The 54,256-nt window shown below is 57.2% G+C and carries 68 protein-coding genes, 1 tRNA gene, 1 other RNA gene and 2 pseudogenes (1 of these 72 cut by a window edge); 37 read left to right on the top strand and 35 right to left on the bottom strand.

From position 1 onward, the window contains the following. From CU669_RS16910 to CU669_RS16895, 4 genes are all read right to left on the bottom strand, one after another. Positions 1-81, bottom strand: the start of a protein-coding gene (locus CU669_RS16910; RefSeq protein WP_112146768.1) for a hypothetical protein. It extends 252 nt beyond the left edge of the window; 81 of the gene's 333 nt are visible here — the first part of the coding sequence; it begins with the start codon at positions 79-81; its stop codon lies off the left edge, out of view. Positions 82-310: 229 nt separating this feature from the next. Next, a complete protein-coding gene (locus tag CU669_RS16905) occupies positions 311-793 on the bottom strand; it encodes a hypothetical protein (RefSeq protein ID WP_146747767.1) in 483 nt (160 codons plus the stop codon). Between the two features lie 209 nt (positions 794-1,002). Continuing rightward, on the bottom strand, positions 1,003-1,260 hold the full coding sequence (locus CU669_RS16900) for a hypothetical protein (RefSeq protein ID WP_112146766.1): 258 nt from the start codon (positions 1,258-1,260) through the stop codon (positions 1,003-1,005). 91 nt (positions 1,261-1,351) lie between these two features. After that, positions 1,352-1,696, bottom strand: a complete 345-nt coding sequence (locus CU669_RS16895) for a hypothetical protein (RefSeq protein ID WP_112146765.1) — start codon at positions 1,694-1,696, stop codon at positions 1,352-1,354. A 358-nt stretch (positions 1,697-2,054) separates the two neighbouring features. Between CU669_RS16895 and CU669_RS21425 the strand changes: the two genes are divergently transcribed. The 3 genes and pseudogenes from CU669_RS21425 to CU669_RS21175 all read left to right on the top strand — a co-directional run bounded on the left by CU669_RS21425 (position 2,055) and on the right by CU669_RS21175 (position 3,576). Beyond that, complete coding sequence (locus CU669_RS21425; RefSeq protein ID WP_161539702.1) at positions 2,055-2,228, top strand: hypothetical protein; 174 nt, start codon at positions 2,055-2,057, stop codon at positions 2,226-2,228. 35 nt (positions 2,229-2,263) lie between these two features. After that, a pseudogene (locus CU669_RS16885) lies at positions 2,264-2,434 on the top strand (IS630 family transposase); the annotation flags it as partial. Between the two features lie 776 nt (positions 2,435-3,210). Beyond that, positions 3,211-3,576 carry a hypothetical protein gene (locus CU669_RS21175; RefSeq protein WP_146747766.1) on the top strand — a complete coding sequence of 122 codons (366 nt, stop codon included), beginning with the start codon at positions 3,211-3,213 and terminating at the stop codon, positions 3,574-3,576. Positions 3,577-3,610: 34 nt separating this feature from the next. Here the strand turns inward: CU669_RS21175 and CU669_RS16880 are convergent, their stop codons facing one another. Both CU669_RS16880 and CU669_RS16875 read right to left on the bottom strand, forming a co-directional pair. Then, positions 3,611-7,246, bottom strand: a complete 3,636-nt coding sequence (locus CU669_RS16880) for a CHC2 zinc finger domain-containing protein (protein ID WP_112146763.1) — start codon at positions 7,244-7,246, stop codon at positions 3,611-3,613. A gap of 71 nt (positions 7,247-7,317) precedes the next feature. Next, a complete protein-coding gene (locus CU669_RS16875) occupies positions 7,318-7,578 on the bottom strand; it encodes a hypothetical protein (RefSeq protein WP_146747765.1) in 261 nt (86 codons plus the stop codon). A 328-nt stretch (positions 7,579-7,906) separates the two neighbouring features. Here CU669_RS16875 and CU669_RS16870 point away from each other — a divergent pair, with 328 nt between their 5' ends. The 14 genes from CU669_RS16870 to CU669_RS16805 all read left to right on the top strand — a co-directional run bounded on the left by CU669_RS16870 (position 7,907) and on the right by CU669_RS16805 (position 19,421). Next, the gene (locus CU669_RS16870) at positions 7,907-8,539 is read left to right on the top strand and encodes a hypothetical protein (RefSeq protein ID WP_112146761.1); all 633 of its coding nucleotides are present in this window, start codon (positions 7,907-7,909) and stop codon (positions 8,537-8,539) included. Between the two features lie 172 nt (positions 8,540-8,711). Beyond that, on the top strand, positions 8,712-10,256 hold the full coding sequence (istA, locus tag CU669_RS16865; protein ID WP_456095313.1) for an IS21 family transposase: 1,545 nt from the start codon (positions 8,712-8,714) through the stop codon (positions 10,254-10,256). Next, entirely contained in the window at positions 10,253-11,029 is a 777-nt protein-coding gene (gene istB, locus CU669_RS16860) for an IS21-like element helper ATPase IstB (RefSeq protein ID WP_112146760.1), read from the top strand. Before istA ends, istB begins: the two co-directional genes overlap by 4 nt. A gap of 420 nt (positions 11,030-11,449) precedes the next feature. After that, positions 11,450-11,773: a hypothetical protein gene (locus CU669_RS16855; protein ID WP_146747764.1), complete on the top strand. Its 324-nt coding sequence runs from the start codon at positions 11,450-11,452 to the stop codon at positions 11,771-11,773. A gap of 467 nt (positions 11,774-12,240) precedes the next feature. After that, positions 12,241-13,719, top strand: coding sequence for an AAA family ATPase (locus tag CU669_RS16850; protein ID WP_161539701.1), 1,479 nt, complete (start codon positions 12,241-12,243; stop codon positions 13,717-13,719). Between the two features lie 82 nt (positions 13,720-13,801). Next, positions 13,802-14,065 carry a hypothetical protein gene (locus CU669_RS16845; protein WP_112146757.1) on the top strand — a complete coding sequence of 88 codons (264 nt, stop codon included), beginning with the start codon at positions 13,802-13,804 and terminating at the stop codon, positions 14,063-14,065. A gap of 1 nt (position 14,066) precedes the next feature. Beyond that, the gene (locus CU669_RS16840; RefSeq protein WP_161539700.1) at positions 14,067-14,585 is read left to right on the top strand and encodes an MbcA/ParS/Xre antitoxin family protein; all 519 of its coding nucleotides are present in this window, start codon (positions 14,067-14,069) and stop codon (positions 14,583-14,585) included. 2 nt (positions 14,586-14,587) lie between these two features. Continuing rightward, positions 14,588-15,481 (top strand): hypothetical protein, encoded by an 894-nt coding sequence (locus CU669_RS16835; protein WP_112146755.1) that lies wholly within the window; start codon positions 14,588-14,590, stop codon positions 15,479-15,481. Continuing rightward, positions 15,478-15,807: a hypothetical protein gene (locus CU669_RS16830; RefSeq protein ID WP_112146754.1), complete on the top strand. Its 330-nt coding sequence runs from the start codon at positions 15,478-15,480 to the stop codon at positions 15,805-15,807. The genes CU669_RS16835 and CU669_RS16830 overlap by 4 nt, the downstream gene beginning before the upstream one ends. 1 nt (position 15,808) lies before the next feature. Continuing rightward, a complete protein-coding gene (locus CU669_RS16825) occupies positions 15,809-16,534 on the top strand; it encodes a metallophosphoesterase (RefSeq protein WP_112146753.1) in 726 nt (241 codons plus the stop codon). Next, a complete protein-coding gene (locus CU669_RS16820) occupies positions 16,531-17,448 on the top strand; it encodes an HAD domain-containing protein (RefSeq protein WP_112146752.1) in 918 nt (305 codons plus the stop codon). The genes CU669_RS16825 and CU669_RS16820 overlap by 4 nt, the downstream gene beginning before the upstream one ends. Beyond that, complete coding sequence (locus CU669_RS16815) at positions 17,442-18,053, top strand: hypothetical protein (protein ID WP_112146751.1); 612 nt, start codon at positions 17,442-17,444, stop codon at positions 18,051-18,053. Before CU669_RS16820 ends, CU669_RS16815 begins: the two co-directional genes overlap by 7 nt. Next, the gene (locus CU669_RS16810) at positions 18,046-18,957 is read left to right on the top strand and encodes a hypothetical protein (RefSeq protein ID WP_112146750.1); all 912 of its coding nucleotides are present in this window, start codon (positions 18,046-18,048) and stop codon (positions 18,955-18,957) included. The genes CU669_RS16815 and CU669_RS16810 overlap by 8 nt, the downstream gene beginning before the upstream one ends. A gap of 152 nt (positions 18,958-19,109) precedes the next feature. Continuing rightward, on the top strand, positions 19,110-19,421 hold the full coding sequence (locus CU669_RS16805) for a hypothetical protein (RefSeq protein ID WP_112146749.1): 312 nt from the start codon (positions 19,110-19,112) through the stop codon (positions 19,419-19,421). Positions 19,422-20,213: 792 nt separating this feature from the next. Here CU669_RS16805 and CU669_RS16800 read toward each other — a convergent pair. The 5 genes from CU669_RS16800 to CU669_RS16790 all read right to left on the bottom strand — a co-directional run bounded on the left by CU669_RS16800 (position 20,214) and on the right by CU669_RS16790 (position 23,567). Then, positions 20,214-21,278: a replication initiator protein A gene (locus CU669_RS16800; protein WP_161539699.1), complete on the bottom strand. Its 1,065-nt coding sequence runs from the start codon at positions 21,276-21,278 to the stop codon at positions 20,214-20,216. Between the two features lie 85 nt (positions 21,279-21,363). Beyond that, positions 21,364-21,561 (bottom strand): hypothetical protein, encoded by a 198-nt coding sequence (locus CU669_RS21420; protein WP_161539698.1) that lies wholly within the window; start codon positions 21,559-21,561, stop codon positions 21,364-21,366. Between the two features lie 385 nt (positions 21,562-21,946). After that, positions 21,947-22,096, bottom strand: coding sequence for a hypothetical protein (locus CU669_RS21415; RefSeq protein WP_161539697.1), 150 nt, complete (start codon positions 22,094-22,096; stop codon positions 21,947-21,949). Beyond that, entirely contained in the window at positions 22,096-23,001 is a 906-nt protein-coding gene (locus tag CU669_RS16795) for a metallophosphoesterase (protein WP_161539696.1), read from the bottom strand. Before CU669_RS16795 ends, CU669_RS21415 begins: the two co-directional genes overlap by 1 nt. Positions 23,002-23,003: 2 nt before the next feature. Then, the gene (locus tag CU669_RS16790; protein ID WP_112146746.1) at positions 23,004-23,567 is read right to left on the bottom strand and encodes a DUF7695 domain-containing protein; all 564 of its coding nucleotides are present in this window, start codon (positions 23,565-23,567) and stop codon (positions 23,004-23,006) included. A gap of 450 nt (positions 23,568-24,017) precedes the next feature. Between CU669_RS16790 and CU669_RS16785 the strand changes: the two genes are divergently transcribed. From CU669_RS16785 to CU669_RS21170, 3 genes are all read left to right on the top strand, one after another. Beyond that, complete coding sequence (locus CU669_RS16785) at positions 24,018-24,434, top strand: LexA family protein (RefSeq protein ID WP_239988756.1); 417 nt, start codon at positions 24,018-24,020, stop codon at positions 24,432-24,434. 9 nt (positions 24,435-24,443) lie between these two features. Continuing rightward, entirely contained in the window at positions 24,444-25,721 is a 1,278-nt protein-coding gene (locus tag CU669_RS16780) for a Y-family DNA polymerase (protein ID WP_112146745.1), read from the top strand. 125 nt (positions 25,722-25,846) lie between these two features. Continuing rightward, complete coding sequence (locus CU669_RS21170; protein ID WP_146747763.1) at positions 25,847-26,146, top strand: hypothetical protein; 300 nt, start codon at positions 25,847-25,849, stop codon at positions 26,144-26,146. Positions 26,147-26,794: 648 nt separating this feature from the next. Here CU669_RS21170 and CU669_RS16775 read toward each other — a convergent pair. The 3 genes from CU669_RS16775 to CU669_RS16765 form a co-directional block, all read right to left on the bottom strand. Further along, entirely contained in the window at positions 26,795-27,181 is a 387-nt protein-coding gene (locus CU669_RS16775; RefSeq protein ID WP_112146744.1) for a hypothetical protein, read from the bottom strand. A gap of 118 nt (positions 27,182-27,299) precedes the next feature. Beyond that, on the bottom strand, positions 27,300-27,794 hold the full coding sequence (locus CU669_RS16770) for an AAA family ATPase (RefSeq protein ID WP_161539695.1): 495 nt from the start codon (positions 27,792-27,794) through the stop codon (positions 27,300-27,302). A gap of 2 nt (positions 27,795-27,796) precedes the next feature. Beyond that, positions 27,797-28,057 (bottom strand): phospholipase D-like domain-containing protein, encoded by a 261-nt coding sequence (locus tag CU669_RS16765; RefSeq protein WP_192884631.1) that lies wholly within the window; start codon positions 28,055-28,057, stop codon positions 27,797-27,799. Positions 28,058-28,078: 21 nt separating this feature from the next. On the opposite strand from CU669_RS16765, the gene CU669_RS21410 reads away from it, so the two are divergent. Next, positions 28,079-28,228: a hypothetical protein gene (locus CU669_RS21410; protein WP_161539694.1), complete on the top strand. Its 150-nt coding sequence runs from the start codon at positions 28,079-28,081 to the stop codon at positions 28,226-28,228. Here CU669_RS21410 and CU669_RS16760 read toward each other — a convergent pair. Next, positions 28,225-28,632 carry a MucR family transcriptional regulator gene (locus tag CU669_RS16760; RefSeq protein WP_112146742.1) on the bottom strand — a complete coding sequence of 136 codons (408 nt, stop codon included), beginning with the start codon at positions 28,630-28,632 and terminating at the stop codon, positions 28,225-28,227. The genes CU669_RS21410 and CU669_RS16760 overlap by 4 nt on opposite strands. A gap of 150 nt (positions 28,633-28,782) precedes the next feature. On the opposite strand from CU669_RS16760, the gene CU669_RS16755 reads away from it, so the two are divergent. From CU669_RS16755 to CU669_RS16745, 3 genes are all read left to right on the top strand, one after another. After that, positions 28,783-29,058 carry a WGR domain-containing protein gene (locus CU669_RS16755; RefSeq protein WP_112146741.1) on the top strand — a complete coding sequence of 92 codons (276 nt, stop codon included), beginning with the start codon at positions 28,783-28,785 and terminating at the stop codon, positions 29,056-29,058. Positions 29,059-29,296: 238 nt separating this feature from the next. Next, positions 29,297-29,476 carry a type II toxin-antitoxin system HicA family toxin gene (locus tag CU669_RS16750; protein WP_112146740.1) on the top strand — a complete coding sequence of 60 codons (180 nt, stop codon included), beginning with the start codon at positions 29,297-29,299 and terminating at the stop codon, positions 29,474-29,476. Further along, entirely contained in the window at positions 29,473-29,868 is a 396-nt protein-coding gene (locus CU669_RS16745) for a type II toxin-antitoxin system HicB family antitoxin (protein ID WP_239988755.1), read from the top strand. The genes CU669_RS16750 and CU669_RS16745 overlap by 4 nt, the downstream gene beginning before the upstream one ends. A gap of 171 nt (positions 29,869-30,039) precedes the next feature. Here the strand turns inward: CU669_RS16745 and CU669_RS16740 are convergent, their stop codons facing one another. From CU669_RS16740 to CU669_RS16730, 3 genes are all read right to left on the bottom strand, one after another. Beyond that, on the bottom strand, positions 30,040-30,348 hold the full coding sequence (locus CU669_RS16740; protein WP_112146739.1) for a helix-turn-helix domain-containing protein: 309 nt from the start codon (positions 30,346-30,348) through the stop codon (positions 30,040-30,042). Next, positions 30,345-30,701, bottom strand: a complete 357-nt coding sequence (locus CU669_RS16735; protein ID WP_205119485.1) for a type II toxin-antitoxin system RelE/ParE family toxin — start codon at positions 30,699-30,701, stop codon at positions 30,345-30,347. Before CU669_RS16735 ends, CU669_RS16740 begins: the two co-directional genes overlap by 4 nt. 145 nt (positions 30,702-30,846) lie before the next feature. After that, a complete protein-coding gene (locus tag CU669_RS16730) occupies positions 30,847-31,725 on the bottom strand; it encodes a WYL domain-containing protein (protein WP_112146738.1) in 879 nt (292 codons plus the stop codon). Between the two features lie 148 nt (positions 31,726-31,873). Here CU669_RS16730 and CU669_RS16725 point away from each other — a divergent pair, with 148 nt between their 5' ends. Together CU669_RS16725 and CU669_RS16720 are read left to right on the top strand one after the other, a co-directional pair. After that, positions 31,874-32,146, top strand: a complete 273-nt coding sequence (locus tag CU669_RS16725) for a hypothetical protein (RefSeq protein ID WP_146747762.1) — start codon at positions 31,874-31,876, stop codon at positions 32,144-32,146. A gap of 15 nt (positions 32,147-32,161) precedes the next feature. Then, complete coding sequence (locus CU669_RS16720; protein WP_112146795.1) at positions 32,162-32,848, top strand: YfbR-like 5'-deoxynucleotidase; 687 nt, start codon at positions 32,162-32,164, stop codon at positions 32,846-32,848. A 5-nt stretch (positions 32,849-32,853) separates the two neighbouring features. Here the strand turns inward: CU669_RS16720 and CU669_RS21405 are convergent, their stop codons facing one another. Then, positions 32,854-33,027, bottom strand: coding sequence for a hypothetical protein (locus CU669_RS21405; protein WP_161539693.1), 174 nt, complete (start codon positions 33,025-33,027; stop codon positions 32,854-32,856). A 57-nt stretch (positions 33,028-33,084) separates the two neighbouring features. Here CU669_RS21405 and CU669_RS16710 point away from each other — a divergent pair, with 57 nt between their 5' ends. Beyond that, a complete protein-coding gene (locus CU669_RS16710) occupies positions 33,085-33,993 on the top strand; it encodes a 3'-5' exonuclease (RefSeq protein WP_112146735.1) in 909 nt (302 codons plus the stop codon). On the opposite strand, the gene CU669_RS16705 is transcribed toward CU669_RS16710, so the two are convergent. Beyond that, positions 33,990-34,223 (bottom strand): TraR/DksA family transcriptional regulator, encoded by a 234-nt coding sequence (locus CU669_RS16705; RefSeq protein WP_112146794.1) that lies wholly within the window; start codon positions 34,221-34,223, stop codon positions 33,990-33,992. The two genes, CU669_RS16710 and CU669_RS16705, sit on opposite strands and share 4 nt — an antisense overlap. Positions 34,224-34,317: 94 nt before the next feature. On the opposite strand from CU669_RS16705, the gene CU669_RS16700 reads away from it, so the two are divergent. The 4 genes from CU669_RS16700 to CU669_RS16680 all read left to right on the top strand — a co-directional run bounded on the left by CU669_RS16700 (position 34,318) and on the right by CU669_RS16680 (position 36,404). Next, positions 34,318-34,668 carry an MbcA/ParS/Xre antitoxin family protein gene (locus tag CU669_RS16700; protein WP_112146734.1) on the top strand — a complete coding sequence of 117 codons (351 nt, stop codon included), beginning with the start codon at positions 34,318-34,320 and terminating at the stop codon, positions 34,666-34,668. Positions 34,669-35,289: 621 nt separating this feature from the next. After that, positions 35,290-35,799, top strand: a complete 510-nt coding sequence (locus tag CU669_RS16690) for a helix-turn-helix domain-containing protein (protein WP_112146732.1) — start codon at positions 35,290-35,292, stop codon at positions 35,797-35,799. 31 nt (positions 35,800-35,830) lie between these two features. Continuing rightward, positions 35,831-36,268, top strand: a complete 438-nt coding sequence (locus tag CU669_RS21165; protein WP_146747761.1) for a hypothetical protein — start codon at positions 35,831-35,833, stop codon at positions 36,266-36,268. Positions 36,269-36,286: 18 nt separating this feature from the next. After that, positions 36,287-36,404, top strand: a tRNA-OTHER gene (locus CU669_RS16680). Positions 36,405-36,419: 15 nt separating this feature from the next. Here the strand turns inward: CU669_RS16680 and CU669_RS16675 are convergent. Both CU669_RS16675 and CU669_RS16670 read right to left on the bottom strand, forming a co-directional pair. After that, positions 36,420-36,728, bottom strand: a complete 309-nt coding sequence (locus CU669_RS16675; protein WP_239988754.1) for a HigA family addiction module antitoxin — start codon at positions 36,726-36,728, stop codon at positions 36,420-36,422. Positions 36,729-36,735: 7 nt separating this feature from the next. Further along, the gene (locus tag CU669_RS16670) at positions 36,736-37,056 is read right to left on the bottom strand and encodes a type II toxin-antitoxin system RelE/ParE family toxin (RefSeq protein WP_112146730.1); all 321 of its coding nucleotides are present in this window, start codon (positions 37,054-37,056) and stop codon (positions 36,736-36,738) included. A gap of 356 nt (positions 37,057-37,412) precedes the next feature. On the opposite strand from CU669_RS16670, the gene CU669_RS16665 reads away from it, so the two are divergent. Then, complete coding sequence (locus tag CU669_RS16665; protein WP_205119483.1) at positions 37,413-39,545, top strand: class I poly(R)-hydroxyalkanoic acid synthase; 2,133 nt, start codon at positions 37,413-37,415, stop codon at positions 39,543-39,545. Between the two features lie 30 nt (positions 39,546-39,575). Here the strand turns inward: CU669_RS16665 and CU669_RS16660 are convergent, their stop codons facing one another. Beyond that, positions 39,576-39,857, bottom strand: coding sequence for a hypothetical protein (locus tag CU669_RS16660; RefSeq protein WP_112146729.1), 282 nt, complete (start codon positions 39,855-39,857; stop codon positions 39,576-39,578). A 170-nt stretch (positions 39,858-40,027) separates the two neighbouring features. Next, positions 40,028-41,110: pseudogene (locus CU669_RS16655) on the bottom strand (IS5 family transposase); the annotation flags it as partial. Between CU669_RS16655 and CU669_RS16650 the strand changes: the two are divergent. Continuing rightward, positions 41,075-41,383: a hypothetical protein gene (locus CU669_RS16650; RefSeq protein WP_112146728.1), complete on the top strand. Its 309-nt coding sequence runs from the start codon at positions 41,075-41,077 to the stop codon at positions 41,381-41,383. The pseudogene CU669_RS16655 and the gene CU669_RS16650 overlap by 36 nt on opposite strands. Before the next feature lie 251 nt (positions 41,384-41,634). On the opposite strand, the gene recD2 is transcribed toward CU669_RS16650, so the two are convergent. The 3 genes from recD2 to CU669_RS16625 all read right to left on the bottom strand — a co-directional run bounded on the left by recD2 (position 41,635) and on the right by CU669_RS16625 (position 45,702). After that, complete coding sequence (recD2, locus tag CU669_RS16645; RefSeq protein WP_112146791.1) at positions 41,635-43,605, bottom strand: SF1B family DNA helicase RecD2; 1,971 nt, start codon at positions 43,603-43,605, stop codon at positions 41,635-41,637. 18 nt (positions 43,606-43,623) lie between these two features. Then, a complete protein-coding gene (locus CU669_RS16640; RefSeq protein ID WP_112146727.1) occupies positions 43,624-44,274 on the bottom strand; it encodes a 3'-5' exonuclease in 651 nt (216 codons plus the stop codon). 1,218 nt (positions 44,275-45,492) lie between these two features. Further along, positions 45,493-45,702, bottom strand: coding sequence for an addiction module protein (locus CU669_RS16625; RefSeq protein ID WP_112146724.1), 210 nt, complete (start codon positions 45,700-45,702; stop codon positions 45,493-45,495). 259 nt (positions 45,703-45,961) lie between these two features. On the opposite strand from CU669_RS16625, the gene ssrA reads away from it, so the two are divergent. Further along, positions 45,962-46,399, top strand: a transfer-messenger RNA (tmRNA) gene (gene ssrA, locus CU669_RS16620). Positions 46,400-46,555: 156 nt separating this feature from the next. On the opposite strand, the gene CU669_RS16615 is transcribed toward ssrA, so the two are convergent. Then, complete coding sequence (locus tag CU669_RS16615) at positions 46,556-46,966, bottom strand: type II toxin-antitoxin system VapC family toxin (protein ID WP_112146723.1); 411 nt, start codon at positions 46,964-46,966, stop codon at positions 46,556-46,558. Continuing rightward, positions 46,963-47,208, bottom strand: a complete 246-nt coding sequence (locus CU669_RS16610) for a type II toxin-antitoxin system Phd/YefM family antitoxin (RefSeq protein WP_112146722.1) — start codon at positions 47,206-47,208, stop codon at positions 46,963-46,965. Before CU669_RS16610 ends, CU669_RS16615 begins: the two co-directional genes overlap by 4 nt. Before the next feature lie 180 nt (positions 47,209-47,388). Between CU669_RS16610 and CU669_RS16605 the strand changes: the two genes are divergently transcribed. Further along, a complete protein-coding gene (locus CU669_RS16605) occupies positions 47,389-48,450 on the top strand; it encodes a flagellar basal body P-ring protein FlgI (RefSeq protein WP_161539692.1) in 1,062 nt (353 codons plus the stop codon). A gap of 42 nt (positions 48,451-48,492) precedes the next feature. On the opposite strand, the gene CU669_RS16600 is transcribed toward CU669_RS16605, so the two are convergent. From CU669_RS16600 to CU669_RS16580, 5 genes are all read right to left on the bottom strand, one after another. After that, on the bottom strand, positions 48,493-49,542 hold the full coding sequence (locus CU669_RS16600; RefSeq protein ID WP_112146720.1) for an alkene reductase: 1,050 nt from the start codon (positions 49,540-49,542) through the stop codon (positions 48,493-48,495). Between the two features lie 16 nt (positions 49,543-49,558). After that, positions 49,559-49,864: a GapR family DNA-binding domain-containing protein gene (locus CU669_RS16595; protein ID WP_161539691.1), complete on the bottom strand. Its 306-nt coding sequence runs from the start codon at positions 49,862-49,864 to the stop codon at positions 49,559-49,561. A gap of 98 nt (positions 49,865-49,962) precedes the next feature. Then, on the bottom strand, positions 49,963-50,220 hold the full coding sequence (locus CU669_RS16590) for a hypothetical protein (RefSeq protein WP_112146718.1): 258 nt from the start codon (positions 50,218-50,220) through the stop codon (positions 49,963-49,965). Positions 50,221-50,381: 161 nt separating this feature from the next. After that, positions 50,382-51,077 carry a DUF7168 domain-containing protein gene (locus tag CU669_RS16585; RefSeq protein WP_112146717.1) on the bottom strand — a complete coding sequence of 232 codons (696 nt, stop codon included), beginning with the start codon at positions 51,075-51,077 and terminating at the stop codon, positions 50,382-50,384. Next, entirely contained in the window at positions 51,074-51,373 is a 300-nt protein-coding gene (locus CU669_RS16580) for a DUF3572 domain-containing protein (RefSeq protein WP_112146716.1), read from the bottom strand. Before CU669_RS16580 ends, CU669_RS16585 begins: the two co-directional genes overlap by 4 nt. Positions 51,374-51,531: 158 nt before the next feature. Between CU669_RS16580 and CU669_RS16575 the strand changes: the two genes are divergently transcribed. Further along, positions 51,532-52,017 (top strand): TspO/MBR family protein, encoded by a 486-nt coding sequence (locus CU669_RS16575; RefSeq protein WP_239988758.1) that lies wholly within the window; start codon positions 51,532-51,534, stop codon positions 52,015-52,017. A gap of 128 nt (positions 52,018-52,145) precedes the next feature. Further along, the gene (locus CU669_RS16570; RefSeq protein ID WP_112146790.1) at positions 52,146-52,799 is read left to right on the top strand and encodes a hypothetical protein; all 654 of its coding nucleotides are present in this window, start codon (positions 52,146-52,148) and stop codon (positions 52,797-52,799) included. A gap of 9 nt (positions 52,800-52,808) precedes the next feature. Here CU669_RS16570 and CU669_RS16565 read toward each other — a convergent pair whose 3' ends face one another. Next, positions 52,809-53,372, bottom strand: coding sequence for a DUF2442 domain-containing protein (locus CU669_RS16565; protein ID WP_112146714.1), 564 nt, complete (start codon positions 53,370-53,372; stop codon positions 52,809-52,811). Positions 53,373-54,256 lie beyond the last annotated feature (884 nt).

The raw sequence follows: 54,256 nt of genomic DNA, 5'->3' as shown, positions 1-54,256 counted from the left end.
CAAGAAGCCGAATGGTGCCGAGCGAAAGCCGCCGTCCATGTAAAGCCGCTCATCATCGAGGTCGAAGAAAGCGTGAAGCATGATGTGATTCCTTGTTTTGCATTTCTGTGGGGGTTTCCCCGTTTCCACGATTCAATATAGTGGTACGGTGCCACGTTTGCAATATCTATTTTCTGCTATTCGCCGTCGTTCTCAGTATTTTTTCTTGTTTTCGTGTTCATAAGACTGAGAATACAAATTACGCCGTATGCGGAATGAGGAACGGCGGCCAATTGGCCGCCGTTCTGTCTGACGGATGTTGCTGCTGGCTTCAGATCGCGCCGCACACCACCAACCTGGCCGCCATCTCAGCAAACTCCCTTAGAGAGCTTGCGCCGGCCTGCTGCGTCTGGGCCGGATCAACAACTTTAGAGTATGATTCTGCCCGATCTGAAAAGCGCAGTATCACCGAGCTGGTCAGCTGCGGCACGAGATCATCGAGATTGGCGATCTGCTTGATGAGCAGCCAAGCGCGCCGAACTTGGAGGTCGGTCAGGTCGTAATCGACAAGAGCGACGATGCCATCAGAGTTCAGTCTGAGCCGCGCCGGCCCTGCCCATGTAATCATCCTTATGGTCGCGGCGATGTCGGCCGGGATCGGCCGGGCGGACACGCCGCCTGCTCGACCCCATGCGATGACCGTATTCAATGAGGCTCCAAGGAGCGCAGCCAATTGTTCACGGGTTATCCCGAGATACGAACGAGCCAGGTTAAATTCATGGGAATCCATCGATTGATCTGAATAAAAATACATCGAACGACCTCCAATTTTGGCTGTTGAGCAAAAATGGCACTGTGTCACTGTGTTTGGTAAGATCGTACTGCCATTTACGGCGTGGAAATAAGAATAAGGCGGCCCGAAGTCGCTTGTCTTTTGATCTGCGATTACGCCACCAGTGCGATTTCACATACCCCCTACATTATGGAGAGAATGGGAGGGGCTTCGGCCCCGCCTCTCATCGTTCACCGGTTCACCGTAGAGAAGGGATTGCCACCCTTGGCAACATGGCAGTCGATGGAATGCATCAGGTGACCGTTGCCGAGATAGCGGTAATCGATGCCCTTGTTGCTGACCATACCCAGGTAAACAGAAGTGCTCTTGTTGCCACGCCTCTTCTTGCGATCCCATTCGGACTCGAAGATCTTGAACAAGATGCGATTCTTGCTGAAATCAACGCCGACGATCTCGCAAACCTTAAGATGCGCAAAGCCGCCTCTCATTTGATCGGCTTCAGACCACGTCGGGCGTACAGGACGCCCTTGCGACCGCATACCGTCCCGACGGGTATCTACGGTTACGCCTGGTGGTGGCTCACATGGACATGGAGTGCTTGGCCTGCTCGGCCTCGAGCTTCTCGGCCTGAGTGGTCATAATAACCAGGGTCTCGGGATCGAAGGAGTAAGGTGAGCTCTTATAGGGCTCGCCGACGGCATAACCGATCATGACGATGCCGTCATTGCCCGCCTCATGCAGATCATCGATCTCACGGATCCGCTCTTCCTCGCCATCGACTTCGACGTCAATCACATTGGCATTGTAGTAAAAATTGCCATTCCGGCGCGAGATCGACAGGTAGGTCATCTCCCAGCCGACCATATAGGAATTGGCATTGATAAGGGCGTCGACGGCGGCTTCGATGTTTGATGGGGCGGTCATTTCAGAAATCCTCACTTTGTGCAATTGGGAGCCATCTCCCGGTACTCATGGATTCATGATAATGGTACGGTGCCATATTCGCAACATCTATTTTCAACTAACTTCCGAATGATTAGTATTATTCTCACGCATCCTGTGTCCCAAGACAGAGAATACGATTTACGCCGGTTGACGGCATGAGGACCGGAGCCATGCTGTTTTCGAACCGACGGCATGTGAAAACGGGTGGGCGCCTCTAGTATTTTGAGTTGGGGTTCAGTTAAAATGGACGCCCATAATTCCACAGTAAGGTTTCGCACGCCTAGTTTTTTGGCATATGTTAAACATATTACAGGTGTTATTTAAGCCAGGCGTTAGAATGTCCACCAGAAATGCCAAGACCGCCAGAAAGGCGGTAGTCGAGGAGCAACGGGTCTATGACCCGTATTCAGTCGAGAAAAAGGTCAGAATGGGCATGTTCTGCGCCGCCAAGCTTGGCGGCGAGGCCCATTGGTCGGCCGTTAAACTATGGGCTAATACCAAGGCCCGTTGATTGGGACCCACGCAGGGGGTTCCCACGGCGGCGAGAACCCGGTCGAAAACATCTGGCAGTTCATGCGGAAAAACTGGCTGTCCAACCGGATATTCCAATCCTACGAGGATATCGTCGACCATTGCTGCCACGCCTGGAACAAGCTGGCAGATCAGCCTTGGACCATTATATCCATCGGGCTCCGCGACTGGGCGCATGGATTCTAATCAATGAGCCTTGGCATAAGGGATGACGGCGGAAATGCCGGGTTCTGGGGAACGGCTCTGGCCATTAAATATCGAAAGGCACACAAATGGCACAATGGCACAGCTGTGCCACCGTATTTTGCGTAGTGTGCCACAACAAAAAACTCCTTATTTTACTTACATTTTTCCTCATAAATGGAGATAGAAATATAAGAAATGGCACAGTGGCACAGAAAAACATACGGCTTCTGCAGGATTTGAATTTTCGAGAGATATCCAGCGGCATGTTCCGGTATCGTAACGTATTGTTAGCTTGATCGATTTCGCTATAATGAAAATATGGCTATGTCGTGAATAGGTGTGCCATTGTGCCACCATGCAAAATTTTCCAAATATATTTTAGAAAAACAACGTGACACAGACTGTGCCAGAAGGATTTTGTGTGCCACATGACTTGTGGAGCACTTTTAGAAAGATTTTACCAATTTTAGGACGTAGCGTCCTATCCTTGTTATTGGTACAGTTACGAATATCCCAATGAATATCGTGGAATCTCTCTTATGTGCCTGCATCACGAATAAGCGGCCTGGGCACTGTCTACCGGTGGCACGTCGATGGCACAACCATGAAAAGTCACCATAAAAAAACGATGGAATAACCAGTCTGCGGTGCTATAGCCGTAAAACTACACAAAATACCAAGCGTACAAAGCCATTGGTATGTGTTATACATAATCGTGTTGTAGTTATAGAACGGCCAATATCAGGTCGCATGACCCAAACAAGGAGATATTCATAATGCCAATCAGAAAATCGCAGTCGGCGCATATGGCCGTAAAAGAGTCGGGCTCACCGGTGATCTACGATGAATTTATTTTGGAAAAGCGGGTCAGAAGCGGAATGTTCTGCAGCGGATCTCGCGGCGGGGATACCCATCGAGCTGTGCTGAAGACGTGGATCGAAAACACAAATCCAGAATGCGCAAAAATGCTGGCTCGTGTTCGCGCCAAGAGAGAGCCAGAATTTGATAGAGATAACGTCGAAGCGCAGATCGTTCACTTCCGCCGTCCTGGAGGTCCTGTGCGAACCTTTCGACCGAAACTCTATGGGCCAGGTGAGTTTCCGCCACCACCGCCAAAATGGCTTATATGGAGCAACGACTAGAAGGAAAGGCCGGATAAATCCGGCCACTCCTTCTTTACGCGACAGCTTCGTCGGCGAAAGCAGCCTCAAGTTCAGGGAGTTCATCAGCGAGCGATTCCTCAATCTCTTCCTCTGCTGTCAACCCACCGACAAATGTCCTGAACGACATTGCGATTGAGCGCATCGCACCCGCCTGATCATGGTCCCTATAACGGCGCTTAATGTCACACGGCCTTTTGTTCTTCGCCAATTTTGCCGAACCAGTTTTTTGGTCGATGATATAATCGACGGTGTTAGGCATTGTGCAGATGGCGATCCGCCACTTTAGCTCTGTGTCCCACTGGGTTCCGGCGAGAGCCTTATTCCAGATATCGACGGACATCTTGTTAAACAGCACGGCAGGTCCGCTGATAACCTTATTTAAATCATAGTCATATCCATAATCTTCGCTTGGCGAGTATTTCATTCCGAAATCGCCAAGAACATTTACCGCCTCGATAGCAATAACTCGCTCACGCTTGCGGCGCTCCTGCCGGAATTGGCGCTCAGCGTCACTCAACTTTTTCTCAAGATCTTCATAGGGTTCATCATAGAGCTTGCCGCTCGACAGCTTTTGGGCAGCCAAGATACAATCAAGAACAGAAAGCTTACCGTAAACGTCAAGCTTATATGCCTTAATGATGTTCAGGCAGCGACTTTCATTGGATGAGGATGATGTATCGTCAATATGCTTGACGTATATATCCTTGTTTTCTAGCATAAATGTTTTTGCTTCATCCTTGCTAATCATTGCTTTGGTGATAATTGCATGATAGCAAGCCAGCAAAACGCCAACGGTATCTCCATTGCGGCTGTCCATCAGTACGTCAGATGCAGCCGCACGGAAATTTTCAACATTTTCTAAAATCGTCGGTAAATTTTGCAGGATCCGAGCCAGCAGGCGTCGTGATGTTACGCCGTTTTTTACTGCAGCTTCTACGCGCTTCTTTGTGCGTTCAAAATTTGCCGATTCTTCTTCGTACTTAATTCGGTTGCTCTCTGAATTCTGGATAAATTTTAGAGGCTTGCGAAATGGGAGTTGCATGAAGCGATTGATATCGGCTTCCTGCTCGAGTGCCGGACTGATGGAAGAAAATAGAAATGATGAGCGGATTTGGTAAGAAACACTCCCACCACCTTGAGTTCCTCTTCCGACACAGAAATCATTATCCTTCTTTTCATTGCTTGGATCGTCGATCGGTCCGCTGTTCGTTGTGCCGCTGCTAGAAGTGCGAGCCAGACCAAGCACAGCCTCCATTTGCTTTTTTGTTCTCTCAGTTTGGCTTTCTGCCTCATCAAAAAGAACAGCAAGGGAATCAGATTGTAGCTTACCGCGGATAGCTGCTTCAGTTGCACCCTTAAAGGCAAGCGTTAGACTTCCAAGCAGCGGGCTAATGATCATGGTCTGTGTCCATGTCTTGCCAGAACCGGAAGGCCCGCTAAGCCAGACATGAGGCCGCCATGGCATTGCGCCACCGACCATGGCCGAAACGATCCAGCCAATAAGCAAATAGCCATGGCCTTGATTCTCCCAGCGCAGGCCAGAGTAAATAATATCGGCGATTTCACGACCCTCTTCGTCTGTCAGCGGATCATCCATCAGTGGCGCAGGCAAAGTATTATTTATCTCATAATGGTATGACCCGCAATAATCCTCAATCTTACAGGTTTCTCCATCGATGATAAGGCGGTCTCCAAGATGCATTACAGTGCGGCCGTTATCAAACCAGACGCCGCGTCCACGGATACGTTCATTTTCAAAAAGACCCTTCTGATGGCAGTCGCGCATCAGCCAGCTGGCGGCATCGATCCAATTGATGCCGCCCTTCTCAGTGCCGAAGGCCAACTCCCAGAAGCCAGCGGGGGCCAATTGCAGCAGGTTACGATCGCGATGTTTTTCAGCCGACATAGAGACGATTTCGCGAGTTTCCGAGGAAAGATAGAAATAGACGCCGCGGTGATACCCCATGCGTTGAATGGTGATCTTAAAATCATGGAGCAGGCCGTTCACGCGGTCGGACATGCCGCCGTCGTTCTCACGGGCAGCCAGAGTAACAGCCTTATCCATTTCGTCGCTCGGAACGCCGATCTTGGACAGCTCCTTCTTGAGCTGCACATAGGCGGTGCGCTCGCAGGCCTTCATGCGAACCAGCATCTGCACGACCGGACCATCCTGAAGCGATGCCGGATCGTTCTTGGCCAGGCCGTGGATCAGCATGCCGTCCTTGGTCAAGCCAGCCAGGGCCAGGTTGATCCGCTCTTCCATGCTGGAGACATCCATGCCGATAGCCCGCATGGCGACCCGGAAGGCGCCATAGCCGCTCTTATTTGACTTCCGCATGCGACCCAGGATCTGCAGGGTTGCTGGCTCTTCCAACACGGCCGGGCCCTGGTTGCAGATCCGGTCGTAGATCGTGATGCCATCATGGGGTACATCGGCCAGATTCGGCGCCGCCGCTGGGGTGGTCAGTGATGGCTGAATGGCATCAGCGACACGCTCCATCTCGACAGTTTCGACCTCGGCCATGTCAGACTTCCATTCTGTATATGGGATTGCAGCCCCGAGCCATCTGGTCAGCTGCTCGGCATTCCAGCAAGAATCAGCCGCATCCCAGCCCTTTGCTGCGCCTTCGGGCGCCAGGGCGACATAGATATCACCGGTGCAGCCCGCGTCGCGCAGCTGGCGCTCCAGCTTCTGCATGCAGACATGACCGGCCGGATCGTTATCAGGGCAAAGAATATGGTCACGCCCAGCAACCTCGGGATCGAGAGCAAGCTTGTCCACGGCGCCGGCGCCGCCAACCCAGCCCATTCCGACGTATGCTGCCTGGCCCAGCCGCTCATTGGCGTAATCGACCGCCTTCTCACCCTCGAACCAGGCGCAGAGCGCGTTTGGATTCGGATTAACAAGTTCACGACCATAGGGCTGGCGCGGCGGCGGAAAAGCCATGCTTGTCCAGCCAGACCGGATCGACCCGTCGGGCATGTGGACCTCTTCAGCCCAGACCACCTGCTTGGTCGACTTGCGCTTCACGCCTTCGGCATCGACCCAATCATTGCGCAGCACATAGCCCAGCAGCTCGCCATTGGCGTCACAATAGGTGTGCTGCATGGTGATGTTCTGATCGAAGACCGGGCAATCCTCATTGTTTGGATTGAGGATCTTCACCGACTTCGGCGTCTTGGCCCCCAAGTCGCTGAATCCGCTCGCCGTGGCGACGATATCTTCAGCTGATGCCGGCACGGGCAGGATCGCCTTGGGTTCCGGCGTTGTAGGCTTTGACGATGACGTCGTCCGCATTGCGGTCCGCTCATAAGTGGCCGCAACCAGTGAACCACTGCGGCGGCGAAGATCGATACCGCCGTTTGAAAGCTCGTAGACCACATCGGCGAAGGAACGGGCCTCATATTCCTGCAAGAAGCGGATCGCGGTGCCAGCAGCGCCACAGGCGCGGCAGTAATACACGCCCTTCTGAGGATTGACCGACAAGGAAGCCTTAGTGTCTTCATGGAAGGGGCACAGCCCGACATGCTCAGCGCCCTGGCGCTTCAGCTGAATGCCGCGGCTTGAAATGATCTCAACGATATTGAGGCTCTGCTTGAGGCTCTCGATTGCCGCATCAATTGATGGGTCGCGTGATGATTCGGTCATTTTACAGACTCCTGGCCCATATATTTTTGGGTGAAAATTATTGTCTTTAAATGCGTGAAGGCGGATGCGTTCTAAACGAGCGAGGCGGTGCCGCCATTGGCGCGAATGGCTTTCATGGCATTTTGCACGGCGTGCAGCTTGCCCCAGGACACATCCGAGAGATCGGAATCCAGGAGAGCCTGCATCTTATCGACGTCGATCAGCCAAACGTGGCCGCTCTTTTTTCCGATATCGAAAGCGTCGCACCAATTGGCGACAGTCGCACGTGTAAGACTCACGCCAAACGTCTTGACGATATCGATGAGTTCATATGCGGTAACAATTGTCTTCACTTTCTGTCCCCTTCTAAAGCCGACCATCAGTTCCTACCTGTGGAACGGTTTTGTTTTACTCATGTCAAAACCATAACCCAGGAGAAATCCGGTTTGCAACAACAAAATTTCGAAACAGTGAACGATATCAGTATGTTAATCGTATTTTCTGTCTATCAGATACGATTTATGAATTCTAGAAACCCAAGTAATATTGGGAAAATTCCACGTGCGGCGTGTCGTATGAAGTGCCCAAAAATTATTTTCAAATACCGATATGAATCGGGACTCCAAGGGCGGAAATCGTGTATGCGGTAAATCCCTGAATTCGCAAATCGGCAAACTTTCCATGGGCAAACACCGCCTCATCCCGCCAGTCGCCTCGATCAACACGGAAGCCGAACACCGCGACGCTCTGATTGCGCTGCTGCAGGGCAGAAAGCCGCCGGCCCGAGCCAGGCTGATTAAGAATTACCTGGCGGCGATCGAATCCGACCAACAGCGTGCGCGTATTGCGCAGATTGCCGAGCAGATCTCATCAGAGATGGGCCAAAGAGGACGACCGCCGCGCGACGATGCTCCGCGGACATCGAGCCAGCGCACGATTGAATCCAGGCAAGCTTACAGGGATGAAGTTGAACGGGCGCTGATGTGGCTGCTTGCCCATTTGACGGAAGTCGAGCAGCAGGAATGGGCGACCTTGTTTCCCAAGGTGGTGGAGCGTGGAATTGCAGGGATGCCGCCGGCGAGGGGCGGGGCAGGGGAGCCCATGCTGGAAGAGGGCGGCATGTTGCCGGTCAACGAAACGGATATCGACGCGCTGTATGATGATTTCGACTCTCTGGTAGAGATCATCATTGATACCGCGTCTCTTCCTGTCGAACGGCAGGCCTCTCTGCCAGCTGAGGAAAAGATTATTCTGCTGCCGGATAGCGAAGCTCGCCGCCGACAATTATCTTGGCCGGTTGAGCGACAACTATGATGGCCGGTATGATTGCCCGCTGGGGCCGGACGTAAGGAGGGGCGGAGCCCCGACTGGAGACCGGCCCCAGCGGGCGGCGGCATGACAAACGGCCCCATGGGGCCGTTCCAGCCTGACGGCGTCGAGGGTGGTATCCAAGGTCGCATCCGAATCAACTTGCGGTGCGGTCTTGATGCCTGGCCTTCACGTTACCGATCAGCAGGTAGTGCGCTACATGTCTCAACGACCGAATCACACTCAGGCGATCGCGGCGGCCAAGTCTGGCTTCAGCGAGCGTACCGCGCGGCGGCTCGACCATGACCTCCGCCTTCCATCCCAGAAAAATCCAGAGCGGGCATGGCGGACCCGTACCGATCCATTGACCGAGGTTTGGCCACGGGCGTTGGAAATGCTCAAGACCATGCCGGGCATCATGGCCGTCACCATCTTCGAGACCTTGCAGGAGGAATTCAGCCCAGATGCGGTTCCCGATACGGTGCGCCGGACGCTGGAGCGTCGGGTGGCCGATTGGCAAGCCCTCAATGGCGCGGACAAGGAGGTCTTCTTCCCCCAGCGTCATGAGCCGGGGCAACAGGCTCAGTCCGACTTCACCGTGGCCGATGCCCTCGGCGTCACCATCGGCGGCGAGCCGTTCCCCCATCGCCTTTACCATTTCCGTCTGGTCTACAGCGGATGGGAGCACGCCCATGTGATCCTTGGCGGCGAGAGCTTTTCAGCCGTCGCCGAAGGAATGCAGGACGCGTTGTGGAAGCTGGGCGGCACCACGGTGGAGCACCGCACCGACTCGCTGTCGGCGGCCTACAAGAACCTCGCTCGCGATGCCCAACTCGACTTCACCAGCCGTTACAAGGATCTGTGCGACCATTACGGCATGACGGCCACGCGCAACAATCCCGGCGTGGCAAACGAGAACGGCTCGATCGAATCCTCGAACCTTCACATCAAGCGGCGTCTCGCCCAAGCTCTCCTGCGCCGAGGCAGTCTCGATTTCGAGTCTCTCGATGACTACCGGCGCTTCGTCGATGGCATCTGCGACCGCCATAACGCCAGACGTAAAGCCTTGGTGGCCGAAGAGCGGGAGAAACTCAGACCGTTACCAAAGCGGCGGACGACCGACTTCACCAAGGTGACGGTGCCCGTCACGCGCAACAGCACCATCAGCGTTGATCGGGTGCTGTACTCGGTGCCCTCCCGGCTGATTGGGCACAAGCTTGAGGTGCATCTATACGATGACCGCCTTGTTTGCTTCTATGGAGCCACTTCCGTGGCCACCATGGAACGTGTCCGGGTCAACCGCTCCGAACGCGGACGGAATATCGACTACCACCATGTCATCGGGACGCTGCGACGAAAACCACAGGCACTGCGCAATCTGCTCTATCGGGACTCCCTGTTTCCCAGCGCAGCCTATTCTCGCGCATGGAGCGTATTGAATGCCGGGATGCCGACGCGGCTTGCATGCCGGATCATGGTTACCCTGCTCGATATCGCCAGCAAAGACTCGTCCGTGGAGGAGGCTCTGGGCCAGCGCCTTGATGCGATCTTCGACGCGGGAAAGATGCCTGACCCAGTTGCCCTTATGGCCGAATTTACTCCGAAGGATCCAAGGGTAACCGACATCACCATCCCGCCGCCCAACATCAAGGGCTATAATGACCTGCTGCCTTTGATGGGCACTGGCGCTTCGTCTGTCGAGGGCGGGGAGTTGCTGCCATGACCGCCGACACCGCGGTGCTCCCCACCTTGCTGACGGCGCTGCGCCTGCCCAGCATCGCGCGGAATTGGAAGCGTATCGCCGAAATTGCCGATCGAGATGACTGGCCCGCCGCCAGGTTGCTGGCAACGCTGCTGGAGATCGAGGTTGCTGACCGTACATCCCGACGCATCCAACGGCACCGCGATCAATCCGGTCTGCCTGCCGGGAAGACCTTCGCCACCTTCGACTTCAATGTCGCTACGGGTGTCCGCAAAAATCATCTGCTGGCACTGGGAACCGGCGACGGCTGGATCGAGACCGGAGACAACCTACTGATCTTCGGCGAAAGCGGCACCGGCAAATCTCATGCGGTGGCCGCCATCGGTGACGCCTTGATCGATGCGGGACGGCGGGTACTCTTCACCCGCACGACCGACATGGTCCAGCGGCTCCAATCCGCCCGTCGCGACCTCGCTCTTGCTGCCACCTTGGATAAACTGGACAAATACGACCTGATCATCCTCGATGACCTGTCCTATGTGCGCAAGGATCAGGCCGAAACCAGTGTGCTGTTCGAACTCATCAGTCACCGCTATGAGCGACACAGCATCGCCATCACGGCCAACCAGCCCTTCTCGGCTTGGGGCGACGTATTCCCCGATCCGGCGATGACCGTGGCCTCGATCGACCGTCTTGTCCACCACGCTACCATCATCGAAATGAACGGCGAGAGCTACAGGAAGAGGGTAGCCGTCGCTCGCGTCAAAGGCAAGGACAGCGCCAGCGACAATTAAAAACGTCTCATCACCCTCACTGGGGTAATTGTCGTTTCGACGGCGTAGCGACAATTACCATTCCCGCCAGATCGCGACCGCAGCGACAATTACCGTAATTGTCGCTGCACTTCCTTATTGCTGAGCAATGCTTGCTTGTGATAGCGGTATAGGTGCTACTCGACGGTGTCTCATACCGGCCATCCTAATTGTCGCTGACCGGCCACCGTAATTGTCGCGCCCCAAGCGAAGCGGACTTCGCTGCGCTGGACGAGGAGCTGGAGGAATTCGAACGCCCACGAGACCCTGAATCCCATTAAGCCACAAAGGAGCCGTATACCGGCGGCGCTTTCTCGACGGCGGAAATGTTATTAGCTTGGGTCACTGAAATCAGAACGGTAAGCGCGTTGCGATTTTTATCGAAAACATTAATATATTGGTATGGATATTACGATCAGACCTGAATTTCTGGACTTAATGATGACCCACGGCTTGACCGTATGGGAATCGCGCATCCTCGCTGCGATTCTGGCGCAAGGAATTATTGTCGGTTCCATGGATGACATCGTCATCGACAGCCAGGAAATCGCTGCGCGCATCCAGCGAAAGCTTGAACGAGCAGGGGAAGCCGTGCCGGCCGGCATCGGCGTCCAGTTGAGCAACGGCATTCCGCGGTTGATCGGAAAGGGCTTCCTGACATCCAGCGGCAAGCAGGGGCGCAAATTTGTCGTGTCTGTCGTTGCCGCCAAGCTGGAATGCAGCTGACTTAAACTGGTTACCACCACCAAGGTGCAACAGGCCTTCGAGGATCTGAAGGAGCCCCATTGCGACCATAACTGAACTGGAAATCTGCATGTGGTTGAAACTCACGTTTAACCCCTGTTTTCGTAGGTTTCACCCACACGCAGCTCTGATTTCCGCCATTTTTTAAAAATATGGCCGTCAAGTTCGTCAATTTGAACCACATCCATCCCTATTTCGGTGTTCAACATCAATGCGGAATATCGACACATAGATTAATGATTGTACGCAATACACCCTTGACGGGTAATACACCATGCCAGCCGGCCTGGATGTGGTTGAAATTCACAAAATCGGTCCAAAACGTGAGTTTCACCCACGCCCAAAGCCGTTTTCCGCAATTTGCAAAACACGGTATTTGATAACAATTTAGTTTCTCTTCGTGCCTTATTATGGTAGGATCGTTCTACCATCTAAGCAGGAGCTTCCAAATGCCTTCCGTCATCAACGAATTCAGGGGCCTTATGGACACCAGGACTAACTGGCGGCCTTCGTTCCGTCGTGATGGCATGCAGCCGACCTTTGAGGCCTGGCGCACCATGTCGCGCGCTGAGATGACCTCCTACAGCGTCAAACGCCAGATGATCAACATGCTGATCAGCTCGACCAGGTTTAACGACGACGCGCGTAAGGCCTTGGTCCTCGAAGCTGCCCTCGAGGAGGGCAATGCAGGTGCTCATAAATGCATCAAGGTGGCCATGGCCATCGGCGGCAATAGCGATTTGGCGCTCACCTGGCTGGCCTTTGCCGCCACCACACATCACCCCGAAGCTATCGCCATGCTGCTTGGCCACCTTGGCGAATATATCGCTCAGGAAAAGCGCAAATGGCCGCGATTGAAGGCGATCCGGGTAATGTTGGGGTGGTTTGCCTCTTCGTCCGTCACTCCGCTTTATAAATTAGACGCCCGCGAGCATACCGCAGGTGTTTTTAGGTTCGCCGAAGAATGGCAGACCAGTGTCGGTGCCAACGGCCCTGAACACGGGACGCCATTGAAAGCCGTTCCTGCCGCGCCTGAACAAGCCAAAAAGGCCGTGGCGCCGTCTCCCAATATCGCCGTGATGGCGAATGAATTGGCCGGCGATACTGGCAAGGCTTGGAATTTCTTATGCAGCGTACATCTGCGTGGTTCCGACGCCGATCCGGCTCTGATCCGCGCTGTGCTGCTTGGCGAATTCCCGTGGTGCGGCGATGCCATCGACGCCCTGCTGGGTGACATCGAGCTACGCCGTTCCGCAGGTCGCCAATGGATCAAGATTCGCCCGACTTTGTTTATCGGCCCTGCGGGAACCGGTAAAACCAGTTTCACGCGCCGCTTTGCCGAACTGGCTCAGCTCGGCTTTTCGACGGTCAATGTCGGAGGCTCTTCCGACAACCGCTCTTTGCAGGGCACGGCGAAGGGTTGGGGCTCGGCGAATCCGACCTTCGTTTTGCATGCGATGAGATCAACCAAATCGGCAAATCCGCTGATCATGTTGGATGAGCTCGACAAGGCGGCCGAGGGCACTCGCAATGGCTCTGTTCACCAGACCCTGCTTTCCATGCTGGAGCCCGCAACGGCCAAGGCGTGGACGGATGAATGCCTTCAGGTCCCTGTGGATCTCTCGGCAGTGAACTGGATTGCCACGGCCAATGATCTGACGCCGCTCAAAGGCCCGTTGTTGAGCCGCCTGCGTGTGGTTGAAATCGGTTCTCCCACCGCCGATGCCTTTGATTCGGTTTTTCACGGCATCCTGCGCGACATCGCCAATGAACTCGAAATTGAGCCGGGCGATCTGCCTGATCTCGAGCCTGAATCCATCGAGCATCTGCGCCGCGCCTTTGCCAAAGGCTGGCCGATCCGCCGCCTGCGCGCCGCTATCGAAGGCGCCCTTAATTCGGCCATGCCTCGGCCGCGCCTGATGAATTAAATTAATAAAAACATTAAATTCCCTATTGCGTTAAACGACGATAATCGGCATTATTTCCTTATGGAATTTGGAGTTTTTGGATATGTCGAATGTCTGGTTTCCCATCGGCCGCCTGGTTGCCACGCGCACCATTGTCGATAGCGGCATCGAAGTGCTGCCGCTGATCGGGCGCCACGTTAAGGGCGACTGGGGCGACCTCGATGATGAAGATAAGCAGGCCAATCAGCGCGCGCTGATCGACGGCGGCCGCCTGTTCTCGGCCTACATGGTGAATGGCCAGAAGATCTACATCATCACCGAAGCCGACCGCTCCTCGACCACCGTTTTGTTCGCTGAGGAATACTGAGGTGCGGCAATCCAATCCCATGTGGCGGCTCTTGTCGCGGCATTGGCCGAACGCGAGATATCGCGCGCTTTTCCTGAAGCGCCGGCGCGGTCAGGAAAGGAAGGCTATTTCGATTGAGTGTCTGGATAGAGAGCTGCTCGATGCGCTGGCATTGCCACACTTTGGCTTCCTCTCAACGTCTGACAATCACCTTCATGCCGCCCGAAATGTGGCCGACAGATCCAAGGAAATCAAAATGCGTGCGGAAGTTGAAGCAATGCTCGGTCTAGTGCCGCCGAATGTGGATATCAAGCGACTGGGCTATCTGAGCGCCATGCTTGCGAACATCTACGAGCTGGACCAGCAAGCGGTCAGAACCTGGATGGCCACGCCTTCCGCCAAGCTTGGCAACCAGTGCCCCGTGGATCTGATCGATACGCCGTCGGGCCTGGAGGTCGTCATCGCGGAAGTGGAACGCCTGCTTTCCCGCAAGGTGGTGATGAAGAACATCAAAGCCTTTCAGGCCCTAAAGGATCGCTAAAAATGCCCCAGGAACCCAACAGAGCTGAACGGATGCAGGCGCTGCGCGATGAGATGCGTCGCCGTGGCTGGCGCGGCCTGGAGATCGAATCCGGTTGGGTCGGCATTCTTGAGGAATTTTGCCATGCTGTGGCTCACATTCCCTGCAATGAGTTTGCGGTAGCCCAGATCAAGGAAAAGTTCGGCACGCTGCGGATTTACTACACCGTGAGCGATAGATTTAAGCAGTTCGTCGCCGATGCGAGGACCAGGGCTGAGGCCCGGTCTTTTGTGACATGCATCCATTGCGGCTGCCGCGGCCGGATGCGGAATAACGGCTGGCATTCGGTCATGTGCAATGTGCACGACTGTGCTTACAAATCCTATCGCCCCTCGGCAGGCAGTCCGTCTCTCAGCGAAATCCCCGGTGAAGACGACCCGGTTTCCGCTTACGCCCTGGCCATTCGGCGTGATTTTCGCGGTCAGCCCATGCTGGAATTTGTTGAGCTCCTTAGAGGTGGCGAGGGGAATTACCTTGGGACCGATCGCATTGTTCTTTCGGCGATGATCACGGCTGAAAGCCTGGTTATTGCGCTGGATCCCGAAGGTGTCCTGGAGCACCTGGGCGGCACAGAAGGCTTGCCGTTCAAGATCATCCAGGCGCGCGAGGCTTTCCTGGATCTGGCCCAGCTCTACGGCCGCTCCATCGATGAGCTGGACGCTCGGCTGGCCCATGTTGCCGATGAGGAACAGCGATATATCGACCACCAAGCGGTTTTAGACACCTGGCATTCCAGGCCGCGTGAACAAAAGATCGCCGGCGAATTACCGAAGTCAAATTGCAAGGGTCAGCTTGATGAACTGGCGAAGACATGGCGGTGGCTCAAAGGTCTGCCGGAAGATGAGGTGCTGAAATGAAAGTCGTAATCTCGCGCGGATGGGGCGGATTCCCTGTCGGAAAACTGCATGGCCTCAGCAAGACAATTTTCGGGCGTCCGAAGGACGAAGTGGCTGCCCTGCCGCGCAGTAATCCGTGGCTGATCAGCATGGTCGAGGCTAATCCCGGCTGTGGCCTGTTGGCGGTCGAGGTGCCTGACGGCCTTGGGTGGACGATCTTTGATTATGACGGTCAGGAAGCCGTATTGCTCGGTCTGCCCGAAAAGATTGTCCGCATTACCGACGAAGGCGTTGTCGATCTTACCGTCGGCGAATTTCTCGACCCTCAAAAGCTAAGCGGAATCTAACATGGACAGGATTTACGCCATCGGAGACGTCCACGGCTGCGCTGAGCAGCTGGACGCCTTGCTGCGGCAAATTCACCTGCACGCCGCCGGCGCCGGCATTGACCGCCCGAAGGTGGTGTGCCTGGGCGATTACATCGACCGCGGTCCCGACAGCAAGGGCGTGCTTGATATTTTGACCGGGCCCAAGATGGATCAGTTCGAACCGGTCTTCCTGCTTGGCAATCACGACCTGGTGCTGGTCGGCGTTTGCGAAGGCGGCTTGCCGAGCTGGGACTGGGTCAGCGAGCACGGCGGCCAGAAATGCATGGATAGCTTCGGCCATTTCCCGGCGCGGAATTTCAAGCTGTCCATTAAGCATTTCCGCCAGGCCATCCCGCCGGCGCATAAGGCCTTTCTGGCGGCCCTGAAGGCTTCCGTTAGTCACCGCTACGGTCCGTGGTTTTTCAGCCATGCTGGCGTTAATCCCAATAGGGCTCTGGACCAGCAAACGGCTATGCCGATGATCTACGGCGACATCGACATGTTCCAGCACGATCATGACGCCCTGGCGCCCAATCTGCGAGAGCGCCTCGGCGCCTGCGTCGTCCATGGTCATTTCGTCTCGCGCAGCAAGCAGGTGGACGTCCACCCGCACCGGATCTGCGTGGACACCGGTGCCGGCTATCCGGGTGGAAAACTGAGCGCAGTGGCGCTGTTTAACGATGGGCGAGTGGAGGTGCTGACGTGACCAAGATCGCGTTTTTGGATATAGATGACGTAATTTTGACCGGCCGCGCCCATGCGTTGCCTGCCAATATCGCGCGTCTCGAGGCTTTCAGGGCCACCGATGGCGTCGGTTTGACCCTGCTCGAATCTCAGCCGGCGACCTTCGATCCGGTGGCCGTGGCCTGGCTTAACCGCCTGGCCCAGTTGAGCGGCGCCAAGATCGTGGTGCATTCGTCCTGGCGGAAGTCGGTCGGCGATAGGGAGACTGTGGCTCATCTGATCTCCCAGGGCGTTGAGGCCGCATATCTGCATGAGAAGCCCTGTTGCCCTTGGAAATTCACCTCGCCGAAAATCCACGATATCTCGCTTTGGCTCGACAGCGCTGAAGAGCGCGGTGAGGTCATCGAGCAGTTTGTGGTCATCGATGACAGCGATGTCTGGCGCTCGAGCGAGTCCGATGAACCGAGTGATTTAGATGACGACGGACGGCCTTACAGCCCCATGGCGCGCCATCCGCAGGGCTTGATGGTCCAGGTTGATCCGGCAGTCGGGTTCAGCCCGGCCGATTACCGTAAAGCGCTCGACTTCTTCGGCGTTGAAGATCCGCTATTCGATCAATCCAGGACCATCAGAATCGAGCGGACGCTCTCGCGCGCCGAGTTTTCCAGCTACGAGTCCAATGACCGCCTGGTCGTTCTGCTGATCGACAACGTGCCCTTTACCTATATCGGCGGCGGGATGACCGAGTGCCCGACAGTGCCTGAGGTGGTGGTTCCGCAAGCCGAGATCGACCGGCTGCGCGAGGATCTTCCGTCCTGGCCCGAGCGGGCTTGGGCGCCGGATTTCGAAGACGAAAAGCTGGTCGACCGCATCCTGGCCGGCGACCGTGAGGCCTTGGCCGAACTTCGTCGGATTTCGAAGGTGAGAATATGGTGAAAATCCCTGCAGCCGGCACGTCTGATGACATCATCTTGGGGTCCTGGCTTGCTGCCTTGGTCGAGGCGACGGCCTGCCACATCGAAAGCAGCCCGGTGCCTTGGAAGTACGGCCCCATCCAACTGCGAAAAAACCACTGCCATTCCGCCGAGCCGCAATCGGCTTCGCATTGGGCAATCTGGATGGAAGGACGGGACTTTCGAGACAGCGGACTCTCTCTTGTTCTGCCGAACCCCCAACTGCGCGACGCTTGGGCCTGGCTCGACAGCTGGTGGACTGAGGATTACCTGCCGCGCCATCCGGCCATCGCCCTGCGCGAGGCCATGTCCGACGTTGCCTGTGCTCAGGAATATTCGTCCTGGATGTGGAATACCGAGATCGTCGCCTGGGAACTCATGTTTGGCGAAATCGACACTTCATCATCGCGCTGGCGCGGTGAAACCCATGGCTTGGCAGAGACGGCCGCAGAACTGAGGCGGCTGCATAGCCTCGTCGATGGCTGGTGGATTGAAGGCGATGAAAATGCAGGCTGGGTGCCGGTCTTCATTGATGCCGAAGCCTGGGAGATCCGGCGCCGCGAGAAATGGGAGGGCGAAAATGGTTAAGTTAGATGGACGCAATGCGGGCGGCTATACCGTCGCCGCCCTGCTGCCCAATCTCATTCACCGCGAACAGTATCTCGATACCATCGCAATGGGCGCTGTCGACCTCAAAGACGCGGCCGCCAGACGTGAATTCGCAGAGATCCTGCGCAAGGGCGATGCTATCCGTATTGCACCGCATATCTTCGGCTGGCGCGACCCCCTCGGCACCTTGATGCTGGCCCAATATGGAGGTGCCGGCACCCCTGATATGCCTGCACCGCACCTCGTCGCCGCGGCAATGGCGCGCCAATACGGATGGCGGCTTGCCATGCCCGTGGTGATGGCCCGCAGCGTCCTTGGTTTGGCTGAGCGTCCTTTGGAATTACCTGAAATCCCGTATGACCAAAGCCAGCCGCGCCATTTTACCAAGGCCAATCTGACGCTCATTTCTGCTTCGGCCGACCTGTTTGACCTGTCGCCGGCGGGCCAATGTCTGCGGCAGGCTTTGCCGCGTGACGCGTCCGGGCCTGGGCTGGTGGAAATCGGTGAGCAGGCCGGTGGCGCAATCATCGCCACGGCGATCTTCCTTGATGGTCTCCGTGCCGATCTGGCGGCCGGACGGCTCACCGAGCGCGAGATCCTTGTGGCCAACGCCATTGTGGAAAACGTTGGCTCTGTTGGCCGCCGGGCGCCGAAGGAGTTCGTACCGCCGCCTGAGGACGAGGTGGTGGCCACCGTCGATCAATGGCGGGAATTCGAGCGCGACGGATCTGTTTTTCTGACGGCGCAGCGCGTCACCGGGCACCCGCATTTGTCGGGAGATCGGCTGAGTCGGACGAGTCCGGTGATCTGGATCGACGAGCGGTTGGGCTTTGCGCGGACGCGTTCGCGGTTGTACCGGCTCGGGAAGAAGGTGGGTGCTTAGAATACGGGGATCACGCGGCGTCAAAAGCCGCTTCGTTGTCACGTTTGAAACCCTGCCCATATTGGTAGTATAGTAGTATAATGCGATTTGCGTATTGTGCCCCCCGCTATATCGCTAAAAGCTTTTGATATTTTTATTTCATTGGAGTGGCCATGGCCCTGGACGACGGTAGCGTGAAGCAGAGCGGCAAGAAGGTGGTGAAAGCTGCGATCAGTATGCCCCCCGACGAGAACCTTCGCCTGCTCGAGATGGAAGATCTCGCCATGAAGGCTGGCCTGAAGGTTACGCTGTCGCAGATCTGCCGCGCTGCCCTGCAATTGCTTTACGAGGTTGAGCCCGCTGATCGCCTCAAGCTGATCGCTGCCGTCCAGACCTTCTCACCCGGGCCGCCGAAGGGTGCGCCGCGCAAATGGAGTGGTGTCCGTCGGCCTCGAGTGCCAGGCTTGCCACCGGCAAATGATTGACAATACGGGCGGACAACGGTGGTGCGAAGGTTGAAAATCCGGCTGTTCATTTCGTGTCAAGGAATGACAAAGCTGTAGATCCTAACTCAACCCTGGACTGTTCGGCAAACTCCAGCGGTGCGAGAGAATCCCAAAAAGCGACATTTGCTCCATATTGAAGAGCAATTCAGGGGTGCTGCGAAGCGCACCCATTTTATGTTCTGGCAGGAGTGAGGAGGGATAACAGGCGGTCAGATTGAGTTTTGTTGGGGAATAGGCGCTTGAAGGTAGTTTGTTATTGCGCAGGGGTTTTAATCTGTCCGCAAGACGAAGGTGAGCAGTGCCAGTGGATCCCGTTTATTGAACGTAGGAACGTTCCTTGGCTGAAGCTGGGTTTAGATTCAGTTAGATATAGTTTATAGAATCAGTTAGGCGGGTGTGGATAACCACAAGGCGGCTTTATCTAACAGTGAGTTATCGCTTTGCGTTAAAGGAGCGATACTCCGTTTGCCAGGGTAGTGATACTACGTTCACAAGGAATGATCTTCCGTTCGTTGAGGAATGATACTCCGTTGTTTGGTGGACTTATCCACAGATTGGCCTACTGGTCGGCGTCGGTTGCTCTAAGGAACGATACTCCGTTCGGACTCTCGGAAAAGAATCGTGTGAGTCAATGGCTTGCACCTCGACATTCCACAATGCAGTGTTTTCAGCCGGTTGGCCGATTCTGAAGCTCAGATGGTGGTTTATCGAACGGAGTATCGTTCCTTGCGGCAGCTTTGCTGTCACAAGGAACGCTGTTCCAGTCATTTCTTAGCCATCCTTCGAGGCAATTCGCCCGAACAAATCAGCAGCTTCAGCGACGGCTTCGTGCACGGCGGTATTATCGACAATCTCATCTTCGAATCCGAACGGAGTTTCATTCCCCGCGTCATCGCCATCATCGTCCAGGGCGTCGGTGCCAGCCTTGAATCCACGGTTCCAGACCATATTCACCAGTTCCTCGCCGTCGTGATTGCGGCCCAGAGTGAAGGTGTAATCAGGGATCTTGCCGCCCTTGATTGCGCGGCGGATGCTCTTAGCGAAATCATTGCGGTCCATGGCTGAGCCGCTGCGCTCATGCAACGTTGCCATCTTCAGGGTAAAGCCCTTTTCCTGGCGCCCGGCAACCTTGCGGGCAATGCGATAGAGGAAGCGCTCAAAGCCGCCGGTGAGATCGAAATAGGCGGGCGAGATGGCCAGGATGCCCTTGCGGGTGCGAACCGATTCAATCATCCATTCCGGCAGAAGAAAGCGCATGCCGCCAGAGCCGGCTTCTGAGGGCTCAAGCTCTTCAAATTCATGGATCAGCGTAAAGCGCCGGAAGTTCTTCAGCTGGCGTCCGTGCCACAGATTGGTCTCGATGACGCAGGTTTGCAGGCGGGCAATCGCAGCACGAAGATCCGAGAACAGCACGCCGGATGATTTTTTCCCGTCATGGACGCGCCGGATCCCTCGAAGGATCTCGGTCGGCAGGGCTTCAATGCCGGGACGGTTCCATTTCCAGTTAGGCTTGTTGGCATATTGGTTCGGTCCGACCTTTACCAAGGTGCTGGACGGCGCCGGCTTGCCATCGCGTTCCCGGCGGAATCGCTCGTTCACCTGACCGAGCAGGTAGATGATGATGTCGTAATCCCAGATAGTCGGCTGGCCGAAATCCTGATGCGGAAGAATACGGATCACCAGTTCACCGGCGCGATATTCGACAGGCTCGGTCCTGATGTTCTTCGACAACGAGACCAGTGGCCGCTCGAGCGCGTCTCTTTGATCGCGCAGCACCACATCGGGCAGCGCGTCGAACAGGACATCAAACTCAAGCTGGCGGGTATCGAGTTTCACGGACATACCACATATTGTTCGAATTGCGAAATTTGGGCGAGTCATTTTTACGGGCTGTGCGCGCCTCCTAGCTCGAGATGCAGCTTCAATCTTCCTCTTTGACCATTGCCACGCCGGCGCCAACGAAGGCCCCTGCGGCGCTAATTGCTTCGCGGTCGCCACCCAGGCCAATATCCTCGGCAAAGGCGCAGGCATCTGCATAATGGCGCTCTGCCATGGCTCTGAAATACGCCACCCTCTCAGGGCTTGGAGTTTTGCGCGCAACCGGCTTCGATGTGGACATATAAGCTCCTCATTATTAAGTGTCCGTCATGGCGCAAGCTTTGGACCCACCACAACGGACTTCGCCGAGTTTCTCTCGGGACCCCTACGGTCCTTGCAGCTTGGTGGTGCCCCCCGCCCCGGTCGAATTTAATGGCGCCGGTGAAAGCGTCACGAGATCAGGTAGCGCAGCGACTTCTTCCTCGGTTGCCGAGCGCAAAGGCGCCCCGTGGCCGGAACAGAGCGGCTTACCGCAGACCGGGAACGTATGCTTTTGCGTTGTCGCCGACGGCGGAAGGGAGACCCAGCCGCATGAAGGACAGATCAGATAGTCAGTCATTCGCTTCACCAATCTTGATCCTCATGGACACCTTGCTGGCCGAGGGTCCCGCTTCGGGACCACGAGGTCACAAGGCGATAACCCTGATATCCGACAAAAGCTCATCCACAACGTCCGCGCCCCTGGCCACTTCTTCCTCGGTCAGAGGAATTCGAGGCTCAACGCGCCCGAAGAGCAGAATGTCAACTTCGTCTTGGTTGAGGCTCTTGCCGCGCATTATAGATCCACCACCAGCGGCTCATAAGTATCGGCGCCCGCCTCGCTGCAAACGTAGCCGCGCTGGCTACTGAGACAGCGCGTCCGGCCAATACGGACATCGTGATTAAAATGCGTGTGGCCGTTCAGCCAATAATCGGGCTGCCACAATTCAATCTCAGCCGTCAGGTCGCTGGCGAAAGCCGGCGACAGCTTACCACCGCGATATTCCGGGGGATTGGCATCGGGAATCGGGGCGTGATGGGTCACGATGAGGACCTTGGCGTCAGGGCCTTCGGTGACGCGGATCCACGTCATCTCGCGCCGCAGCCAGGCTAAGCTCACGTCGTGCAGCTGGCGTGCCATGGCAGGCGCGAACCGATTGCCGCGCAGATAGATGCACAGATGATCGTTGAGACCGCCGGCGGCATCGCGCATGCCCTGTACGATGGCGGCATCGCGGTCATCGTCTGATTTGGATAACAAGGCGTAATCGGTCCATAACGTACAGCCCAGCACATGCAGCTTCTCGCCGCGGAACTCGAAGGTCGCCCGTTCGTTTTCCAGAAAGGTCACCCGGCCACAGGTGGCCTTGGCGGCCGCCCGAAGATCGGGGATCAGCTTGTCCAGATCACGGCCGTTATAAGCGCAGTGGTTGCCCATCACATAGACCACCGGCGCACCCAAAAACAGCGCCACCTGATCAGCGTAGGTGATGCCGTGGAGGTCGAGGTCGATATCACCGGCCAGGACGACCAAGCCGAGATTTTCGCCACGCAGGTGACCCAAAAAAGGACCGACGTCAGGGTGACCAGGGCACGCCCGGCGCGCATTGCGCAACCCAAACCACTCGGCGGTCGGGCGACGCGGCCCGTTCGGGTGTTCATGTTCGTTATGGAGATCCGACATGACGAGACAGCGAATCATGATCATTTTTCCTGCGCTTCGAGGCGCCGGACATGAGCCCAAAGCTCGTCCAGCGGCATGTCGTCAAGCTCATCACCGTCCATAAATCCGGCTGCGCGGGCCCGGCCAATCAGCCCCTTGCGCATTGCATCCGTGCTCAAGAATTTTAGGTCGGGCATTGAGCTCTCGCCGGCCCAGCAGATGAGCGTGACATCCATTCTGGCCACAGCCTGAAGGCGCCCGTTTTTCGTCTGAACTTCGACTCGAGAGAGGTACTCGCCGGTGACGCCATCTTGCCTGTGCAGCGCCTCGGCGGTCAGCGTCTCATAGCTATCGCGGTCGACCTCGATAAGCAGGCATTGGCGCGGTTCGTCGCCCAACCAGACCAAAGCCTGGAAAGCAGACGTGTCGTAGACGAACGTAGACAATTCTTGGAACTCGGCATCACAAACACGCCGCAGATATTCCATGCCGCCATCGGCGGCCACGAGGCCGCAGGTGCAGTGGGCCATATGGTGGCGGCTACGAGATTCGGCGATGCCGCCGCAGGAGTGACAGCGAATGGCGTTACGAGTGATGTGGCGCATATTCTACTCCTCTCGCAGTGTGGTTTACCAAAGTGACTGGCGCAGCAAAAGGCGCCCTGGTGATGGTGGTGGGTAACCCTCTGACCGCTTGTCACTGGTGTGACTGGCGCAGCAGAAGCTCCCCTGGTGGGTCACACCCTGATTTGTGGCTTCGTGGCTTGTGCTGTTTGCCGGTCTTCATCTGCTGGCCCTCCGTCGCGAATATTCTCGATGCCGTAAGGAGAATATGTCGTATTCCGTTTATCGGCGCAACGAGATATTTAATGTATTTATTAATTTTATTCCCGCTCTTGCCCACCTCAATCATTTCCTTCAGCGGCGCTTGCGATCTTGATTCCCCGCGCCGCCTGGCGGTATGTTCTCCTCATGTTCACACATGATTCCACCTGTCCCCTGCCGCCGGGCACTCACCGCGCCTCGGCGCGAGGATTCAGCCCGGGCGATCACCTTGTGCCCTCTGGACCTGACGGTCCCAGTCGGGGCCAAAGTGTCCTGAAGAATGCCACGGCGCCGATCTACTCGGCCCTGGTGGCCGCTGGATTCCCCTCGCCGGCCGACGACCACTTGGAAGGCCAGCTGGATCTGCACCAGCTGATGGTCAAGCGACCGGCGGCGACCTTTTTCTGCCGCGCCGATGGCGATTCCATGACCGGCGCCGGCATCCAAAACGGCGACCTGCTGGTGGTGGACCGGTCGGTACAGCCGCATGATGGCGACGTGGTGGTGGCCACCCTGGATGGCGGGTTGACGGTCAAGCAGATGCGCAAGACTGCGTGCGGCTGGGAGCTGGCATCTGCCAATCCTGATGAAGGCGTGCAAATCTGGGGCGTGGTCACCTTCAGTGTCTCAGCCCTGGCCAAGCGGTAGTGGCCAGCCATGGCCCGCTACGCCCTGGTCGATTGCAATAACTGTTATGTCTCATGCGAGCGGGTCTTCAATCCGGCGCTTGATGGCAAGCCAGTTGTCATTTTGTCCAACAATGACGGCTGCGCGGTCGCCAGGTCGAATGAGGCCAAGGCCCTTGGCGTCCCTATGGGCGAGCCCGCCTTCAAGCTCAGGCATCTGGTTGAGCGTGAAGGCCTGATCATGCTGTCGAGCAATTATGCACTCTACGGCGACATGTCAGCCCGGGTCATGTCGGTGCTGGCCACCTTCTCGCCCGGTATCGAGGTCTATTCCATCGACGAAGCCTTCCTGGATCTCGACGGCATGGAAGTGCCCGATCTGACGGCCTGGTGCCATGAGGTCCGTGCCACGGTGCGCCGCTGGACCGGCATACCGGTTTCAGTGGGGGTTGGCTCCACCAAGACCCTAGCCAAGTTGGCCAACCGGCTGGCAAAGAAGTCCAAAAAGGCGGATGGCGCCTTGGACCTGACGACTGATCCGCGGTGGCTGGAACCTGCGCTGAAGCAGACACCTGTCGCCGATATCTGGGGTATCGGCCGCCAATTCGCTTCTCACTGTGGGCTCGCCGGTATTCAGTCTGCATACCAGCTTACCCAAGCATCAGATGCCTGGATCAGAAAGACCATGGGCGCGGTCGGGCTGCGAACGGTCATGGAATTGCGCGGGATTTCCGTCCACACCTTGGATAGCGCGCCATCGGACAAGCAGACCACCTGCTGCTCGCGATCATTCGGTCAGGCCGTTACTGATATTGATCAGGTGCGCGACGCGGTGACCTCATTCGCCAGCCGGGCGGCTGAGAAGATCCGGGGCCAGGGCTTGGTAGCCGGGGCACTTCAGGTGTTCGCTTACACAGACCGATTTAGGAAGGACCAGCCACAATATGCCCTGAACGCCACGTTACGCCTGGCGCCGGCCACATCGAGCACGCCGGCGATCATCGCCTCGGCGCTTCGCGGTCTGGAATCATCATGGCGCGACGGCTACGGCTACAAGAAGGCCGGGGTGATCCTGCTGGATCTGGTTCGTCCCGAGGACATACCGCGCGATCTGTTCTCGCCGGCGATCGAGGATAACGGACGGCCTGCAGCCTTGATGGTCGCTATGGATGCCGTCAATGCCAGAATGGGAAAAGGTGCCGTCGGGTTCGGCCTGGCCGCCGAAGACGCGCCGTGGCGGATGCAATGCGGGAATCGGTCACCGAGCTGGACCACCAGCTGGGATGACATACCTACGGCTAAGGCGTAGCCAATGCCGCAATGACGTGCTTCTTCCTTATTGTATAAGGAAATTCCGTTGCCAAATTTCCTCCAAGGGGTATCATCCGAATAACGTTTATCAACGTAATTCGATAGTATTTTTAGGAGGAGAAAATGGAACTCGAATCTAAAATTGTGGTGCGACTTACGGGTCAATCCCGTGAGATGGTCGAGCATTATATCCAATCACTGAAATCCGCTTCGCTGACGATCGGCTACGACCTTTCGGTGGAGTGGGGGCCTTCAGCGCATCGAGATACCGATGTTTGTGATGCCATTGTCATGGCAACCAGACGCGACCGTTCTGGCGAACGTTCGGAATTCGTGGATTTTCCGATCCTGGTTCATGATCGCCATGCCCGAGGTTTTGCCGGATTGCAAATCAAGCAGAACCGTCGTCAAGCTGGTGTCTAAAATCATGTTTATCTGCCTCGAATATGGAACGACACCACCTTGTACCCCCTGGCTGGTTGCTAAAATGGCAACAGTGTCTGGTTTATAGTCCCGTCGACTGGTAGTGCTTGCAGGTGTGGAGCATCGCTAATGCCGGCCGAGTTGCCAAAATCGCAACTCGCTACCTCCGGTAATCGCCGATGTCGAGAAAGGTTCCATGGTGATCTGATCCTGGCAGCAAGGGTATGGCCGTGGTTGAATCGAAGACGGCTCAACTCTTGCTCGTCGAAGCCCTGAACGACCTTTCGCCATGTGTGGAAAGCCGCAGATCTCCGATCGCCGACACCACCGACCGCAGGAAGGGCAGGAGGGCACAGGCATAGGCCTTTTGGAATTCCAAGGGACATCTCTATTGCGCTATTGGGGTTTCCGATGGCCTATTGCCATTACGGTAGGTCTGAATATAGCGAATTGGCATTGACTCCCGAAGGCGCAGAGAGCAATTCTAGCTTCAGACGTCCATACAGGTGGGAACAGCTGCCCCACGCGCCAGCCGGAAACGGAAGGCAATTAAGAGCCGCAAGGCTCCCAAGAGATCGAGGATTGCATCTCGGTTGGACGCTCCGAAGGCTCGGCGCTCTGGCGATCCGGGCCTTCTGCTTTTTCGGCCTATCTGATCTTGTGAACCGAGTTGCGGGCGACGCGTTGGCTGACCTCATCATCGTTGATACAGTAAGCCGACGCGATGTTGTATTTCCCATTCCGACCAAGCTGGATGACGACGGCGACCAGCACATGAACGGTTTCGTCAGGCATAGATACGTCAAGAATCAACTCGATCTTGTCCGGGTGCTTCCCGTGCAGGCCAACATAGGTCGGAGCCCGGCAGCATTCGCCCAGGTGCTTCATGACGAGGTGGTAGTCGGATGCGTGTTTTTTCGCCGTCTTCTCATGCACCATTGCTGAAAACCATGCTTTTCGCTCGACCAGCGATAGCTTGAGCGTCCGGTTGATATCGGTGACGCACAGGTCCAGTTCATAGTGGCGCAAGGTCAAGGTAGAGGCTTTCTATCTGGTCTATCGGCAGCATAGCCGGAATATCAAACAGCGCACTGCACTTGATTGACCCTATTCCGACGGCAGAACCTAATGTCATCTCTCCCTTGCCGAGCAATTATGCAGTGCGCATTCCAGCGACAATCATTTGCGCTTCATCAGTTTCCATACTTTGATATCGGTTTAGCATCCCTTTGATGATGTCGAGAGGGACGTTATGTACTGTCCGCTTCACACATTCATCAGGATCTTTCGCCCAGGGTGTCGTCGGTTCAATCAATTCAACGAGAGCATTGAGACTTGCGGCAAGGCGAAAATACTCTTCCATATCGCGATGAGTGATATGGGTGTTATCTACGACGATATAGTCACATCCGCTTTTTACAGCCGATTCGATTCGTTGCCGCGCATCAACATGAGCAATGCGGATCTTGGTGTGGTCGTGCCTATATACACCATCACTTCCGACAAAGAAGTCATCGGCTGAAATCACTCTACCGTCATTTCTTGATGCAAGAATTTGAGCCAAGGTGGATTTGCCAGATCCAGCAAGGCCCCGCATGAGTACCATCTTCAATTTGGCTTTGGGAGCTTCCGAAATCATGTTTGACATTATTAACTCCATTCCTTGGGTTCATGAGGCCAGCATGGTTTTTTTGAGCGGCTGAACATGAGAGACGTCCTGACCAAGGCCTTGACGATGGGCGGGCTGGTGAAGCTGTACGCCTGGACCAGCACCTCCGACCTAGCGGCGGCGATCTCGGACACGACCAAGCCGGTGCAATCCTCGCCCGGCGTGAAGCAGGTATGGATCTCGGCGGCTATAGCCGGGGCGGACAGCGTCAGCAGCACGCCAGAAACAAACAGTGTCCTCATCTCACCCACCACCAGATCTCGGTGACCATAGCCAGCAGCCCGGCCAGGATCAGCGGTTGTCTGCGACGGCGCTGCAATTGGATGGGCGTCAGCGTGCAGCTTGCCACATGGCGTGAGACCATCATCGACCTCAACGCCGAGCAGATCGTAACGCCGGGGTTTTATTATTAAGCCTTTGGCTTCCGTGACCGCGGCTTGGTGCCCAACCCGATGGCCTTGGCCATCTCGGAACGCGCCGCACCATAGGCTGGCGCCACCATGGGATAGTCCAAGGGTAGACCCCACTTTGCGCGGTATTCGTCAGGGCTCAAGCCGTAGGCCGTCATGAGATGCCGCTTGAGCATCTTAAGCTTCTTGCCGTCCTCGAGACAGATCAGGTAATCGGCCGTTACAGACTTTTTGATGGGTACCGCCGGCACGGCCGGCTCAACCGGCGCCGGGGCGTTGCCGACACTGGCGAGCGCACTGTAGACGCGGGTGATCACCCCAGGTAGATCGCTAGTAGGAAGCTCATTCGCAGAGACAAAGGCGGCTACAATTGTGGTGGTGAGAGACTTGAGATCGGGCTCGGACATTTAGACCTCCGGCTATATTTCCCCCATTCATGCCGGTGGTTGCCTTAAGATTCAAGTGATAATCTTCTCTCAACGACAAGGATGTCCTTGCAGAACGATTCGGCAACATATTAGACTCGCTGGAGCACTATACTTTGCCGCGAGGCTATTATGTTCGATGTTTTTCATACCCGCCTGGAAGCGCGTTTGCCGAGTCGTAATATCATGCGATTTTACGAAGTATCGGTTGGCCGCGATCTCTTCGACGAATGGCAAGTGGCGACCCGGAATGGGCGGATCGGGGCTAGGGGCCAGCTGCGCTACCACACCGCTGAGAGCCGGGAGGCCGCCATGACGGTGGTGGGGCAGATTTTGAAGCGCAGGGCGACGGCGCCAAAGAGGATTGGTGTGGCCTATACCGTCGTGGCCCAGTCCCCCGACCAGTAACTCGCGAAGTTTTGCGCGAACCGGTTCGCGGTTTGGCTTCTCACTACGCAGCCTGGTGGGTTTCGTAGGCCTGCACCAGAACATCGGCGGGCAGATCCAGCAATGCACCAAGCTTCCGGATCGGTCGATTGATTCCCGTCATGATATTTCATACCTCGTTCGCATCAATGCCGTCGTATTGCCGGTGGGGAGGGTGTGTAGCGTTGACACCGTCGCATGTCGTGTGTAACGTACACACATGAAAAGCGCCAACCTAATCCGCCTCCTGGAAGCCGATGGCTGGGCCCTCGACAGGATCCGTGGATCGCATCACGTCTTCAAGCATCCGGTTAAGCCAGGGATTGTCGTGGTGCCCCACCCAAAGAAGGACCTTGGTAGCGTTTTGGTGGCAGCAATTCTCAAACAGGCAGGCCTATGATGCGCTATCCCATTCTGATCGAAGAAGGCTCCGACACCACGGCGTTCGGCGTGGTAGTCCCCGATCTGCCGGGTTGTTTTTCGGCGGGGGACAGTTTGGACGAGGCTTTGGACGGCGCTAGGGAGGCCGCGGCGGCATGGATCGATGCTGCCCTGGATGCCGGCATGCCGGTTCCATCTCCCACGAAGCTTGAAGATGCTCGCCGTTTGTCCGGATATGAGGGTTGGACCGTCGGCGTTGTTGATCTGGACCAGGCTTTGTTCGACGACAGCATCGAGCGTGTCAATATCACCCTGCCAAAGCGCATTCTGCGCCGGCTTGATGACCTAGCCGCTGCCCGGCATCAGAGCCGGGGGGCCTTCATCGCCGACCTCACCATGGTCACGAAATGAAAGCCACGCCTGATCGGCTCATCTATGCCTAGGAGCGGGTGGAATGCGCCTTGGCTGCCGGAGGAGACGGACTATCGATCCTTCCACCCCTCCGGCTAAGGACGTTCCTATCGTGGCGCAAGACGTACACGGCCAACAATCCGCTGCGAGCCACACAGCGAGGGGCAGCCGTTATGGTGCCGATAGGGCATCCTCGACGGCCTTCGGGTTCCGCTCGATGACGGTTAAGTAGGCCCTGGCCGACTGGTCGGGGCGGCGGCGGCCCTGCTCCCATTCCTGCACCGTGCGAGTGGGGAACCGGAACCGCTTGGCAAACTGCTCGCGGGACATGCCCAGCCGGGTGCGGATGGCGCGTACATCCACATCCAGCATCACCTCGACCCGGTGGACAGCGGCAGGTGCCGCCTCGCCCGTGGCTATCGCCAGAGCTTCGCCCATTGCCGCGACCAGCTCGTCGCTAACATCCTTCTTGACGCTCATTCTGTCCTCCGTGCCTTTGCCGTCGCCTTGATGCCTGCCGCGAATCCGGCCACCGCCTTCACCTGATCCGGCGATAGATCTGCCTGCTCGCCCTTGCCGTAAATGAATACCGCGTAGAGCGGGCTGGCCCGGTCGAAGAAGTAGTAGATGACCCTCGCACCGCCGGACTTGCCCTTACCCTTGGCGGCGAACCTGACTTTGCGGACCCCGCCGGTTCCGGTGATTTCGTCACCGGCCTCAGGGTTCTCGGCCAGAAAGGTAATCAGTTCGTTGCGTTCGTCGGCGGACAGCAGCTTATCCGCCCTGCGGGCGAAGGCTGTGGTTTCCGCGACGGTAATCAGGGAGCGATCCATGCCGATAATGATGCGGCATTGACGCAGTATCAGTCAAGTGGATGATATGCGGCACTGACGCAGTGGTGTGGGGCCGGGCCCCATTCTACGCACCCTCCAGCTGCATTCCCTAGGCCCCCCCGCCTTGGCTGCCGGACGAGATGGCCTATCGATCCTTCCACCCCTCCGGCAACGCTTCGTCGACCTGATCCCGGTTCATCACCACAATCTGTCGGTGCTCGGGCTTTTGGTCGGGCCGATCATCTTCAATGCCATTGAGCTTGAGAAAATAGGGCAGAGTGAGTTTTGGCACGTTCACCGTCAGGACGTCCGCATCCCCCACAAGATACTCGGCCGCCAGGACCTTCTGGGCACCATCCTCAAGCCGAGGATCAATGGCGATCTCCACCTTGATTTCGTCATGCCACTGCGGATCCTTTGAGGCCGCTTCTCCAGCATCTCGCTTTGCCCTGACGTCAAGAATGCGGGTCAGCACAAAATCACCGAACCGCTGATTTTTGAGATCCCAGCCCCGGCAGTGCCAGCGGAAACCGCTATAGACCAATCCGACCGGCCTGATCCATCGCCAGTCCTCCTTGTGGGTGGTGGCCTGATAGCGGATCTCGATCTCCAGACCGTAATGGATGGCGAGGACGACAGGTTGCAGTACCGAGGCCTCTACCGGCTTGCGGGCAATCTTGCGGGCCACCAGGACTGGAGGCGGACTGCCGATCCAGCAATCCCGCCCACCAGCGGCATCTGCACTCTCAGGGCAAAGCATCGCCAGATAGCGCGGCGCATCCGGCGCATAGAGGACCGGAACGAAACCTTCATTGGACCGATATCGCTTTTCCTTCGGCGAATAGGTCATGGCATCCGGGCAGAGGCCGTTATAGGCCCGGAAATCCACCGAAGCCTGAATGTCGGAAATTCCGAATGCCTGGGTCAGATCGCGGCGATTGACCCGCCCCTCCCAGTAAAGCCGGAACTCAAGGAATTCCAGGCGCTTTCGTACTTCCTGAGGCAGGTCATCCAGATCACTCAAAACAGGGCCTCCGAATCACATTGACTCAAGTACGCATCGCTATTATACATATAGCCACAATGCGCATCGCAGTTATGGGCATTGTGAGGATGAGTGTAGCGGGATCGGCCTTCCTTCTGCAAGGGGGCCATTATCAAGGGAGGACAAAATGGGCGCAGCGGCACATTGGGAATCTCGGATCCAGCAGCGAGGCATTCCCGTAGAGGCGATTGACCTTGTCATGGCCTATGGCGAGAGCCAGCACGACCATCACGGCTGCGAAATCATCTACCTCTCAGCTCGCGGCAAGCAGCGGGTCCTGAAGGACGCAGCCAACCGGAATCTTCGACGTCTCGACAAATTGCTCGATGTCTACGTGGTGGTCGGCCGCAACGGCATCGCCACTGTCGGCCATCGCTATAAGCGCATCGCCCGGCCTTAGCAGGAGGATATGACCATGACCATCCAACGCTTCGATCAAAAGCTCGTCCATCGTGCCTGGCAGCGCATGCGCTCGGGTCGGCGCCTCGACATCCTCGACCCGTCGCCGCTGGAAATCGAGATCGACGATATCGCCCTCGGCCTGTCGCGCGAGGCGCGCTGGAACGGCCAGACCCGTGGTGAGCATGCCTATTCGGTGGCGCAGCACTCCATCTTGGTGACGGAACTGATGGCTTCCGATGTGCCGGATTTGCAGACGGAAGCCCTTCTGGCGGGCTTCCTGCACGATGCACCCGAGTACGTTACCTCCGACCTGGTGACGCCGTTTAAGAAGCACATCGGGTCGGTCTATCGGACCATCGAGGACCGAGTTGCCCGAGCCGTCAGGGTGGCGTTCAATCTCCCGGCTGAACTTCCCCAGGAATGGGCTGAAGCCATCGATCGTGCCGATCATGCTGCCGCCTATCTGGAGGCCGTCCATCTGGCCGGGTTTAGCGAACAGGAAGCCAGAACCCTTTTTGACTTCCGTCGCCGTGCCCCGATTATCGACATTGAACCGTGGGAAGCCAGGGTGGCTAAAGACCGTTTTCTGGCGGTCTTTGATGACCTTGTAGCCGGTGGCCATGGCTGCCGAACCATCTGGGCGGGTCAGCCGCTCTGGGCCGTACCCGAATTGCAACTGGTCGAGGCTCGGAGCGCATGATGATCTCAGCAAATGACGGCCATGCCGCTGAGGCCCGAAGACTGATCCGGCGCTTTGGCGAGGTTGCTCGAACCATCGTCGCCGAGGCGGCAGATGAATATCTGCGCCTTGGGGACATGCGAGGCCGCGATGAGCGGTTGCTTCTGCTGACCGAGATTGAGCGCCTTTTGCAGTCCCAATCCGTGGACAGCATTTAATGGTATGATGCCGGCCGATAATTGCCTGAGGAATGATGGATGACGGAAACCGATTTCGACGCCATGGCGGTAACCTTGGAAGCCTCAGGCCGGTTCCGTGTTCAGCGCCGCATCGATCGACGCGAGCAGGTTCATGCCGACGATGGCACCGCCAAGAAGATCGGCGTCATCGTTGATGTGGAGACCACCGGGCTTGATTTGATCAAGGACGAAATCATCGAACTTGGCATGGTCTTGTTCGAATTCTCCTCCGATGGCCGGATCTTCCGGATCCTTGATGTGGTCGAGGCGTTCCAAGAGCCGACCATCCCCATTCTGCCTGAGATTACCCAACTCACCGGCATCACCGCCGAGATGGTCGCCGGACAGTCCATTGACGTTGCCGAGATCGAGCGGCTGATCGCTCCGGTCGCTCTGGTGATCGCCCATAATGCCGGTTTTGACCGGCGGTTCCTTGAGCGTCTGGCCCCTGGATTTGCCAAGAAGGCCTGGGCCTGCTCCATTAACGAGATCGACTGGGCGGCCGAAGGCATCGGTGGCACCAAGCTGTTCTATCTGCTGGCCCAGTATGGCCTGTTCCACGATGGTCACCGTGCCGGAGCTGATTGTCTGGCGCTGCTGGAAATTCTAGCCAGTCCCTTGCCGATTACCGGGAGGCTTGGATTGGAGCAGCTCCTGGTCGATGCACGCTGCCCCACGGTCAGGATTTGGGCCGAATACGCGCCCTTCGACTACAAGGATGATCTCAAGCGTCGGGGCTATAAATGGAATGACGGCTCCGATGGCACTCCGAAAGCTTGGTGGATCGACGTCCGGGAAGACGCCCTGGCAGCTGAGTTGACCTATCTGCGCGACGAAATCTATCGCCGGGACATCACGCTGCCGATGCAGCGGATGACCGCTTTTGAGCGGTATTCGGCTCGAGGAGGAGAGGTGGTGCGAGCCTAGCCGCGCCCACCCAGCTTAAGGCGACGTTGGTACTCAGCTTCCGCCTTGGCCGCACAATCGCAGCATGTCGGGGCGGCCGGATTGGCTTGCAGACGAGCGGCCTCAATGGCCTGGCCACAGGCTCGGCAGACGCCTGATGACGGGGCCTTGAGCTGGCGGCTGAGAGCAACCTGGATGGCCATATTGGTCATCAATTCCGCCCGTTCGTTGGCGGTATCAATTTCGTCCACGCTTAGCACCTTGTCAGTTGATGGCCGGCCCAATAGATAATGCGAAAATCTGGACGGACAAGGGTTATGAGGGGCGTTTGGAACCTATTGGGCGATGATGGTCATGGTGGATAGCGAACCAGATCGCGAAGCGAAACTGGCGGAGATCGTCGCTAAGATCCGCCACATTCTCGTCGGAGATGACCCACAGGACATCGCTGAGGCGGTGCCCCCTGAACCGCAGAAGCCGGTGGTAACCTGGATCAGTGTCGCCCGGGCCCATCGTTTAACCCTGTTGGCAAACCATGTGTTCGGCGATGAGGATAAAGCCTGCATTTGGCTGACGGAGCCGCAGGAAAGGTTTGGGGGCAAATCCCTGATGCAATTGGCCGAGAATCCCGCCGTTGCCGATCATATCGAAGAGGCATTGCGGCGGATCCACGAGGAACAGATTTTCAAGGATTAACCCCAAATACACACCCATCGCAGCCCTATCAAATGAATAATTATTGTGAACATATGGCCTATGAATTTGAATTCAGAACAAACCAAAAGCGCACTTGATCAATGCCTTATAGATATAGTTAGGCATTTGCCTCATATAGATGCGCCAGACAAGCTTGAGCAAGTGACAGAATTGCTTTTGATGGCAATTTTGTCGCGCGAGCCATTGAAGCCATTGCGGGATGCATTGGTTGCTTCTATCCGCCGCACAATAAATGAAGTGCGCGGTCGACCTCCAGGCCACGGCAGACGGAACGCCATGAGACTGTCTGCGGTGATGTGCAGAAAATCTCTGCAGGTGGCCAGGATCGCGTCAAAAGTTATCTGACCTTACGAGGCATGATCTGGCAAAAGGCTAAATCGGCGATGGCGGCTGTCGAAGACTCCATCGCCGATCTTCGCTGGGCGGGATTGGGGATAAGGGGCCTCCCACCCAATTGTGGCCGCGTCATCTGGGGGATGGGCCACATGGAAACGATATCTGGACCATCGGTTGGGATCAAGATAGCCATGTACGGCTGGCTTGAGCCATCTCCCCAATGAGGCCATACTGGAGTCAATCCAATAAACGAAAGGTAGCGCCATGGCCAAGAAGCCCACTGCCACACATCAAGAAGCAAAACCCGGCGCTAAGAGCACCAAACGATCTGTTCGCGGCCGGTTGGAAGATGGTTCCGCGAACCCCATTGATGTTCATGTTGGAGCTCGCACGCGGCTTCGTCGGACCCTGCTCGGTATGAGCCAGGAGAAGTTGGGAGAGGCCATTGGCCTTACCTTCCAGCAGGTTCAGAAGTACGAACGGGGCGCCAACCGCATTGGAGCCAGCCGTCTGTTCGATCTGTCCCGAGTTCTGGATGTGCCGGTATCATTTTTCTTCGATGATATGGACGAAGACGCGCAGTCCAGCAGCCCGGCGGCGGTGATCAAGGGTGAAGCCGTGACAACTGCGGCCAGTCCGGGTGACGAACGCAATCCCATGGCCAAGCGTGAGACCCTGGAACTGGTGCGGGCCTATTACAGCATCACCGATGAGAGTGTTCGCCGGAAGGTCTATGAACTGGCCAAAACCCTGGGTGGATCTGATAAGACCTAACGGCTCACCCCTCGGGCAGGATGCGTTGATAGTGGCCACCAAGAAATGCGTAAAGCAGGGCTGTGAGGTTGCAGAAACCTGCGCTGTTAGCGCAGAAGCAAGCGTTCCCGCGCCGCCGACTCCTAAACGCACCAGGACCAAATCCAAGGCAGCCCCGCGCACGCGACCGAATCTGGAGATACCTGCTCAGCCAGAACTGAGCGCTGAACCGCCGGGGGAGTTGCCAGCAGCCAGCGAAGTGCCGGTGCCTTCCGTGCATGCGTCGTCAGTCTGTTTGGCCAAACCGAATTTGGGCGACGTCCACTGGCATAAGCAGGACAGCAACATCCTGGATGGCCGCGAAAGTCTTTTCCTCAAGGTTTGGGACGTGGTCAGCTCATTTCGCCGGCCAAAATCCGAAACCCGGCCAGTGCCTGCCAAAAAGCAGGCTGTTGAGGACGATGATCTCTATTCCAATCTGTTCAAGTAGCCTTTGTCGCTCAAAGAAGGGCGCGTAGCTCAATGGTTAGAGCCGGCCGGCTCAGTTACAGCCTCCGGCAAGACGACTGCTACTTTCAGCAGTCATGACGGTCTGGTTGCAAGTTCGAATCCTGCCGCGCCCACCATCACCCAGCTCGATTTTACGCAGCTCTGGGACGAACGACCCGATCAATTTCGGCACCATGTTCGGCTTCAGCCCGCTTAAGGTCATAGGTCTGCTGGAGATCCAGCCAAAATTTTGCGGGCATGCCGAAAAACCGTCCAAGCCGCAAGGCGGTGTCAGCAGTAACGGCACGCTGTCCCTTCAGGATGGCTGTAATCCGATTGTGAGGGACGGCGAGACGGCGACCAAATTCGGCGGCAGACAGGCCGAGGGCAGCCAGTTCATCGCCAAGGATCTCGCCGGGGTGGATTGGCGGCAAACCGTCAGTCTGGCGTTGATACATCATGGCCCTCCTAATGGTAGTCGGTTATTTCGACATCGACGGCATCACCGGCAACGTCAAGCGGATCGCCAGCGGGGCCGGTCTCCTCTTTCGCCTCCCAGCGGAAGCAAATCCGCCACTGGTCGTTGATCCGGATGCTGTACTGGCCGAGCCGGTCACCGCCTAATGCTTCAAAACGGTTTGATGGCAACGCCTGCAATGTTCGCATCGAGCAGGCCGCTTCCAAAGTCGCCATCCGCCGCTCTGCCTGACGGGCAAAGGCTGCGAAGGCGGGCACACGAGTGCCTTCAAAAAATGCCTTGGTCCTCTTGTCGGCAAAGAACTTGATCATGGCCCATGCTATCAAGATGTATGGAGTACGGCAAGCGTACAGGTATCTTGCGACTCCAACAGATGGCCATGGAGACATCGACTTGGAAGCACGTCAGTCATGGAAAAATTAGCGCAACACAATGAGGCGAATTCCCGACTGGCCGCTGATGGTGCGGCAAGAAATCCGGCCCGGCTGTAAACTTGGAAGTGTTTGAGGCGGCAGGAGCGAGTACCCTTGCCCAACATCTGACTCGGCATCGCTCTGGCATACGTTGGGGCCATCCCGGAATTACTTGACGTTCTGGACCGAACACCCCTGTCCGCGATGATCAACAGGGGAAAATTATCACCCTTTTCCCCCTGCCTGTGGAGGCAATGATGGCCACGAAGCGCAAAGCCGGTTCTGCCGATCACCCCAAAGAAGGGGGCGCCTCTGGAACAAAGCCAAAGTCAGCCATTAAGCCCACGCTGAAGCCGGCAGAAGGTTCCAATATCGGAAAGAAGCCGAATGCGGCAGGGAAAAAGGGCGGAAAGGCCGCCGTTGCACCACTCCCCCCAGCCCAGCCCTCCTCGAAGCCTGCTAAGGTTTCGCAGCCAAAGTCCCGGGCCAAGCCTGACCAGAAGTTTGCGGCAGCTGCGAGCCCCAAGCCCAAGCCGGCGCCGAAGCTGAAGCCGAAATCCGCTGCCGCCACGGTGGCGGAGGACATTGGCACGCAGAGCCCGGTGAAACCCACGGCCCAGCAACCTGACAAGCCTGAAACCCCGTACCAAGCTGCAGTCGCCCCACTGGCGGCCTTTGCCAGTCAAATGTGGCAGGCAAATCCTCTGTCAAAACTATTGCCCTTGGATATGGCTGCCATTGTGGAGGCGGTTTCCACAGTCTCAGCCCAGGCCCTGGAAGACCCTGCGAGAGCCAACGACGAAGCTCGAGAATTGACACTCAAGCTTTGGCAGAATGCATCAGATACCTGGACGGCCGCCATCGCCCGCTGGTCTGGCCAAGCCTCGCCGGTGACTGATCGGGATAAGGCTCCCGGCGGAGAAGTTGATCGGCGGTTTGATGCTCCAGAGTGGGAGCAGAACCCATTCTTTCACATGATGAAGCAGACCTATGGGCTGCTGTCGGAGCAATTGCTGAAACAGGCGGAGAGGGCGGACCTCGAAGGCAGCGACAAACAGCGCCTCGCATTCCATTTGCGCCAGTTGATTGACGCTTCCAGCCCAACCGTCTTCCTGCCAACAAATCCCGCAGCACTCCGTAAGGCCATGGAAACCGGAGGGACGAGCGTCGCCAACGGGATGCGCCAGTTGCTGGCCGATCTCGATTCCGGTCGGCTCAACATGACCGATACCGAAGCCTTCGCACCGGGCCGGAACCTTGCGTTGACGCCGGGTAAGGTGGTTTTCCGAAACAAGCTGATCGAGTTGATTCAGTACGCGCCCAAGGGTGAAAAGGCCCATGAGGTGCCGCTGCTGATCCTGCCGCCATGGATCAACAAGTTCTACATCCTCGATCTCCAACCCAAAAACAGCCTCGTGGCCTACCTGGTTGACCAGGGATTTACGGTGTTCATGGTCAGTTGGAAAAATCCGGACGCCTCGTTGGAGGAAACCTCACTCGATGACTACATGCTGGATGGCCCGATCGCCGCCAGCGATGCGGTTCGCCGTATTACCGGCGCCAAGCAGATCAACGCTATGGGCTATTGTATCGGCGGCACATTGTTGATGATGACCTTGGCCGCCCTGGCGGCCAAGGGTGATGATCGGTTCTCCTCGGCCACCCTGATGGTCTCCATGCAGGATTTCACCGAAGTTGGAGATACCGCTGTCTTCATGGACGAGCCGCACATCGAGTTCATTGAGAAGCAGATGTTGGAGCGCGGCTATCTCGACAGTCGGCATATGTCCGACATGTTCAATATGCTGCGCCCGAATGACCTGATCTGGGGGGCGGTGGTCAACAACTACCTCATGGGGGAAAAGCCACCGGCATTTGACCTCTTGTATTGGAATGCCGATGGAACCCGCATGGCTCGGGCTGCGCACAGCTTCTACCTGCGGAACACCTATATCGAAAACAATCTGATCAAACCCGGTGCCATCACGTTACTGGGAGAAAAGCTCGACCTCAGGAAGATCACCCAAGATATCTATGCTGTGGGGGCGGAAAAGGATCACATCGTTCCCTGGCGCGCTGCGTGGCAGGTCACGCGGTTGACCGGTGGTGATGTCCGTTATGTCCTCGCTGCCAGTGGGCATATTGCCGGCATGATCAATCCGCCGGCCAAGGCCAAAGGGGGGCATTTGACCAATGACTCTACAAGCAGGGCAGCCACCCCCGACGATTGGCTGGCGGGGGCTGTCGCGAAGCAAGGGAGTTGGTGGGCCGATTGGGCTCAGTGGTTGGCGGCACACTCTGGCGAGAAGGTCGCGATACCACCAATGGGAAGCAAAACCGACAAGCCCTTATGTGACGCACCGGGAACCTATGTGATGGAGCGATAAGGAACTCCGGTCACCGGCGCGCAGCCTAGTTTAGGCTGTGCGTCCCAACGGAATTGCGGACAGTTCAACTTCGCCGCCTGCGCTGAACTGGGTCTGCATCACAGCAAAGGCATATCGCTCCTTATCAATGGGACGACGAGCCCGGAGCTTTGCGACTTCATCAGGTGTGGGGCCGCGCCATTCATCAGACCCGGCGACAGGCATTGCCAGGAAGCTTGATGCCACCTTGATGGCTTGGCGGAAATCGCCAGCGCGGACGATGCAGAACGGAGCCTGATTGTAGTCGACGGCAAACAGAACGGACTGAGCCATAGCGGGACCTCCTAAAGACAATACCGTATGTTCATGTTTTGTTCGTAGTCCGTCAAGGGGTTTTTTGGCCGCGTGCATTAAGGGGCTCACAGCCCAACCATCAACAGGAAGTCCCCGTAACCACATAGGGGGTGTAAACCCAAACCGCAGAAAATTCCGTCACGCCAAATTTAGCCCGGTAACGACCGAATCCAGACAATTCGAACGACGATTGCCCACATGGTTTCCAGGATCAGGGACAAAAGAAGCCTCAGCCACTTGAGCAGGAGGCGGAAGTTGTGTCCGGCGCCGGACAGGATGGCGTTGATACGGTCGCCGTCCTTGCCCTTGAGGAAGTAGCGGTCGAGCAGACCGTCGTTCTTCATGTGGCCGATGACGGGTTCGATGGCGGATCGGCGACGCAGTTCGCGGCGGATGGCTTCGGTGGGGGCCTTGCTGCCGGAACGCCAGACCTTGAAGCGGTCGAGGCCGTGGCCGCGATAGCCCTTGTCGACATAGATGCGTTTGACGGTGACGCCGGTCCAGGCTTCGGCGGTTTCGACGGCGGCCTTGAGGGTGTGTCCGTCATAGGGATTGCCGTGCAGGGCGTCGATGTGGACGACGAACTGGCCGCCAGGAGAGCGGGCGTTGGTGGTGGCGACGGTGACCTTGCAACCGAACTCGTAGGGCTTGTGCGCCTTGCCCTTGCCGATGCACTCCACCTCGGGGGCGTGGAGGGAATAGACCTTGGGGAAGGAATCGCGCTTGAGCTGGGTGGCGACCCGCTCGGCCAGCCACAGCGGCCGACGGAAGGCGTCGGTCAGTGCCGGATTGCCTTCGATCTTGCGGCGGATGTCGCGCACCACCCGGTCGAGATAGACGCGCAGGCGCTTGAGTTCGCGCCGCGCCCGGTTGTGCTGCTTGGCGTGGGCATAGCGGCCCTGCTTGATCAGCGCCAGCTTGCCCACCCGCCGATAGCTCTGGCGCAGCGTCACGCCCATTTCCCCGGCGAGGCGCACCAGCCTCTCTCGCGCCTTGTGCATCAGCTTGGCGTCGGTGGGAAACGCCACCGCCTTGGGCTGCACCGTGGTGTCCACCGTGATCCGCTCCAGATCCTGGGGCTTCAGCGCCCCGCCGCGATGGGCGGCGGCCAGGCTTTCCTGGACCAGCGCCGCCAGTTCATCGGCGCCGATCCGCTGGCGCCAGCGGGTCATGGACGAGCGATCCACCGGAAGCGCGTGCTGGAAGAAGGTCTCGCCGCAGAAGAACTGGAAAGCCGCTTAGCCGCCCGGGTGAACGGCATCTCCGGTGAAGTCGGGCCCATATTTTTGCGGAGCTTTGACAGCGCAACAGGAAGTGGGCCAACGGACAATGTGGCGCTGGCAACGGCGGCGATGACCTATGATAACGCTCTGGCGGTGATTGCCTTGAGGCTGTATTCCGTTGGCTGGACCGTGCCGGTGCGCCAGGGCCTTGGAAAAAAGAAGCCCGAAATGCACGCGCGTTTCTCCTTTCACAGTGGGATGATCGGGAAGGACGGTTTGTGATTGGCACCTTGCCGGATGGGATCACGCAGAACCGAAACACCTCGGGCCTAGATGCCCAACTTTGGCCATTACTGCTCCCGGATGCGCCCGAGCAATGGCGTAGAAGCATTGCCTACGCGGAACGCGCTCACGGTGTACAAGGAGGGTTCTCATTCAACAGCGACCGAAGTGGCTTCTGGTCTGAAGGAACCGCGCAGGCGGCGCTGATTTACCGATTGAAAGGGAATCCGGAGAGGGCGGAGAAGATCTTCTCAGAGCTTGAAAAGTTGATCGCGTCCGGCGGGTACATCTGGGCGACCACCCAGGATCGTCATAGTACTGGCTTGGCGATCAGCCCTGACAGCGTATCTGCTGACCTTTATTATTATCGCCTTCCGCACCTTGGAGCGACGGCTTGGGCCGTCATTGCGGCAACAGGTTGGAACCCCTTTGTTGGTCGCAAGATAACCAAATCGCTCGACCGACGGTTCGCCGTGGCGGCCAGGGTTGAGCGCCTTTTGAAGTTCAACATTCAGGGATCGAGCCCCTACCCCGCCGCGTTGCATCGGGCATAGCACCTGGATATCACGGACGGCATCCATGCCAAATCGGCGCGGAACCCGGTTGCTCACAACCTCGATGATCTTGGGGACGGCATCTTCGGGTTCAGCGGCTTCGACGAAATAAAAGTCGGTCACGCCGTCTGGCGGTGGAACCAGCTCCGGCATCTGGCCTTTATTCACCTTGTGGGCGTTGATGATGATCTTGCTGCTGGCGGCTTGGCGGAAGATTTCCGTCAGCTTGGCCACCGGCACGATGCCCGAGTTGATGATATCGGCGAGCACCTGCCCGGGGCCAACGGATGGCAGCTGATCCACATCGCCAACGATCATCACCGCTGCATGGCCAGGGACCGACTTCAGCAATGAGGCCATCAGCGGCACATCGACCATGGAGGTCTCATCAACCACCAGCAGGTCGCATTCCAGCGGCATCTCCTCCGACCTCTTGAACCCGCCGTTGCTTGGATCGAACTCCAGCAGGCGATGGATGGTCTTGGCCTCCATACCCGTGCTCTCGGAAAGCCTCTTTGCAGCCCGCCCTGTGGGAGCGGCCAGCGCCACGGTCCCGCCCTTGGCGGCCAGGATGCGCAGGATGGAATTCACCAGCGTGGTCTTGCCGACGCCGGGGCCGCCGGTGATCACCATCACCTTGGACGCCAGTGCCACGCCTACGGCGGCTCTCTGGCTGTCTGCCAGGGTCACGCCCAACTTGGCTTCTACCCACGGAATCGCCTTTTCGGCATCGATGGATGGCCAAGGTGCCGTTCCGGTAGCCAAGGCCCGCAAACGTGACGCTATGGCCTGTTCGGCATGCCACAGGTGCGGAAGGAAGATGCACCGCCGGTCCCCCACGGTATCAGCTGTGACATTGGCCTCCTTCAATTCCAGGGCAAGAGCGTCGGTCAGGAGAGCCTGAGGGATTTCCAGCAGCTCTTCAGCCAGGATGAGCAGCTTGTCTTCCGGCAGGGCGCAATGGCCATCTCCCACCGCTTCCATCAGGGCGTAAGACAAGCCGGCACGAGCGCGGATCATGGAGGTCTTCTCGATGCCCAGCTTCTCCGCGATCTGATCTGCCGTTCGAAATCCGATGCCCCGGATATCACGGGCAAGCCGGTAGGGATTCTCGCTCACCAGCGGAACTGCGTCGGTTCCATATGTCTTGTAGATCCGAACCGCTCGAGCCGTGCTGACCCCATGGCTTTGCAGAAATAGCATGATTTCGCGGATGGCCTTCTGCTCGGCCCATCCGGCGGCAATCCGCTTGGCCCTCACCGGGCCAATCCCATCGACCTGCTGAAGCTTCTCAGGGGTTTGTTCGATGACGTCGAATACAGCTTCGCCGAACGCCTTCACCAGCTTCTTGCCATAGACCGGGCCAATGCCCTTGATCATCCCGGACCCGAGATACCGCTCAATGCCGTCCAGAGAGGTCGGCGGCGTAACCTTCATGAAGGTCGCCTTGAACTGCAGGCCATGATCTCGGTGATTGTCCCAGCGGCCACTGGCATGGATGTATTCGCCAGGCTGGATCGTGGCGGCAGAACCGGTAACGGTCACAAGATCACGCTGACCACGGGCCTTGATCCGCAAAACGCAGAACCCCGTGTCCGGGCTGTGGAACGTCACCCGCTCCACCAACCCCACCAGGGCTTCCTTGTCCTCAGTGCTGGCCGGACGCATGCCCATTGCCATCCCCGGCTATGTCTGGTCCCCGAAGCTCATATAGCGGGTGTCATCCTGAACGAAGCCGCCGGCCATCTTCATGAAGGCTTCGGCGGTCAGAATGGCATCAAGCAGGGCACCATGATGCTCAAACCGGTCGGACCGATCGATCCATAGACGATCGACCAGGACATCCAATGACCCGGGGACGCCGGGGAAAAACTGCCGGGAAAGCTCCTGGGTGCAGATGAAATCGCTGCCCGTGAAAATCATTTCCTCAAAGCCACAGCGCCCTACCCTGGCGTATTCGAAATTGAGAAACTCGATCTCGTTCTCGGCACTGTGGGCAAGCAGCACGTCCTGGCCGATGAAGGCCTCGAAGTCATCCAGGATATCCTTGAATGTCGGCGCATCCTTAATGTCTGCTGGCGTGATCCCATGCACCCCAATTGATGCCTTCGAGATAGGCCCACCTGGCTGGATGCGGCGCTGCCAGCTTTCGCCTGTTTTCCACCCATCGTCACCTCGAACTAATTCGAGGCAGCCGATTTCGATAACGACGCCAGGGAGCTTCAGGCCCTTTGGCATTTTCCTGATTTCAGCAGGGCTCGGAACCCTGAATCCCGTGGTCTCAGCGTCGATAGCGACAATCCGGTCGACGGATTTCAGATCTTCAAGCGAAAGCATGTCGGCTCATCCTGGAGATTGGGGATGGAATACTGAGTTAGACAACGTCTTCTGCCCACCGTCCACCACGCAGCTCAAACTGTTCCCAGGTAGCAGCCCCAATATCGGAGATCGTCAGCCGGGCTTCGGTGCCTTCAACATCGGCATCCAACAACCCAAGTCGGAGCAAAGGCGCAATGGACCGATCACTGATGGCCAGGAGGGTCCGATTGGGAAACTGAGGCGTCACAATAGCCCAGCCAGGTGTCTTCCGCGCGGTCAGCGCAGAAACCAAAAACCCTCGGTCTCGTGGCCAAATTTGATTCGGTCTGGCGCTGGCCCTGAATCTTTTGTCCCCGATGACGTACAGACAGATGGTCCAGAAGGCTGATCGGGGACGTGACTTGATAGAGGACCATTCGATGGCGCCTTCGACAGACAGAGGCGCATCGATCAGTGAGCCAACAGGATGGGAGTCCTCAGTAAGCGTCAATCTGGCCATGCCTCATTCGTCCCATTCCCCTTGCTCCAAGTTGGATCAGACGGGGGATTCGCCTGCCTTGTTCCGGGGCTTGCGACGCGCATTGGCGCGGATAGCTTCCTCGATATCGATCTGGTGCGGGTCCGGCTTTTTAGCCCCCGATGATCCCACCACCAAGGGGGCCGCGAGCCTTGCGGCATATTCCAAAAGCTCCGCCTTCCGGCTCGACGGGATCCAGACCGTCACAAACTCTCCGGCCTTTTTCTTTGGCATTCTCGATGCTCATATCCATGGTCAAACGGGGGCGCAGATTACGTCCGGGATTGGCGGCTCGCAAGTTCGGTCATAGGGAAAAAAATGGCTCCCGCTTTCGGTCGGTCCGCAATCATCAGCGACACTACCGATGTCGGTTGCGTGTAGGGCAGATGCGGACTTGCTGGCCGCTCAGCCGAATGGCCGACTTTACTGTCGGACCTGCTGCCAGTAGAACGGGGTACGGCTAGTGTGGGCGCAAGCCACGACATAGATGCCCTCGGCCTCCGTGCGGAAAAATAGGGCGTAAGGAAACCGTGTCACCAATGCCCGCCGCAAGTCATCATAGGCTAGGGGGAATTGCCGGGGATTTTCGCCAATGCGCGGCAACAAGGAATCCACGGCGGCAAAGAACCGATCCCCCAAGCCCCCGGCTCGGGTGTCATACCACTCTTGCGCAGCCAACAATTCGGCGGCGGCGGCAGGGAGAAAAAAGACCGACCCCATCAAGAACGGCCGGGGCGCAGCTTGGCACGGACCTCACTCCACGGTATGGCGTAGGCGCGGTCGTCGGAGAAGGTGGCGTTACGCCGGTCTAGCTCGGCCTTCCACTCGGCCGACAAGGGCAGGGCCTCCCCGTCGAGGCTCTCGCAAATATCTCCGATGAGCTCTATGCGCTCTTGCGGGGATAGGTGGCTAAAATCAAAGGTCGGCATGGCGATATCCCTTCTCTCACTCCCAATATAGCCTGCCGACTCTTTTTCTTCCAGTCCGCTCCCGACGTGCCGCCCTGGTCCCGGCGTCGATCGATCAAACTGACAGCATCTGACCGCCTGTGATCAATCCGCATCCCCAGACGACCTCCGTTTTGATAACAGCACGGCCTCGTCGCCTGGAATGACACCCTCTCAATAGTTCGGGGAGATCCCTCCGGCATCCTACGTCAGTAACGTTGACAGTCTTGTTGTAAAACTCTAGATTTCATCTGTATCTTCGAACGAACAAGTTTCTGCTCCGTTAGTAAACGGGCTATGATGGTAGACGTTTAGTGGAATAGAAGTATAGGACTCCGGGGCAGTACCGGACAGCTCCACCATCCTTGTCTGGATCTCGCAAGGGACTTACCGCCCAGACGCTAAGGAAATAAGGCACCTCCCTGTGGTACAGGTCCGGGTAATGCCGGTGAACAACTTGAATAGCTGCTTTACCATGGGGCTGAAGCAGGATCGACTAGCTTAGTAAAGACGAAATTGCCATCCGGCATGATTCCGCCGTTATCGGGTCGAACACTACAAGTGCCAATGACAACAATGTCATGGAGATGGCGGTCGCTGCGTAAGCCTAACGGCTGAGTAGAGACCAATATCACTGGGGTTTCGGCAGTTGCACCTTGCAACAGAAGCAGCTGCCACTTCTATCTTCTACGAATAATCCAGAGCCATTTTGTGGTTGCCGCAGCTATGGCCACTTTTCCTGTGCGCAGACTTTGACCGACGCAAATCCCAGATCCCAGACTGGCTTGCTTCGCGAAGATGGCTGGATCGGCACCGGTGCGCCCTGGGCGCTATGCTAGGAAATTGGAACCGCCACATCCTCGCAGGACATCACATTGACCGGATAGCTGGCAAAGCGGCCATCGCTGGTGACAATGGTCATGCCTTCGACAATACCCTGGGCAATCAGCATCAAATCATACGGATCTTTATGGCCGTCCATCGACACAAGTTTGGACATGGCAATGCAGTGTGTATCCTCGATCTCGATGCGCTGAATGGCGGTTTCGTCGATCATAGCGATCGCTTCCATCAGATTGATCTCAAGTTTTCCAATGCGGATCTTCACCGCCAGTTCGAACATGGTCAGTGAGCTGATATAGACGGCGTTGCTAGAATCCATAATTGCGTCTCTGGCCTGTTGGCCAAGGCGAACATCATTGTTGAGCAAAAAAATTACGGCGTTCGCGTCGAGCAGCAGCTTCAAAGGTCGGACTCCATGGCATCAATCAGGTCGTCCGGCGTTTCATCGAAATCGGGTGCCATCTTGATCCGACCTTGCATGGCGCCAAGAAGGGCAGAGACGGGCTTCTTGGCTACAACAGGCACAATCTTGGCTACTGGCTTGCCATGCAGCGTAATGATCACCTCGTCGCCACCATTGGCCTGGCTCAAATAGGCTGACAGGTTGTCACGCAACTCCCGCACGTTCACTGTTACCTGGTTCATGGGAGCGTCCTCGTGAAAATGTGTACCATATTATGTACGCAAAATCGTCACTAGGTCAAGCGCACGATGTCAGTCTCTCCATTGATAAATCCACGGCTAGTCAAGCTCAGACGCGTCATCACTTGCCCCCGCAGCAGCAAAACAAGCAACCTCACCTCAGCGCCGTTGACGGAGACGTTTATGAAATCGCTGGCACTGGCAATCCTGTTGGCATTGGCGACAAGCCCCGCATGGGCACAGTCTCGCATCAAAGACATGGCCACCATTGAGGGAATGGGCGATGCCGCCTTGGTTGGATACGGCATGGTCGTTGGCCTGAGCGGTACGGGTGATACTCCCTTAGTCGGGCGCGGCCCCCTACCCCCAGGTGTCCGGGTTGGCCGGGACGCAGCCCAGGTTATGGTCACCGCTCGATTGCCGGCTGGCGCCGGCGCTGGATCACGGATGGACGTTACTATTGCAGCCATCGGCGATGCCCGAAACCTGTCTGGTGGGGTATTGCTGCCGACCGCTTTGGAGGGAGGCAACGGACAAGTCTATGCCGTAGCCGAGGGGAGGTTGGCGGTTGAAGGTTTGGCCATCCAAGGTCGAAGCCAGAGTATCTCACGAGGTTCGGCAACAACGGCCCACATTCCAGGTGGCGCCACGATTGAACGCGAGTTGCCAACCGCCCTTGGTCAGGGAGGGGAACTCCGTTTGCGGCTACGCAATCCAGATTTCACCACGGCGAAACGCATGGCCGAGACGATTAATGCGTTTCAGGGTCAACGCCTGGCCCGGATCAAGGACAATGGCACAATCATCGTGATTGTCCCCGAAAGCCAGCCAGATGGCGCCGCTGGCCTTGCGGCGGCCATTGAGGGATTACGCGTTACCGCAGACCAACCTGCCTCTAAGGTCGTGGTTGATGCCGCCAGTGGAGCAATCGTCGCCGGTCTTGACGTCAGGCTCTCTCCGGCAGCCATCAGCCACGGGGCGCTCACCATACGGGTGACTGAAGCACATCAGGTATCCCAGCCTCCACCATTCTCCTCCTCCGGGGCCACCAAAGTTGTGCCGCGCAGCAGCATCGACGTTGATGACAGCAAGGGGTCGTCGATAATCACAATCCCCCCTGGAGGAACAGTCGGCGATCTGCTCCGCAGGCTCAACGCCGCTCAGATTTCGACACTCGATCAGATCGCCATTCTCCAGGCTCTTCGGTCGGCCGGCGGCCTCGAGGGGGAACTGGTATCACGGTAATCCTGTAACCCGCCGACTAGGGCTGCCACCCCCCTATTCCGGCTAAAGTGCTGGATAGTCTGTGTAGCCATCCGCGCCTGATCCAAAGAACAACGCCGGCTTTGGTTCGTTCAGCGGGGCATCCTCAGCCAACCGGCGGGGAAGATCCGGATTGGCGATGAAAGATTTCCCGAAGGCGACGGCGTCGGCCTTGCCAGATTGAATCTCTGCCTCCGCCGTCACCTTGGTGAAGCCCTCATTCGCGATGAACGCGCCTCCAAAGGCCGTCTTCAACTGCGGGCTAAGCCGTCCATCCCCCAAGGATTCACGGGTGAAGATGAAGGCGATGCGGCGCTTGCCCATCTCGCTCGCCACATAGCCGAATGTGGCGGCCGGATTAGAATCACCCATGGAATGAGAATCGCATCGAGGTGCTAGGTGCAGCCCGACGCGCTCGGCACCCCACACCGCAATGGCCGCGTCGGTAACCTCAAGCATCAGACGGGCACGGTTCTCGATGGAGCCACCATACTGGTCGGTTCTGTGGTTGGTGCTGTCCTGAAGAAACTGGTCCAGCAGGTAGCCGTTGGCGCCATGGATCTCGACGCCGTCGAAACCGGCACGCTTGGCATTTTCAGCCCCCTTGCGGTAGGCCGTGATGATCCCCGGGATTTCATCGATGGTCAGAGCCCGCGGCGTCACATAGGGACGCTCGGGTCGGACCAGACTGACATGACCAGCCGCTGCAATGGCCGACGGCGCCACCGGCAATTCACCGTTCAGGAAAACAGGGTCTGAAATTCGACCGACGTGCCAGAGCTGGAGCACGATCCGGCCACCGGCAGCATGAACGGCCGATGTCACCAGTTTCCAGCCCTCCACCTGTTCGTCAGACCAGATCCCGGGGGTGTCCGCATACCCGACACCCATAGGCGTCACTGAGGTTGCCTCGCTGAGAATCAATCCCGCCGAGGCCCGCTGAACGTAGTACTCGGCCATCAGGGCATTCGGGGTCCGTGAGGCCCCTGCCCTTGCGCGGGTCAGAGGGGCCATCACAATCCGGTTTGGACACGCAATCGCACCAAAGGAAATTGGGTCAAACAGGGACGGCATAAGCTTGAAACTCCCCTCAGGATTCTTCCGACATATCCCCGGCTACCACGTCGAGTGGGGTGCCGGTCACGTGGGCATAGAGCAAAACATCGTTGATGAACTCGGCTTCCTTGTCAGCCGCACCCTTGCTGCGGCGGATGGCGACAACCCGATCAACGGCCTTGATGTTGAAACCGTCGGCCTTGATTTCTGCCTTCAGATCCTTCAGCCCGTCCTTCAACTGGTCAATTTCGTCCAGCATACGCTCAACACGCTCGACATAAGAGGTCAGCTTATCAGCCGTTTCCTTCTTGGCTCCACCCTGCAGAACGTCCTCGGTCATATCTTGGTTCCTCATGAGATAAAGGGTGATTCTACTCCAAATTGGAGCAGATCAGCCCGCAGCGATGTTCTTTATATGTTCCGCGCCAGGCCGTGGATCTAGCAAGGACGCGTCCCCGCTGGCGGCGCCATCATCAGCAGTTCGTCGACGGCGGTCAGTATCCGCTTCGACAGGCGATACTGCGCAATGTCGCCACGTGCGAGCCAATCATCGGCCCTCATTGCGGCGAACAGGGGTGCGTCATGCCCATAATTCTCTATCAACAGGTTGGCTCCGGCCCACACGTCCCGTTCGCTGGTCTCGCCGACGGTATCGGCGAAGAATTCTTCGGCCTCGGGATCGGTATCATCGTTCACGGCTCGCCCTTCCGCATTAAATGCTTCTTGGCCACCATGATATGCGGTTGGGTCCTTCTTCTACCATGGGCATTGGCATCTCATGCGGAGATAGCTTGCACCGCAGTCAACGGCATCAGTGCCGCAAAACAGAATCCAGCCGATGGCTGGCTGATCTATTTTCACTCCCCCTTCTCACCAACAGCACGGTGGAGGGCGAGCGATTGTCCGGCCGCATGACCCGCTTCAAACGCACCAGCGGCAACCTTCTTCCCTGACGCCCGACCCCGACGCAGGTTGAGATCAAGCTTGGCGAATTCAGATTCAACAATAGCGTGGCGAACCACCACGAGATCACGCCCGGTGCTGGCTCGATTGGCCTCGTCGCGCTCTGCCTTCATGACGGTCAGCTTCTCGGCGATAGAAACCGCCATGCCGAACAGAAACGACCCCTTTTCATCCCGGCCGTACCGGATGATGCGCCGGCTAACCGCGTACTGAACCCAGGCGGTGTGCATGGCGATAGCGATAACGTCATAGACGTAATGGGCCATCTCGATGCTGGGGCGAAGTCCGAAGAACACGTACCGGATGCCCTTGTCGTCCTTCTCTTTCCAGACCTTGCAGTCGCAATATTCCGCGATGGCCGGGATGCAGGAAGAGATCGGCTGTCGCTGTTTGCGGTTGGTTTCAATCGTGGACTTCTCGCACTGCTCTTCCCGGATTTCCAAGTCCGTCATGGACAGGTCATGGCGATCCAGCAATTCGGCGACTTTCGCCGCTGCCGCCAAGGCTTCTTCCTCGGTGCAGCCATTGGCGATGGTTTTGGCACGCAGAGCCTGGAGCCGGGTTTTCAGTTTCTCGAGATCGGTTGTCATGGCGTCCAGTCCATCGGCATCCCTGGGAGTTGTGAACGGGCGAGCAGAATTGTTTCCATGGCAACGCCTGCCGCATGGGCCACTTTCTCGACGGTGGTGTCCGATTCGAGGACAAAATCCAGCACGGCCCCGAGGAAGTCAGGATCGGTGATCCGGCTACGAAGTTCGTCGGCCCCGCTGCCGGTGAAGGACAGGAACTGGGTCAGCAATTCATCATCAGCGACAATTACCGCGACGGCGTGCAATGCCAGGGCTTCGGCACCTTCACGTCCCAGTTTTGGAATCTTCGGCGGCATCGGGTCGGAGACCAGTTCAAGCGGTTGGGTGTCGCAGTGTAGTTCTGCATGGGGCCGAGGGAAACGCCGATAACGTGATCGAATTCAATCGGGATGCTATGGTTGGCCCCGCGTCATGAATGTTGACCAGGAAACTTCGGAAGGGCCTCCCCGTGAGCATGAAGTTCCGCAAAACCAATCCCAGGTTCGGCTATCTGGTTGTTTTGATCGTGCTGTGCCTGGGTGTTGCAGGCATCGCCAGCATGGTCACCATTCCCGCCGTCCAGGGTTGGTACAAGGACTTGGTTCGACCCTCTTTCACCCCGCCAGATGGGGTCTTTGGCCCAGTCTGGACGATTCTTTATGTAATGATGGCTTTGGCGGCCTGGAGGGCATGGGGGCGCGATCAGTACAAGTGGGATAGCCCATGCATCCGGCTGTTCCTGACCCAGTTGGCGTTGAATTTCGCTTGGAGTTTCCTGTTCTTCAAGTTTCACCTGATCGACGTGGCGGCGATCGAGATTGTTATCCTTGAGATCGCCATCATTGTGACCACGGTGGCGTTCTTGATGCGGGACAGGATCGCCGGAATGCTGATGGTGCCCTATGTCGTGTGGGTCGCCTTTGCTGCCGCGCTGAACATCGGGTTCTGGAGGCTGAATTGATGGCCGGTCGCAAATAGGACATGCATATGATGACGGTGTTGGCCAAAATCCGGTCAACGTTAGGGAGGCCATAACCTCTATGGTGTCCCCCATGCAAAGCTCACAACCACCTTGTTCGTGAAATGCCCATGTCGAATAAACGCCATCCTCCGCCGACGGTGTCCGACGTTGAAGCCCGCGTACTGTTGGATCGCTACAAGTGCGCGATCCCGTTCCATGAAGTGCGGACCCGATTTCTCGGCAACATCGCGTCCCCAGGAATCGGCGAGTCCCCGATCAAGGTGATCGAGCAGTTGTGGGGCGGCAAACTGCCAGAATTTGAGTCGATTGACGCCGCAAACGAACTCATCGGGGCTCTGGTCATGGGGGTGTGGAATCGGCTAACGCAGCACCAAGAGCGCAATTCACCCTTTCGGCTGACGCGGGTTCATCCCGCTGCAACCCGAGAAGGGCTTGCCACCCAGGCACAGATCCGATGCCAGGAACTTGATGGATTTGTAGAAGGGCTATTTGGCCATAATGAATCCATCGCCCTTCCCGAACGAGCCCATCATGGCCTTAACGCCCTTTCCAAGATTCGGGCGATGTTCGCCGCTGTCTTGGATGTAGCGATGGACGAGATGAAGCCAGCAACCGACGCGGCCATGGAGACGACGATAAAGCTCATGCGTGAGATGACCAAGAATGCCGAAACCGAGGTCAACGCCGTCGTGCGATCCTGCACCATTGCTCGACGCCAAATGCTGCCGTCACTGCTCGCGGACAAGCCAACCCTGCATTAATCGCTGCTCTTACGGACGCCAAGTTCCGTTCCCGGTGACTACGCCGTCATAGATTGTCCGTGCTGCCAGCACCACGCCAGACGGCCAGGTGATGTCGCCGTCACTGATGGCGGCTCGGATGAATTCCATGGCAGGCAATAGAGCGGCGTAGGGACCAGCATCAACGCTTTTAACTTTGGTCGATAGATCGACGGATCCCTCTCGTCCATCAGCGAAGCGGACCCGCAAGATGAACCCCGGCATGGCCCGTACCGAAATCACATGCCAAGGCGGCACCTCTCCCGGAGCCAAATCCAGAATGTGCTGATGGGCGGTCTCGCATTCTTCCCCATATGCTGGATCTCCATCCAAGGCGATGGATTCCAGGCGGGATTTGATGGTCACCGCTGCCAGTCCCCGCGGCGCCGCCACACCAAACAGCCACTTCTCAACCGTGCTATGGGGCGCCCCTAGGTGCTCGCCGAGGACCACTGCCTGCAAACGTCCAGGCTGACCGGGTGCCAATAAATCAGCTGCGTACTGAGCAACTTTGGTAAAGTCATCAATCTCAACGCGTCTCAGGTCGCTTGTCATGGATGATTCCCCACCAACCAGGGCCGAGGCCCGACATCGTGACCTTCAGAATCTAAGCGCTCCAAGTTGGTGCATCAATGGTAAACATCAGATCTGCCATATAATTATATTGGCTCCAAATTGGAGTGCTATTATTTATTTGCCACTGTTTGATTCTGTCTAATTACTCTTGTGCTCGTGATGCGAGTCCGCCGAGGTGAGGTAAGCCGACTTAGCAGCGCTCTGCGACACCGCAGGACAACAGTTCAGCAGTGAGCACAGGAGGAAGATTCCCCCCCCCCTGTGCAGTGGGATCTCGAATTCATTGGTCGCAAGAGGCAAGAACCCCCTCCGCCCCCGAAGCTCAAAAAGCAAGATCGGGAGGCGAGCGGCCCCGTCACCATCATGACTTCCGGCGCCTGAAGGTCAGAGCCTTTCGACATCCACGTCGTGATGCCGGTGGCCGTAATGTTCGGTCCAACTGACGTCATCAAGGCAGATCGGTTCGGCCCCCTCAGGATGACGAACCTCGTGATGTCCCGGAGATGCGATGAGCAAGAGGATGTCTCTGGCCAGGTGGCTGGTGAGTCCGAGCATGGCGGAATGTGGCGTGTGGAGCATCTTGATCTCCTCAGGCGAATTACCCTGGTTACACTACCTCAGACCAACAACCTTGGCATGACCTACATGCGCATGGCCGTCCCGTAAGAAGCACTGCAGCATCGTGAAAATCATGGATCCATTATCGACGATCAGCTGCCCTCTTCGCAGGCACCCTTGCTTCCCTATCTTCAATCAAGTATGCCCCCGGAAAGCGCCCCATTCATGCTAGTGCACTGACTCATTCAGAAGATGCAGGCAAGCGGGAGAGTTTTTCGAAGATGCCCTCTGCGGTCTTGGTCCAG

Source organism: Paramagnetospirillum kuznetsovii (assembly GCF_003284725.1).
In the GTDB taxonomy this organism is placed as follows: Bacteria; Pseudomonadota; Alphaproteobacteria; order Rhodospirillales; family Magnetospirillaceae; genus Phaeospirillum; species Phaeospirillum kuznetsovii.
Note: the sequence above shows the minus strand (reverse complement) of the source record. Positions and strands in the feature narration are given on the sequence as shown.

Coding starts and splice junctions, on each gene's coding strand:
- CU669_RS16905 (WP_146747767.1), bottom strand. CDS start 793: ATGTATTTTTATTCAGATCAATCGATGGATTCCCATGAATTTAACCTG.
- CU669_RS16900 (WP_112146766.1), bottom strand. CDS start 1,260: ATGAGAGGCGGCTTTGCGCATCTTAAGGTTTGCGAGATCGTCGGCGTT.
- CU669_RS16895 (WP_112146765.1), bottom strand. CDS start 1,696: ATGACCGCCCCATCAAACATCGAAGCCGCCGTCGACGCCCTTATCAAT.
- CU669_RS21425 (WP_161539702.1), top strand. CDS start 2,055: ATGTCCACCAGAAATGCCAAGACCGCCAGAAAGGCGGTAGTCGAGGAG.
- CU669_RS21175 (WP_146747766.1), top strand. CDS start 3,211: ATGCCAATCAGAAAATCGCAGTCGGCGCATATGGCCGTAAAAGAGTCG.
- CU669_RS16880 (WP_112146763.1), bottom strand. CDS start 7,246: ATGACCGAATCATCACGCGACCCATCAATTGATGCGGCAATCGAGAGC.
- CU669_RS16870 (WP_112146761.1), top strand. CDS start 7,907: ATGGGCAAACACCGCCTCATCCCGCCAGTCGCCTCGATCAACACGGAA.
- istA (WP_456095313.1), top strand. CDS start 8,712: ATGCCTGGCCTTCACGTTACCGATCAGCAGGTAGTGCGCTACATGTCT.
- istB (WP_112146760.1), top strand. CDS start 10,253: ATGACCGCCGACACCGCGGTGCTCCCCACCTTGCTGACGGCGCTGCGC.
- CU669_RS16855 (WP_146747764.1), top strand. CDS start 11,450: ATGGATATTACGATCAGACCTGAATTTCTGGACTTAATGATGACCCAC.
- CU669_RS16850 (WP_161539701.1), top strand. CDS start 12,241: ATGCCTTCCGTCATCAACGAATTCAGGGGCCTTATGGACACCAGGACT.
- CU669_RS16845 (WP_112146757.1), top strand. CDS start 13,802: ATGTCGAATGTCTGGTTTCCCATCGGCCGCCTGGTTGCCACGCGCACC.
- CU669_RS16835 (WP_112146755.1), top strand. CDS start 14,588: ATGCCCCAGGAACCCAACAGAGCTGAACGGATGCAGGCGCTGCGCGAT.
- CU669_RS16830 (WP_112146754.1), top strand. CDS start 15,478: ATGAAAGTCGTAATCTCGCGCGGATGGGGCGGATTCCCTGTCGGAAAA.
- CU669_RS16825 (WP_112146753.1), top strand. CDS start 15,809: ATGGACAGGATTTACGCCATCGGAGACGTCCACGGCTGCGCTGAGCAG.
- CU669_RS16815 (WP_112146751.1), top strand. CDS start 17,442: ATGGTGAAAATCCCTGCAGCCGGCACGTCTGATGACATCATCTTGGGG.
- CU669_RS16810 (WP_112146750.1), top strand. CDS start 18,046: ATGGTTAAGTTAGATGGACGCAATGCGGGCGGCTATACCGTCGCCGCC.
- CU669_RS16805 (WP_112146749.1), top strand. CDS start 19,110: ATGGCCCTGGACGACGGTAGCGTGAAGCAGAGCGGCAAGAAGGTGGTG.
- CU669_RS21420 (WP_161539698.1), bottom strand. CDS start 21,561: ATGTCCACATCGAAGCCGGTTGCGCGCAAAACTCCAAGCCCTGAGAGG.
- CU669_RS21415 (WP_161539697.1), bottom strand. CDS start 22,096: ATGCGCGGCAAGAGCCTCAACCAAGACGAAGTTGACATTCTGCTCTTC.
- CU669_RS16795 (WP_161539696.1), bottom strand. CDS start 23,001: ATGATTCGCTGTCTCGTCATGTCGGATCTCCATAACGAACATGAACAC.
- CU669_RS16790 (WP_112146746.1), bottom strand. CDS start 23,567: ATGCGCCACATCACTCGTAACGCCATTCGCTGTCACTCCTGCGGCGGC.
- CU669_RS16780 (WP_112146745.1), top strand. CDS start 24,444: ATGGCCCGCTACGCCCTGGTCGATTGCAATAACTGTTATGTCTCATGC.
- CU669_RS21170 (WP_146747763.1), top strand. CDS start 25,847: ATGGAACTCGAATCTAAAATTGTGGTGCGACTTACGGGTCAATCCCGT.
- CU669_RS16770 (WP_161539695.1), bottom strand. CDS start 27,794: ATGTCAAACATGATTTCGGAAGCTCCCAAAGCCAAATTGAAGATGGTA.
- CU669_RS16765 (WP_192884631.1), bottom strand. CDS start 28,057: ATGAGGACACTGTTTGTTTCTGGCGTGCTGCTGACGCTGTCCGCCCCG.
- CU669_RS16760 (WP_112146742.1), bottom strand. CDS start 28,632: ATGTCCGAGCCCGATCTCAAGTCTCTCACCACCACAATTGTAGCCGCC.
- CU669_RS16755 (WP_112146741.1), top strand. CDS start 28,783: ATGTTCGATGTTTTTCATACCCGCCTGGAAGCGCGTTTGCCGAGTCGT.
- CU669_RS16750 (WP_112146740.1), top strand. CDS start 29,297: ATGAAAAGCGCCAACCTAATCCGCCTCCTGGAAGCCGATGGCTGGGCC.
- CU669_RS16745 (WP_239988755.1), top strand. CDS start 29,473: ATGATGCGCTATCCCATTCTGATCGAAGAAGGCTCCGACACCACGGCG.
- CU669_RS16740 (WP_112146739.1), bottom strand. CDS start 30,348: ATGAGCGTCAAGAAGGATGTTAGCGACGAGCTGGTCGCGGCAATGGGC.
- CU669_RS16735 (WP_205119485.1), bottom strand. CDS start 30,701: ATGGATCGCTCCCTGATTACCGTCGCGGAAACCACAGCCTTCGCCCGC.
- CU669_RS16725 (WP_146747762.1), top strand. CDS start 31,874: ATGGGCGCAGCGGCACATTGGGAATCTCGGATCCAGCAGCGAGGCATT.
- CU669_RS16720 (WP_112146795.1), top strand. CDS start 32,162: ATGACCATCCAACGCTTCGATCAAAAGCTCGTCCATCGTGCCTGGCAG.
- CU669_RS16710 (WP_112146735.1), top strand. CDS start 33,085: ATGACGGAAACCGATTTCGACGCCATGGCGGTAACCTTGGAAGCCTCA.
- CU669_RS16700 (WP_112146734.1), top strand. CDS start 34,318: ATGATGGTCATGGTGGATAGCGAACCAGATCGCGAAGCGAAACTGGCG.
- CU669_RS16690 (WP_112146732.1), top strand. CDS start 35,290: ATGGCCAAGAAGCCCACTGCCACACATCAAGAAGCAAAACCCGGCGCT.
- CU669_RS16675 (WP_239988754.1), bottom strand. CDS start 36,728: ATGATGTATCAACGCCAGACTGACGGTTTGCCGCCAATCCACCCCGGC.
- CU669_RS16670 (WP_112146730.1), bottom strand. CDS start 37,056: ATGATCAAGTTCTTTGCCGACAAGAGGACCAAGGCATTTTTTGAAGGC.
- CU669_RS16665 (WP_205119483.1), top strand. CDS start 37,413: ATGATGGCCACGAAGCGCAAAGCCGGTTCTGCCGATCACCCCAAAGAA.
- CU669_RS16660 (WP_112146729.1), bottom strand. CDS start 39,857: ATGGCTCAGTCCGTTCTGTTTGCCGTCGACTACAATCAGGCTCCGTTC.
- recD2 (WP_112146791.1), bottom strand. CDS start 43,605: ATGCGTCCGGCCAGCACTGAGGACAAGGAAGCCCTGGTGGGGTTGGTG.
- CU669_RS16640 (WP_112146727.1), bottom strand. CDS start 44,274: ATGCTTTCGCTTGAAGATCTGAAATCCGTCGACCGGATTGTCGCTATC.
- CU669_RS16625 (WP_112146724.1), bottom strand. CDS start 45,702: ATGCCGACCTTTGATTTTAGCCACCTATCCCCGCAAGAGCGCATAGAG.
- CU669_RS16610 (WP_112146722.1), bottom strand. CDS start 47,208: ATGAACCAGGTAACAGTGAACGTGCGGGAGTTGCGTGACAACCTGTCA.
- CU669_RS16605 (WP_161539692.1), top strand. CDS start 47,389: ATGAAATCGCTGGCACTGGCAATCCTGTTGGCATTGGCGACAAGCCCC.
- CU669_RS16600 (WP_112146720.1), bottom strand. CDS start 49,542: ATGCCGTCCCTGTTTGACCCAATTTCCTTTGGTGCGATTGCGTGTCCA.
- CU669_RS16595 (WP_161539691.1), bottom strand. CDS start 49,864: ATGACCGAGGACGTTCTGCAGGGTGGAGCCAAGAAGGAAACGGCTGAT.
- CU669_RS16585 (WP_112146717.1), bottom strand. CDS start 51,077: ATGACAACCGATCTCGAGAAACTGAAAACCCGGCTCCAGGCTCTGCGT.
- CU669_RS16580 (WP_112146716.1), bottom strand. CDS start 51,373: ATGCCGCCGAAGATTCCAAAACTGGGACGTGAAGGTGCCGAAGCCCTG.
- CU669_RS16575 (WP_239988758.1), top strand. CDS start 51,532: ATGAAGTTCCGCAAAACCAATCCCAGGTTCGGCTATCTGGTTGTTTTG.
- CU669_RS16570 (WP_112146790.1), top strand. CDS start 52,146: ATGTCGAATAAACGCCATCCTCCGCCGACGGTGTCCGACGTTGAAGCC.
- CU669_RS16565 (WP_112146714.1), bottom strand. CDS start 53,372: ATGACAAGCGACCTGAGACGCGTTGAGATTGATGACTTTACCAAAGTT.